The organism is Flavobacterium croceum DSM 17960, from assembly GCF_002917885.1.
Classification (GTDB): domain Bacteria; phylum Bacteroidota; class Bacteroidia; order Flavobacteriales; family Flavobacteriaceae; genus Flavobacterium; species Flavobacterium croceum.
In genome coordinates, this window is sequence record NZ_PQNY01000015.1 from 1 (window position 1) to 57,671 (window position 57,671).

51 protein-coding genes and 1 tRNA gene (1 of these 52 running past the window's edge) are annotated in these 57,671 nt (G+C 32.4%); 11 read left to right on the top strand and 41 right to left on the bottom strand.

The features are described from left to right. Positions 1-230 (bottom strand): type IX secretion system membrane protein PorP/SprF (locus tag Q361_RS10840; RefSeq protein ID WP_146047008.1); only part of this gene is annotated, 230 nt, incomplete at its 3' end. Between the two features lie 184 nt (positions 231-414). Here Q361_RS10840 and Q361_RS10845 point away from each other — a divergent pair. The 3 genes from Q361_RS10845 to Q361_RS10855 all read left to right on the top strand — a co-directional run bounded on the left by Q361_RS10845 (position 415) and on the right by Q361_RS10855 (position 1,960). Further along, the gene (locus Q361_RS10845) at positions 415-615 is read left to right on the top strand and encodes a dodecin family protein (RefSeq protein WP_103726757.1); all 201 of its coding nucleotides are present in this window, start codon (positions 415-417) and stop codon (positions 613-615) included. Positions 616-716: 101 nt separating this feature from the next. Beyond that, entirely contained in the window at positions 717-1,085 is a 369-nt protein-coding gene (locus Q361_RS10850) for a hypothetical protein (RefSeq protein WP_103726758.1), read from the top strand. Between the two features lie 38 nt (positions 1,086-1,123). Further along, on the top strand, positions 1,124-1,960 hold the full coding sequence (locus tag Q361_RS10855) for a mechanosensitive ion channel family protein (RefSeq protein ID WP_394335865.1): 837 nt from the start codon (positions 1,124-1,126) through the stop codon (positions 1,958-1,960). Between the two features lies 1 nt (position 1,961). Here the strand turns inward: Q361_RS10855 and tsaB are convergent, their stop codons facing one another. The 9 genes from tsaB to Q361_RS13850 form a co-directional block, all read right to left on the bottom strand. Continuing rightward, on the bottom strand, positions 1,962-2,630 hold the full coding sequence (tsaB, locus tag Q361_RS10860; RefSeq protein WP_103726760.1) for a tRNA (adenosine(37)-N6)-threonylcarbamoyltransferase complex dimerization subunit type 1 TsaB: 669 nt from the start codon (positions 2,628-2,630) through the stop codon (positions 1,962-1,964). Between the two features lie 3 nt (positions 2,631-2,633). Continuing rightward, the gene (locus tag Q361_RS10865; RefSeq protein ID WP_103726761.1) at positions 2,634-3,923 is read right to left on the bottom strand and encodes an efflux RND transporter periplasmic adaptor subunit; all 1,290 of its coding nucleotides are present in this window, start codon (positions 3,921-3,923) and stop codon (positions 2,634-2,636) included. Positions 3,924-3,929: 6 nt separating this feature from the next. After that, positions 3,930-5,285: a TolC family protein gene (locus tag Q361_RS10870; protein ID WP_103726762.1), complete on the bottom strand. Its 1,356-nt coding sequence runs from the start codon at positions 5,283-5,285 to the stop codon at positions 3,930-3,932. A 95-nt stretch (positions 5,286-5,380) separates the two neighbouring features. After that, positions 5,381-7,531 carry a peptidase domain-containing ABC transporter gene (locus Q361_RS10875; protein ID WP_103726763.1) on the bottom strand — a complete coding sequence of 717 codons (2,151 nt, stop codon included), beginning with the start codon at positions 7,529-7,531 and terminating at the stop codon, positions 5,381-5,383. After that, a complete protein-coding gene (locus tag Q361_RS10880) occupies positions 7,532-8,668 on the bottom strand; it encodes an HlyD family secretion protein (RefSeq protein ID WP_103726764.1) in 1,137 nt (378 codons plus the stop codon). It lies immediately after the preceding gene. A 174-nt stretch (positions 8,669-8,842) separates the two neighbouring features. Then, the gene (locus Q361_RS13735) at positions 8,843-8,986 is read right to left on the bottom strand and encodes a hypothetical protein (RefSeq protein ID WP_169929294.1); all 144 of its coding nucleotides are present in this window, start codon (positions 8,984-8,986) and stop codon (positions 8,843-8,845) included. A gap of 43 nt (positions 8,987-9,029) precedes the next feature. Then, the gene (locus Q361_RS13740; RefSeq protein ID WP_169929295.1) at positions 9,030-9,203 is read right to left on the bottom strand and encodes a hypothetical protein; all 174 of its coding nucleotides are present in this window, start codon (positions 9,201-9,203) and stop codon (positions 9,030-9,032) included. 786 nt (positions 9,204-9,989) lie between these two features. Further along, positions 9,990-10,175 (bottom strand): hypothetical protein, encoded by a 186-nt coding sequence (locus tag Q361_RS10890; RefSeq protein WP_103726766.1) that lies wholly within the window; start codon positions 10,173-10,175, stop codon positions 9,990-9,992. Between the two features lie 67 nt (positions 10,176-10,242). Then, positions 10,243-10,425 carry a hypothetical protein gene (locus Q361_RS13850; RefSeq protein WP_211290378.1) on the bottom strand — a complete coding sequence of 61 codons (183 nt, stop codon included), beginning with the start codon at positions 10,423-10,425 and terminating at the stop codon, positions 10,243-10,245. Positions 10,426-10,603: 178 nt separating this feature from the next. Between Q361_RS13850 and Q361_RS10900 the strand changes: the two genes are divergently transcribed. After that, entirely contained in the window at positions 10,604-10,990 is a 387-nt protein-coding gene (locus Q361_RS10900; protein ID WP_103726767.1) for a helix-turn-helix domain-containing protein, read from the top strand. Between the two features lie 465 nt (positions 10,991-11,455). Here the strand turns inward: Q361_RS10900 and Q361_RS10905 are convergent, their stop codons facing one another. Then, positions 11,456-11,959, bottom strand: coding sequence for a hypothetical protein (locus Q361_RS10905; RefSeq protein ID WP_103726808.1), 504 nt, complete (start codon positions 11,957-11,959; stop codon positions 11,456-11,458). Positions 11,960-12,125: 166 nt separating this feature from the next. Between Q361_RS10905 and Q361_RS10910 the strand changes: the two genes are divergently transcribed. Next, positions 12,126-13,517 carry a DUF4403 family protein gene (locus tag Q361_RS10910; protein ID WP_103726768.1) on the top strand — a complete coding sequence of 464 codons (1,392 nt, stop codon included), beginning with the start codon at positions 12,126-12,128 and terminating at the stop codon, positions 13,515-13,517. A 56-nt stretch (positions 13,518-13,573) separates the two neighbouring features. Further along, positions 13,574-14,617, top strand: a complete 1,044-nt coding sequence (locus Q361_RS10915; RefSeq protein ID WP_245874629.1) for a glycoside hydrolase family 53 protein — start codon at positions 13,574-13,576, stop codon at positions 14,615-14,617. On the opposite strand, the gene Q361_RS10920 is transcribed toward Q361_RS10915, so the two are convergent. The 26 genes from Q361_RS10920 to Q361_RS11045 all read right to left on the bottom strand — a co-directional run bounded on the left by Q361_RS10920 (position 14,612) and on the right by Q361_RS11045 (position 48,231). Next, positions 14,612-14,869: a hypothetical protein gene (locus tag Q361_RS10920; RefSeq protein WP_103726770.1), complete on the bottom strand. Its 258-nt coding sequence runs from the start codon at positions 14,867-14,869 to the stop codon at positions 14,612-14,614. The two genes, Q361_RS10915 and Q361_RS10920, sit on opposite strands and share 6 nt — an antisense overlap. Continuing rightward, entirely contained in the window at positions 14,862-15,434 is a 573-nt protein-coding gene (locus Q361_RS10925) for a DUF420 domain-containing protein (RefSeq protein ID WP_103726771.1), read from the bottom strand. Before Q361_RS10925 ends, Q361_RS10920 begins: the two co-directional genes overlap by 8 nt. Before the next feature lie 17 nt (positions 15,435-15,451). Continuing rightward, positions 15,452-16,078, bottom strand: coding sequence for an SCO family protein (locus tag Q361_RS10930; protein ID WP_103726772.1), 627 nt, complete (start codon positions 16,076-16,078; stop codon positions 15,452-15,454). 23 nt (positions 16,079-16,101) lie between these two features. Then, entirely contained in the window at positions 16,102-16,758 is a 657-nt protein-coding gene (locus Q361_RS10935) for a hypothetical protein (RefSeq protein WP_103726773.1), read from the bottom strand. An 81-nt stretch (positions 16,759-16,839) separates the two neighbouring features. Beyond that, positions 16,840-17,190 (bottom strand): cytochrome C oxidase subunit IV family protein, encoded by a 351-nt coding sequence (locus Q361_RS10940; protein ID WP_103726774.1) that lies wholly within the window; start codon positions 17,188-17,190, stop codon positions 16,840-16,842. 37 nt (positions 17,191-17,227) lie between these two features. Beyond that, positions 17,228-18,247, bottom strand: a complete 1,020-nt coding sequence (locus tag Q361_RS10945) for a cytochrome c oxidase subunit 3 (protein ID WP_103726775.1) — start codon at positions 18,245-18,247, stop codon at positions 17,228-17,230. A 43-nt stretch (positions 18,248-18,290) separates the two neighbouring features. Then, positions 18,291-18,869: a cytochrome c oxidase subunit 3 gene (locus tag Q361_RS10950; protein ID WP_103726776.1), complete on the bottom strand. Its 579-nt coding sequence runs from the start codon at positions 18,867-18,869 to the stop codon at positions 18,291-18,293. Positions 18,870-18,871: 2 nt separating this feature from the next. Next, positions 18,872-19,774 (bottom strand): heme o synthase, encoded by a 903-nt coding sequence (gene cyoE, locus Q361_RS10955; RefSeq protein ID WP_103726777.1) that lies wholly within the window; start codon positions 19,772-19,774, stop codon positions 18,872-18,874. A 102-nt stretch (positions 19,775-19,876) separates the two neighbouring features. Next, a complete protein-coding gene (locus Q361_RS10960) occupies positions 19,877-21,979 on the bottom strand; it encodes an energy transducer TonB (protein ID WP_103726778.1) in 2,103 nt (700 codons plus the stop codon). Between the two features lie 18 nt (positions 21,980-21,997). Beyond that, positions 21,998-22,741 carry a deoxyribose-phosphate aldolase gene (deoC, locus tag Q361_RS10965; protein WP_103726779.1) on the bottom strand — a complete coding sequence of 248 codons (744 nt, stop codon included), beginning with the start codon at positions 22,739-22,741 and terminating at the stop codon, positions 21,998-22,000. 269 nt (positions 22,742-23,010) lie between these two features. After that, positions 23,011-23,358: a VanZ family protein gene (locus Q361_RS10970; RefSeq protein ID WP_103726780.1), complete on the bottom strand. Its 348-nt coding sequence runs from the start codon at positions 23,356-23,358 to the stop codon at positions 23,011-23,013. Then, the gene (gcvH, locus tag Q361_RS10975; RefSeq protein WP_103726781.1) at positions 23,351-23,731 is read right to left on the bottom strand and encodes a glycine cleavage system protein GcvH; all 381 of its coding nucleotides are present in this window, start codon (positions 23,729-23,731) and stop codon (positions 23,351-23,353) included. The genes Q361_RS10970 and gcvH overlap by 8 nt, the downstream gene beginning before the upstream one ends. A 73-nt stretch (positions 23,732-23,804) precedes the next feature. Further along, the gene (gene sov / locus Q361_RS10980) at positions 23,805-31,022 is read right to left on the bottom strand and encodes a T9SS outer membrane translocon Sov/SprA (protein ID WP_169929296.1); all 7,218 of its coding nucleotides are present in this window, start codon (positions 31,020-31,022) and stop codon (positions 23,805-23,807) included. Between the two features lie 4 nt (positions 31,023-31,026). After that, positions 31,027-31,608 (bottom strand): Holliday junction branch migration protein RuvA, encoded by a 582-nt coding sequence (gene ruvA, locus Q361_RS10985; RefSeq protein ID WP_103726782.1) that lies wholly within the window; start codon positions 31,606-31,608, stop codon positions 31,027-31,029. 4 nt (positions 31,609-31,612) lie between these two features. Then, on the bottom strand, positions 31,613-33,892 hold the full coding sequence (locus tag Q361_RS10990) for an NADP-dependent malic enzyme (RefSeq protein WP_103726783.1): 2,280 nt from the start codon (positions 33,890-33,892) through the stop codon (positions 31,613-31,615). 169 nt (positions 33,893-34,061) lie between these two features. Then, positions 34,062-34,802: a PA14 domain-containing protein gene (locus tag Q361_RS10995; RefSeq protein ID WP_103726784.1), complete on the bottom strand. Its 741-nt coding sequence runs from the start codon at positions 34,800-34,802 to the stop codon at positions 34,062-34,064. 28 nt (positions 34,803-34,830) lie between these two features. Then, positions 34,831-35,763 (bottom strand): tRNA epoxyqueuosine(34) reductase QueG, encoded by a 933-nt coding sequence (gene queG / locus Q361_RS11000; protein ID WP_103726785.1) that lies wholly within the window; start codon positions 35,761-35,763, stop codon positions 34,831-34,833. After that, a complete protein-coding gene (gene ruvB, locus Q361_RS11005) occupies positions 35,756-36,784 on the bottom strand; it encodes a Holliday junction branch migration DNA helicase RuvB (RefSeq protein ID WP_103726786.1) in 1,029 nt (342 codons plus the stop codon). Before ruvB ends, queG begins: the two co-directional genes overlap by 8 nt. Before the next feature lie 82 nt (positions 36,785-36,866). Next, entirely contained in the window at positions 36,867-38,669 is a 1,803-nt protein-coding gene (locus Q361_RS11010) for a cytochrome c oxidase subunit I (RefSeq protein WP_103726787.1), read from the bottom strand. A gap of 25 nt (positions 38,670-38,694) precedes the next feature. Next, complete coding sequence (locus tag Q361_RS11015) at positions 38,695-39,879, bottom strand: cytochrome c oxidase subunit II (RefSeq protein ID WP_103726788.1); 1,185 nt, start codon at positions 39,877-39,879, stop codon at positions 38,695-38,697. 17 nt (positions 39,880-39,896) lie between these two features. Continuing rightward, the gene (locus tag Q361_RS11020) at positions 39,897-41,216 is read right to left on the bottom strand and encodes a quinol:cytochrome C oxidoreductase (protein ID WP_103726789.1); all 1,320 of its coding nucleotides are present in this window, start codon (positions 41,214-41,216) and stop codon (positions 39,897-39,899) included. Positions 41,217-41,246: 30 nt separating this feature from the next. Next, complete coding sequence (locus tag Q361_RS11025) at positions 41,247-41,816, bottom strand: c-type cytochrome (protein ID WP_103726790.1); 570 nt, start codon at positions 41,814-41,816, stop codon at positions 41,247-41,249. 8 nt (positions 41,817-41,824) lie between these two features. Continuing rightward, on the bottom strand, positions 41,825-42,358 hold the full coding sequence (locus Q361_RS11030) for a DUF3341 domain-containing protein (protein ID WP_103726791.1): 534 nt from the start codon (positions 42,356-42,358) through the stop codon (positions 41,825-41,827). Beyond that, positions 42,351-43,754, bottom strand: coding sequence for an NrfD/PsrC family molybdoenzyme membrane anchor subunit (nrfD, locus tag Q361_RS11035; protein WP_103726792.1), 1,404 nt, complete (start codon positions 43,752-43,754; stop codon positions 42,351-42,353). The genes Q361_RS11030 and nrfD overlap by 8 nt, the downstream gene beginning before the upstream one ends. A 30-nt stretch (positions 43,755-43,784) precedes the next feature. Continuing rightward, positions 43,785-46,871 carry a TAT-variant-translocated molybdopterin oxidoreductase gene (locus Q361_RS11040; protein WP_103726793.1) on the bottom strand — a complete coding sequence of 1,029 codons (3,087 nt, stop codon included), beginning with the start codon at positions 46,869-46,871 and terminating at the stop codon, positions 43,785-43,787. A 31-nt stretch (positions 46,872-46,902) separates the two neighbouring features. Next, positions 46,903-48,231, bottom strand: a complete 1,329-nt coding sequence (locus tag Q361_RS11045; protein WP_103726794.1) for a c-type cytochrome — start codon at positions 48,229-48,231, stop codon at positions 46,903-46,905. A gap of 213 nt (positions 48,232-48,444) precedes the next feature. On the opposite strand from Q361_RS11045, the gene Q361_RS11050 reads away from it, so the two are divergent. Further along, positions 48,445-48,837, top strand: coding sequence for an SPOR domain-containing protein (locus tag Q361_RS11050; protein ID WP_103726795.1), 393 nt, complete (start codon positions 48,445-48,447; stop codon positions 48,835-48,837). Between the two features lie 76 nt (positions 48,838-48,913). On the opposite strand, the gene Q361_RS11055 is transcribed toward Q361_RS11050, so the two are convergent. The 3 genes from Q361_RS11055 to Q361_RS11065 all read right to left on the bottom strand — a co-directional run bounded on the left by Q361_RS11055 (position 48,914) and on the right by Q361_RS11065 (position 54,254). After that, positions 48,914-52,150, bottom strand: coding sequence for a glycosyltransferase family 117 protein (locus tag Q361_RS11055; protein ID WP_103726796.1), 3,237 nt, complete (start codon positions 52,148-52,150; stop codon positions 48,914-48,916). A gap of 63 nt (positions 52,151-52,213) precedes the next feature. Continuing rightward, positions 52,214-52,915 carry a response regulator transcription factor gene (locus Q361_RS11060; protein ID WP_103726797.1) on the bottom strand — a complete coding sequence of 234 codons (702 nt, stop codon included), beginning with the start codon at positions 52,913-52,915 and terminating at the stop codon, positions 52,214-52,216. Next, positions 52,905-54,254, bottom strand: coding sequence for a sensor histidine kinase (locus Q361_RS11065; RefSeq protein ID WP_103726798.1), 1,350 nt, complete (start codon positions 54,252-54,254; stop codon positions 52,905-52,907). Before Q361_RS11065 ends, Q361_RS11060 begins: the two co-directional genes overlap by 11 nt. Positions 54,255-54,574: 320 nt before the next feature. Here Q361_RS11065 and Q361_RS11070 point away from each other — a divergent pair. Next, positions 54,575-54,645 (top strand) — tRNA-Gln (locus tag Q361_RS11070). Positions 54,646-54,768: 123 nt separating this feature from the next. Here the strand turns inward: Q361_RS11070 and Q361_RS11075 are convergent. Beyond that, positions 54,769-55,593: a universal stress protein gene (locus tag Q361_RS11075; RefSeq protein ID WP_103726799.1), complete on the bottom strand. Its 825-nt coding sequence runs from the start codon at positions 55,591-55,593 to the stop codon at positions 54,769-54,771. A 163-nt stretch (positions 55,594-55,756) separates the two neighbouring features. Here Q361_RS11075 and rimP point away from each other — a divergent pair, with 163 nt between their 5' ends. The 3 genes in view from rimP to infB are tightly spaced (at most 50 nt apart) and all read left to right on the top strand, a layout consistent with a single transcriptional unit that may run on beyond the window. Continuing rightward, a complete protein-coding gene (rimP, locus tag Q361_RS11080; RefSeq protein WP_103726810.1) occupies positions 55,757-56,224 on the top strand; it encodes a ribosome assembly cofactor RimP in 468 nt (155 codons plus the stop codon). Positions 56,225-56,236: 12 nt separating this feature from the next. Continuing rightward, positions 56,237-57,478: a transcription termination factor NusA gene (gene nusA, locus Q361_RS11085; protein ID WP_103726800.1), complete on the top strand. Its 1,242-nt coding sequence runs from the start codon at positions 56,237-56,239 to the stop codon at positions 57,476-57,478. 50 nt (positions 57,479-57,528) lie between these two features. Next, positions 57,529-57,671 carry the 5' end (the start) of a translation initiation factor IF-2 gene (gene infB, locus Q361_RS11090; RefSeq protein ID WP_103726801.1) on the top strand. Its footprint extends 2,695 nt past the window's final position, so 143 of the gene's 2,838 nt are visible here — the first part of the coding sequence; it begins with the start codon at positions 57,529-57,531; the stop codon falls past the right edge of the window.

Below are 57,671 nucleotides of genomic sequence, written 5' to 3' on the forward strand. Positions count from 1 at the left end.
CCAGCCATACCATTAATACTAAAAGTTTGCAAAGCAGGTGCTTTGTCTTGCCCAAACCATTGTTGGCGTGCTGTAAGTCGTATTTTTGTACAACTCGAAGCTCCTGCCATAGACGGATGCAACAAATAATAATTATCTGATAAATAATCTGAATATACCGGAAGTATCTCTTGTGAGTAAGACAATTTACTCATTAAAAAGAATACAAACAAAAACTTTGAAAATTTCATTACTAAGCAATAAGCATTATTAGGTTTGGTCAAATATATAAATTTATAATCATAAAATTAAAAAACAAGCAAAGATATTTACGAAAACACTCCATAAACCACCGTTTTAATAAAACTTATACTACACTCAACAAATGCAACTAATAATTTTGTACATTTAAAACTTAATTTAAAATCTCAAATTATGGCAGTATTAAAAGTAATCGAAGTACTATCTAGCTCAACTACAAGCTGGGAAGATGCAACAAAAAAAGCAGTAGAGCAAGCTGCAAAATCTTTAAAAAATATACGTTCTGTATATGTTCAAGAGCAAAGTGCAACTGTATTAGACGGAAATGTAAGTGAATATAGAGTGAATTTGAAGCTAACATTTGAGATAGAATAAAAACCTAAAACTCTCTTAGTATCAAAAAGATGTCTTTATAAAATATATTTTTATAAAAATAAATTTATTTTTGTACTCTAAACTAAAAAACAACTAGAATTATGGGAATTGGAAATTTTTTTAAAAACCTTTTTGGCTCAGCCAAAGAAAATGTAAGCGAATTTGCCGACAAAGCTGAAGATTTGGCAAGCAATGCTGTAGAAAGTGTAAAAGAAGCTGCTGCTCCACTTGTAGACAAAGTTGAAAACTTTGCCGATGATGCTAAAGAAAAAGTAAGCGAATTTATTCCTGCTGCTGGCGAAGCCATTGAAAACGCTGTTGAAACAGCTAAAGAAAAAGTAGGCGAATTTGCCGATAAAGCCGAGAATTTTGCTACAGATACTATTGAAACTGTAAAAGAAAAAGTAAACAGTTTAACTGACTCTGCTGAAGAAAAAGTTGAAAAAGCATCTGACGAAGTTGCTGACTAAAACATTGCTTTTTAAGTAAAAAAATCACACCTTTGCGTGTGATTTTTTATTTTATGGAAACTCCTTCTCAAGAAATTTCTACCGCAACTCAGTATCTTGAAAAAATTACAAGAGTTGTAATAGATTACTCCCCGAAACTTATTTCTGCTTTTTTACTACTATTTGTAGGCTTATATACCATTCGGTTTATAAACAGATTAGCCAAAAAAATAATGACTAAAAGAGAGCTAGACCCTACCCTATCTCAGTTTTTGGCCAATATTTTGCTTTGGGCGTTACGCATATTATTGTTTGTAACGTTTATTTCAAAATTAGGCATAGAAACTTCTTCTTTTGTAGCTATTTTGGGAGCAGCTGGTTTGGCTATAGGTATGTCGTTGCAAGGTTCTTTATCGAATTTTGCTGGAGGCATGCTAATTATTTTGTTCAAACCTTTTCGAGTAGGCGATACTATTGAAGCTCAAAACCAAATAGGAACCGTTGATGAAATTCAAATTTTTGTTACCAAATTAATTTCTGCCAATAATCAGGTTATTTTTATTCCAAACGGAATTTTATCAAATGGTACAATAATAAATTATACTTTAAACGGTAAAAGAAGAATTGATTTGGTTTTTTCTTTATCATACAACACAGATATTAAAAAAGCCAAAGAGATTATTACGAAAGTACTACAATCTAATGAAAAAGTTTTAAAAGATCCTATGCCTGTAGTTGCCGTAAAAGATTTAACAGATAGTGCCATTCATATTGCCATACGACCTTGGGCTACCAACGAAGATTTTCCGGGAGTTTCGTCTCAAATATTGGAAGATTGCAAAACTGCATTTGACCAAGAAGGCATTAGCATTCAACCTTTTATAAAAAATAATTAACTTATTTTGAACTTTTTAAGGCTATAAAGTCTTTTAAATAAAAAGGCTCGTAGTAAGCTACATCTTCCCATTGCTTATTTTCAAATTTTAAATAAGCCAAAGCTACCATATCTTTGGCAGAAGGATAAACAAATTGGTCTAGAAATACGAATTTTTCTTGTGTTAAAACAGCCTTTGCCTTCTCGTTTGAATCTCCTATACAATAGATTTTATCCTCAATGTTTTCAAAACTATTTTCTGAGAGTATTTCTGCTTGAGTTTCTCTTATTTTTGTTTTATTACTATCAAAAACAGCACTATATACTTCCATTCTTCGGGCATCTATCATAGGTATAATAAAACCACTCGAAATATTTTTGACTTGTTGTGCTAAAATTTCTAAAGTATCTACAGCTATAAGTGGTATATGTAAAGCATAGCACAATCCTTTGGCGGCAGAAACCCCTATGCGTAACCCTGTATAAGAACCCGGGCCAGAGCCAAAAGCAATAGCCGATAAATCGTTTGGGGTAATTTGAGCTTCTTGCAATGCCTCTTCTATAAAGACATGCAACATTTCGGCATGAGCATAACCTGCATCGGCAAATTCTTTACAACAAAGCACTTCGCTATATTTAGAAACAGCTACCGAGCAATTTTTGGTAGCTGTTTCAATATGTAGTATATACATTTCTTATTTTTTATCTGTTTTTTTGGAAGCAACATTCACTTTGTCACCAGAATTTAAATCTTTTGATACTGTAGTATAAGGCCCTACAATTACTTCTTCTCCTTTTTGAAGCCCAGAGACTATTTCGATATTGGTATCATCTTGAATTCCTGTTTTTACAATTTTGATTTTGGCTTTACTTCCATTTTTTACAAAAACACATTCAAATTTTTTATCTGATTTTGGTTTTTGTTTTTCGTCATCTTCTTTACCTAAATCTTTTTTGTTTACCGCCGAAGTATCTGCTTTCATCACTACTGCACTCAATGGTATACCGATAACTTTTTCTTTTCGGGTGGTTATAATATCTACTGTAGCCGTCATACCGGGTCTAAATGGTGAATACGATGCTGGTTTGCCTTGTAGCAAATCTTGATAAGATTCTTTAAGTATACGAACTTTTACTTTAAAATTGGTTACTTGGTCGGCAGTTGTAGTTGCACTTGCCGAATTGGAGATACTGGTAACAATGCCTTTAAATTCTTTTTTCAAATAAGCATCGACCTGAATTTTTGCAGTATCGCCAATAGTTACTTTTACAATATCATTTTCATTCACATCTACCTCTACCTCCATATTATTTAAATTGGCAACTCTTAAAATTTCTGTACCTGCCATTTGTTGAGTTCCTAATATTTTTTCTCCCAATTCTACATTTAATACAGAAATAGTACCATCGGCAGGAGCATAAATTAAGGTTCTACCCAAATTATCTTTGGCTTCTTTTACAGATGCTGATGCGCTCTTAACATTAAAATACGCCGATTCTCTGCTGGCTTTTGCTGCTTCAAAGGTAGCTGTAGCTTTATCCCAATCTGATTTTGAAATAATTCCTTTTTCAAAAAGGGTTTTACTGCGTTGGTAATTTGATTGAGCTTCTTTAAAACTTGCTTCTGCCTGACTTAAACTTGCTTTTGTTCCCGAATAATTAGACACTGAACGTTCTACCCCAGAAGAGTATAAATCGGGGTTTATTTTTGCAAGCAATTGTCCTTTTTTTACTATTTGCCCTTCTTTTACAGGAAGTTCTATAATTTCTCCCGAAACTTGCGAAGATACTTTTACTTCTATTTCGGGTTGTATTTTACCTGTTGCCGAAACGGTTTCTACAATTGTTATTTCGTTTGCTTTGGCAGTTTCTACTTCTATACCTTCTTCTTTATCACCAAAAACTCCCATTTTGGACAAGGCCAATAGTAGTATAATACTCGAAACAATTACTGCAATTATTATGTATGTTTTCTTTTTTGACATGGTATTTTAATTAATGGTTAAGGGTAATCCGTAATAAAATTCTACAATTTTTACTTTAAAAATATAATCGTATTTAGCATTTAAAAAATTAGATTGTGCATTTACAAAAAGGGTTTGAGCTTGGCTATAATCAAAACTATTCATCATACCTACTGCGAATTTTTCTTTCGCATAATTAAAGGCTTCTTTTCTGGCATCGAGCGATGCTTGTGTTGCCAAATAATTATTGTATGCTCCTTTGGCATTACTTACTGCGGTATATACATTTTTTTCTAACTCTTGCTGAGCCAAAGTTAAATTGTTTTGCGAACGTTTGGCTGCTATTTTTGCTCTATCTACTGCATATTTTGACGCAAAACCATTAAATATAGGAATATTAAGTTGCACTCCAAAATTATGCCCTTTGTATTGGCTAAGTTGATCAAAAAATGGCAGTGGCCCTGCTACTACTGGCATACCGTTTTCTATTACTATTCTATCAGAATAAGTAGCTCTAGCGCTAAAACTGTAAAACCCTGTAAGGCTCGGTTGCAAAGCTCCTTGAGCAATTTTAATGTCTTTTTGAGCTATATCTACATTGGCTTGAGCAATTTTAAGTTCTACTCGCTGTTGTTTTGCTTTATCAATAATTGTTTCGGGGGCTTCTTGCATCACGCTATAATTTTGAACGGCATAGTCGGCTTCGGCAATATCAAAATTTTTATAATCGTCCAATTGCAATAATTGAGCTAAGGCTATTTTTGATAAAAACAAGGTGTTTTCGGCATTTACAATTTTTTGTTTATCGTTGGCTACTGTAGCTTTGGCATCGAGCAAATCTCCTTTGGGTAGAGAACCTGCTTTTACGGTTTCGTCTATCTTGGTATATTGTTTTTCATCGTTTGCCAACTGTTCTTTTTGTACTTTTAAGTTCTCTTTATTATACAATATTTGTAAATAAGCATTGGCAATATTCAAAGCAATATCATCTTTCATTTTTGCAAGTTGTAATTGCGATAGTGTTTGTGTAAGTCTCGCTCTAGACAATCTATTTTGATTTTGCAAACCACTATAAATAGGCACATTGGCATTAATGCCGGCAGAAGTAAACTGCGTTGTTTGGTTTTCGAGCAAACCCGTAGTAATATTCTGATTTAAACCAATATTCCACGAATGAGATGCCGAAGCGTTTACATTGGGCATAAAATCTCCTATCGCTGCTTTATAGTTTATATCGGCCGTTTGCGAGTCTAGAGCCGATTGTTGTATTGAAATATTGTTTTTAACAGCATGCTCTATACAATCTTTAAGTGTCCATTTTTTTTCTTGACCAAAAACAGAAACGATAAAAAATAAATAAATAATTAAACTCTTTTTATACATAATGATTTTATAAATTAAAAACATACAGTTTTAAGAAATAATCCTTAAAATGTATGTTTTATTTGTAGTTAATATTGCTAAAATGTTACAATAAGTTATTGTAAATTTTGTTTACTCCATAATTCAAAATATTTTCTTTTATTTGCTAACAATTCTATATGATTACCTTTTTCTACAACCGTTCCGTTTTCCATAACTAAAATAGTATCTGCATTTGCTATAGTGCTTAATCTATGTGCTATAACAATAACTGTTTTTCCTTGCAACTTGAATTTATCAATAACATCTTTTACTATCTTTTCTGAATTTGTATCTAAAGCTGAAGTAGCTTCGTCCATCAAAAGTATTTCAGGTTCTTTATATAGTGCTCTTGCAATTGCAATTCTTTGTTTTTGTCCACCTGATAGCATTGCTCCATTTTCTCCAATTTGTGTTTCAAATCCATTAGGAAGTTTTTCTACAAACTCGGTTATACCCAATTCTTTAGATAATTCTAATATTCGTTGCATATTTGGAAACAGTTCACCTAATGCAATATTTTCTATAATATTGCCTGAAAATAAATTTAATTGTTGAGGTATAACTCCAACATTCTTTCTCAAACTTTGATAATGTATATATTTCAAATCATAATCGCCAATATAAATTTTCCCTTCTTTTATTGGATACAAATTTTGAAGCAATGAAATCAATGTTGTTTTTCCACTTCCACTTTCTCCTACAATTGCAGTAGTCTGATTCTTTTTAAAAACAGCATTAAAACTCTTGAAAACCTCAATTCTTGAGCCATAACGAAAACAAACATTTTCAAATTTTACATCTCCAACATTATCTTTTTTTAATTCAATTTTGTTTTCTGTCTCTTCCCTTTCTAAATCCATTATTTCAAATAGTCTATCGGCCGCAATCAAAGCGTTTTGTATTGTTTTATTCATTCCAATTAATGATGCGACTGGTGAAGTAAAATAACCTATCAAAGCATAAAAAGAAAATAATTCACCTGGGGTAATTTCACCTTCAATGACATATCCCGAACCAATCCAAAGTAAAACTATAGTAAAAATAGAAGCTAAAAATTGTGTTGATGTATTGGCAAATATTCCGTTTAAACCTGATTTATATATGGTAAATAGCAATTTTACAAATTTATTTTCTGTTCTAATATTAGAAAATTCTTCTATTCCAAATTCTTTTACTGTTCTAATATGTGAAACACTCTCAACTAATTGTGTTTGTAAATCGGCTGCATTCTCCATTATTTCTCTTTCAACTTTTTTATTAAATCGATTTAAAAGAAAATAAATTATTACATAAAATGGAATTATTAATAATATAACCAATGCTAATTTCCAATAGTAAGTAAACATTAAAGCAAATGAAAAAATAACGACAAATATATTTACAATCATTTCTATAGCTACTTCGTTGATAAATGAACGTATTTTAACCGCGTCGTTTATTCTTGAAGTAATTTCACCTATTTGCATTGTGTCAAAAAAACGTTGAGGCAAATGCAACAAATGTTTGTAATAACCCAAAATAAGTTTTGCATCGATTAATTGCCCCGTTTTAATTACAAAAACACTTTTTTTAGAGCCTATAAATGCTTGAAGTAAAATTACTCCCACCATAGAAATGCTAAAAAGATTAAGCAACTTTTTGTTTCCTTCAACTAATACATAATCGGTAATTTTTTGAACATAGATTGACATTGCCAATCCCAAAACTGTAAATAGAATTGCTCCAACCAAAGCTTGTATTAAAATTGTTTTGTGTGGTTGTACTAATTGCCAAAATCTTTTTAATGGAGAAACTTTATCATTATACGTTTTAAAATCATCACTTTTAGCAAAAAGAATAAGAACACCCGTCCATACTTTTTGAAATTCTTCGTAAGAATAAGTTTCCATTTTACCAACACCTGGATCCATTACTGTAATTTTATTTTTAGTAACGGAATAAACCACAACATAATGGTGCAATTGTTCTTTCACAATAATATGTGCAATTGCAGGTAATGGAATTTTATCTAGCGCATCAATCCCTCCTTTTACACCTTTGGCTGTAAAACCCATTTTTTCGGCAGCTTCTATAACACCTAAAACATTAGTGCCTCTTTTATCAGTATTGGCATATTGTCGAATTCTAGCTATTGGAAGATTAACCTTGTAATAATTCCCGATACTAGCCAAACAAGCGGCTCCACAATCTTTAATATCGTGTTGCTTTATTTTAATTGATGCCATTTATTTTGTTATTTGTTTTGGGTTTAACCAATCATCAACTTTATCAAACAACAAATCAAATAAACTTCTACGTGTTATTATATATCTTGTAGTCAAAGTCATTCCTTTAGAAACTTGGGTTTTATAACCCGATTTTAATTGCAACACTTTTGATTTTAAATTACATCTAACCTTAAAAAAAACGTGTTTATCCTGTATAGTAATATTTTTGTCAATATCAATTACTTTACCCTCAAGCAAACCCCATTGATTGTAATTGAAAGCATCTATTTGAAACTTTACGTTTTGGTTTTTCTTTATTAATCCAATATCATTAGGAGATACTGTGCTTTCAACTATTAAATTGTCTTCTGGAGAAATTGTAGCAATAGGTTGTGAAGCATTGATAAAAGAACCTATTTGCAAACCATTGAAACTCTCAATAGTTCCAGTAACTGGTGCTAAGATGAAATAGTTTTTTTCTTCTGCTTTCATTTTAGCAACGTTTCCGTTTAAATTCTTTATTCGTTCTTCTAAATCTCGCTTTTGGGTTTCCCAAGTAGCTTTTTGTTGATTAACAAAACTTTGCAATGCTTGGTTGGCAAAACGCAATTCAAAAACATATTTTTCAAATTCCATTTTGGCAATTACTCCTTTGTTAAAAAGTGTTTTGTTTCGGTTATAGTTAATTTGGGTTTGAGCCACTTTGCTTTGTAGTTCTGTTTTCTTGGCTTGAAATTTATAAAAATCTTCTCTAGCCGTAGAAGTTTTAAGTGAGCTTGTTGCTCCTTTAAGAATGTTATTAATATCTAACAACAATTTTGAAACGGTGTTAGATAATGTGTCTTGGGTTTGTTTCTCGGTTTCTAAACTTTCTTTGGCTATTTTTATAAGTGTATCGCCCTTGTTTATTTGTGCATTATTTTTAAGCTTTATCCAAGTGATTTTACCACTAACAATACTTGCTAATGGTACATTGTCAGTCTTACTACGAATAATACCTCGGCTTTGGCTACTGATATCTATTTTGATAATGGGTAACAAAACCAAAAATGTGATTAATGCCAAAACCACCACCAAATAAATAGAAATAGTCTTGGTTTTGTTTTTAGCAATAAGGTTTTCGAGAGTGTTTATGGGGTCTGAACTGAAGTTCATAAATTATAATTATTGTCTTTATTTATTGCTAAAAACAGTTTAGAATGTAATTAAACTGAAAAATTTATTTACAAAATATAGCAATACCACTATTGCAATGACAATTAATGCTCCTTTTAATGCAGCTTGTTCGGCTTTTGGACTATTTTGATTCATAAGTTTATTATAAATTAATTATTTCTTAGCCTCATTATATCCGTCAATAAAGCCTCGTTTCATGTCTTTTATAACATCATTCCAACCAAAAAATGTTTCAATTATAAATAAACTTAGAACTCCTAAAAAGAAAAATTTAATGTCTCGTTTTGTAATTTTCATAGCTTTTTGTATAAAATTAAAATTGTATTTCTAAAATTTAAATTTATTTATCGATATCATCATTATTTGGACTACCAATTGCATAATAAATAATATATAACCACCCACAAAAACCATGAAATATAGCCCAAAATATAGACTTGTTTAGTGACCATGAAATGGTTATTGCTAATATTGTTCCAAATATTACAACTGTTTTTACTACATCAATATTCATAATAGTTTAGAATTTAAATATATTAATACTGCAGGTAAATTCATACAAGCATGCATTGAGATACCCCAAAAAAAACCTAATCTAACTCTAGCATATCCAAAAAACATTCCCATTGCCAATTGTGGTAAAACTAAAATTGGCAATAGCCAAAAATAACTTTTTGGGAGAACATCAGTAAAGTTGTTAAAGTGTAGCATAGAAAAAGTTAAGCAACTAAAGTAAAATATAAAACCATAATATTTTAATCCAAGGTAAGTAATTAATCTTTGCTTGATTATAAAAGTTAAGGAAATGCATAACAAAATTATAGTTAAATATAATAGTAAATTGATGTTAAATTTTAAGTTTATAAATTTTAAAAACAGAATAATCAAAAAAAGTAAAGACACCTGAATATTTGCTTTCTTAAGATTTAAAAACAACCTACTAATTATTTCCTCTATAAACGGGCCTATAAATAATATGTATGATACATTCTCTAATACCGAATATTTATTCCATTTTAATTTTTGCTTAACATTTATAATATAAGATAATTTTGAGTCAATTAAAAACAATATAACTTTGCTCAATATAGCCATAAGATAAACACTAACAAACATTAAAAACAAAAGATTTAACATTGTCTTTATCTTCAATCTTATTGAGTTATGTTGCAACTCAATCAATTTAGGCTTCTTCAAGAAGTTTATAAAATCAAGAAATATAATATCTAAATCCATTAATTAAAAAAAGAAACTTCATTAAAGCTAAAAACTTTAATGAAGCTTCAAATATCTAATAGAATTAACCAAATATCCAATCTCCAACGGTAGAAACCATTGTACCAACATCTTTAATTGTCTGACCTATAGCATGACCAATATGCCAACCTACCGAATACCCTGCCTGAACATCACTATTATTTGAAACATGAGGAGCTGTGGAACCTCCATTAATTTCTAAAATTTCATTATAACTAAGATTTTTCATTTTTACTTTATATTTTTAATTATGTTTTTGATTTTTGTAATACGCTTGAATAGCTTTCTTTTTAGAACTATTTCATTCCAGCTCTAATTCCATCCCCTATTCCAGCAAGTGCACCAGCAATCTGTAAACAAGAACTACAAAAACCATCCTTAACCCCAAGAAAAAAGGAATATCCTGGATAATCACCTCCATCAATATTTGAAACCTCTTGAGCATTAAGCTCTACTAAATTTAAATTTTCTAAATTCATAATGTAAAGTTTTGTGCCTGCCTCTCGACAAGCAAGTTAATAAAAAAATTTTGATTGTAACAAAGTTGTTTTCTCGAGAACTTTTTTGTTATGGTAAAATTGTTATATTTTCTTAGGTAAAACAATAACTTTTATAGAATATTTATTACTTTTGCGCTATAAATTATAATTTTTGGTTATGGAAAACATAATAGAAAAAATCAAAGATATTAGAAAAAGTAAAGGCTACTCTCATGAATATATGGCTCACAAACTAGAAATGAGCCAACCTGCATATTCTAAAATAGAAAAAAACGAAACTGTTTTGTCTGTAGATAGATTATTTAAAATAGCCGAAATATTAGAAACGTCTGTTATAGACATATTAGATATAAACCCCAATACTATTTATAATCAAACTAACAATGATAACGCTACTTTTATTGGTCATCAACAAGTAGAACACTTATATCAAGACAATAAGGAAAAATCAGAAAAGATAGAGCAACTCTACCTATCTCGCTTAAAAGACAAAGACGCTATGATTGAGCAGTTACAAAAATTGTTGGAAAAATATTTAAAATAATTTAAAACCCTATTTTAATAGACTCGACACTACTAAAAACTGGTTGTATAGCGTATTAAAACCATCTTTGAATCTATTATTTTATGTTACGAACGTATTAAAAGTAAGTTACTACCTATTTAATAGATTAGTTAACGTATTAAAAGTACTTTATAACTTATTTTAATTGGTTTAACAATGTATTAAAAGTATATTTTAACGTATAATAATACATTTAGAACTAAACCACTATGGACTAGAAGTCCATAGGTTTGGTTGGCAGACTAAAAGGCTGAAAAGCAAAAAACTGCCACTGATTAAAATGATTTCCGCTGATTAAATCCTTTAAATCATCTTAATCAGTGGCAAAACTTTTTAGAAGCTAAAGCGAGATGCACTCAAAGTGCATAGTTTTAAACTATATTTGAGACCAATAAAAAAAGCCAAAAGGGAAACCTCTTGGCTTTAATACTGCAATTTTTAATGTTATTCCGCTACAGGAGTATCGGTAGAGGTAGTTTTATTGGAACTTCCCGAAGGTCTTCCTGCAAAAAATTGTCCTATTTCACTAACTTTGGTTTGATAGCCTATTGCATTGGTAGAGGCTTTGTACTTTGCATAATCATAATCGGTTAAAGATGCTTGGTAATTATCCCAATCGTGTAAAATTTTTGCATTGGTTAATCCATCAATTATACTTTGCAACCGTTGAATTGTAGTTTGTAAATAGGAGCGAGAATCATGGTCGTTCATAAATTCTACCCAATCTACATCGGGACTGCTAAGGTTTGGCTGGCTGTCTCTAAAATCTTTTACCTTATTGATAATTAATTTATTTTGCTCGTTTACACTTCCGTATTGCTTGCGCTCATCGGCTGTTAAATTAGCAAGTTTTGGAATCAATTCAGTTTCTAAAGAGGCTAGAGCTGTGTTTACTGCATTTTTTTCTTCTGAAGAAAAATGTCTGTTTTCAAAATTTGTAAATGGCATACTATAAAAATTTAAAGTTAAACGTGTATAAAATGTGTATAATGCAAGCATCAAAAACTAAACCAAAAAACAATACAAAACAAAATATTTTTTTTTACATTCACACTCTAATTTTTATTTTAAAATGAGCATAACAACATCATCATATTTGAATTTGCATATCCAAATGAAATTTTTGCTGCAATGTGCTGCAAGTATATTGGCTATCTTGACATTTTTTGGCTGTTCTACAACGAGCAAAATAGCAACTCTTAAGCCCGAACCTTCCAACACCAACGATGTAGTTTACAAAAACACGACTTCTTTTGTAAATATGCCTATGAATATTTCTTTAAAAGAAATTGAAAACCAACTCAATAAATCGTTGGTAGATGTGGTTTATGACGATAATAATTTGGAAGATGATAAAACCGAAATGAAAATATGGAAAACAGCACCTATTAAATTATTGGAGAAAAACGGGAAAATACAATCGGTACTTCCGTTAAAAATTTGGGCAAAAATTAAGTACGGAACAGACTTTATGGGGCTTAATGACACGCGTGAAATTAACTTAAACGGAACCATTACCTTACTTAGCAGTGTAAAACTTTCCAATTGGAAACTCAATACCGTTTCTAGTATAGAAGATTTTGAATGGAGTGAAAGTCCGAGCATAGTAGTAGCAGGAAAAAATGTTCCTATTACCTATATTATAAACCCTACGCTTTCTATTTTTAAATCGAAAATTGCAAAAAAAATTGATGACGCTATAGAGAAATCGTGCGACTTTAAGCCTTATGTGCTTGATGTACTCGATAAACTAAGCACCCCTTTTGAAACTAGCCCAACCTACGAAACATGGTTTAAACTTATGCCAAATGAAGTGTATGTAACCGATGCTTTGTTGAGCAAAAACACTATTTCTATGAATTTAGGATTAAAATGTGGTATGCAAACTATGGTAGGCAATCAACCTAAAAAAACCTTCGATAAAAACGATATTAGTTTTAAAACTGTAAGCAAAATGCCCGATAAAACTACCGCTTCTATTGCTGCTGTTTCTTCTTATGAAAGTGCAAGCCGAATTATTACTAAAAATTTTCAGGGAAAAGAATTTGCTTCGGGCAAAAGAAAAATTACTGTACAAAAAGTAGATTTATGGGGTAAAGATGGCAAAATAATTATTGCTCTAGATATGGTAGGGAGTATTAACGGTTCTATATACCTAAGTGGAGTACCTAGTTACAACTCGATTACAAAAGAAATTTATTTTGAAAACATGGATTATGTTTTAGACACCAAAGGTGTACTTACTCGAACTGCAAATTGGTTACTACAAGGTATTATTTTAAAAAAGATACAAGAAAATTGCAGGTATTCTATAAAAGAAAATTTAGAAGAAGGTAAAAAAAGTTTAGCGCCTTATCTTAGTAATTATTCGCCCATGAAAGGTGTTTTTGTAAACGGAATATTAAACGATTTAGACTTTGAAAAAATAGAAATTACCAATCAAGCTATCATTGCATTTATTACTGCCAATGGCACTATGAATGTTACTATAGATGGTATGGATTAAATTGTACATGAAAAACACAACAAAAAACATAACCAACATTTTAAAATAAATTTACTGTGAAGAGAATAGTTTTTTTTCTTTATTATTGCTTGCTTTATTTAGCAATGCTCTCGTGTAGTAAAACCAATGATATATCTACAACAAGTACAGCTCCTATTACATCTTTTGCTAAAGGAGCCGATGTGAGTTGGTTGCCACAAATGGAAGCCAGTAATTATGTTTTTAAAGATTTGAATAATACTACCACCGACTGTTTGCTTTTATTAAAAAATAGAGGTATTAATACTATTCGTTTAAGAGTGTGGGTTAATCCTTCAAACGACGCTATAAATGGGCATTGTAGCAAAGAAGAAACTGTAGCTATGGCGGTTCGTGCCAAAAATATGGGTATGCGTATTATGATTGATTTTCATTACAGCGATTCGTGGGCAGACCCTAGCAAACAAAACAAACCTATGGCATGGTCAAATCATTCGTTTATACAACTCAAAGAAGATGTTTATAATCATACTTTTGAAGTACTTACCTTACTAAAAAACGCAGGAATTACTCCAGAATGGGTACAAATAGGAAATGAAATTACAAGTGGTATGCTTTGGCCTGAAGGAAAATACAACAACTTTAGCCAACTTACACAATTGGTAAACCAAGGGTATTATGCCACAAAAGCAAGTAATTCGTCTATAAAAGTAATTGTGCACCTAGATGAAGGCAACAATAATTCTAAATTTAGATGGTTTTTTGATTTAGCAACCGTTTATCAAATGCAATACGATGTTATAGGGTTTTCTTACTATCCATATTGGTTGGGAACAGATTATACAGCATCTATTTCATCTCTAGAAAATAATTTGAATGATATGGTAACTCGTTACAACAAAGAAGTAATGATTGTAGAAATAGGAGGCGATTACACTCTTGTTCAAAACACAAAAGATATGCTTCAAAAAACCATTAACATTGTAAAAAACATTCCTAACAATAAAGGACTTGGGGTAATTTATTGGGAGCCTCAAGCAGAAAAATCATGGAGTAACTATCAACTAAATTGTTGGCTTTCTAGTGGGAAACCTTCTCCTGCACTAGATGCCTTTTTATAAGTTACTATTTTTCTTTTTAACAAACATTTTATAAACCACATACCCAACTACTGCCACCAAAACATAGGGAATAACCATTAAATAAACAATGCCATCATTTAGGGCTTCGGCTTGGCTATGATCTCCGCTACTTTCCAATGAAGCCCTACACATAGCACATTGCGCTTGAGAGAGATTGGAAACAAACAAACTGCAAACTACCAAAATATAATTTGCAATTTTAGTATACTGCTTTGTATGTCTATTAAGCATAATAGGGCGCAATCATAATGTATACTAAAACACCTGTTATGGCAACATAAAGCCATATTGGAAACGCAATTTTTGCAATCTTTCTATGTTGATCAAAACGTTGCGATAATGCTCTAACATAAGTAATAAGCACCAAAGGAATAACGATTATAGATAGAGCAATATGAGACATTAGAATAAAGAAATAAAGCATACGAATACCTCCTACTGCACTTTTTTCGGTTTCTTCCAAAATTCCGTTATGATTAGCATCTCCAAAATAAGTGTTTACAGACGTCATATGGTATGCAACATACATTACCAAAAACAATAAAGAACATAATATAGCAACCTTCATTAAAGCTTCGTGCAAATTGGGCTTTTTGTTTTTAATAGCCCATAGAGCAGCTATAAGTAATAATGCAGTGATAGCATTTATAGTGGCATATATAGGCGGTAAAAAAGATAGTGGTTCTACATTAAAACCTAAATCTTTTAATTTTACAGTAAACAATATGGCTACTACTACAGGTATAAGTATAGAAACCAAAATTATGGGTAATTTGTAGTTTTTTTCTGTTGTCATTACTAGTATTTAAAAATTTATTCTTTTAATAAAATGTCTATATCTTCTATTATTGCCTTTACGCCTTCATCTTTAAGACCATCATAATACATAATAGGGTTTCCGTACTCATCTTTTCTACAACGAATATTTCCTTCTTTGTCTATTAAAGCGAATAATCCAGAATGCTCAAAACCACCTGCAGCCTTATTGTTTTGTCCTGCGTAGAGATTAAAACCTTTGTTTGCAATGCTGTATATATAGGCTTTGTCACCCGTAAGAAAATGCCAATTCTTTGAAGTTATACCCAAACTTTTTGCGTGATCTAGTAAAACTTGTGGAGTGTCATTTTCGGGGTTAATAGTAATAGAAGCTATACCAAATTGTGGATTTCCAAAGTATTTTTCTTCTATTTTTTTCATGTTTTTATTCATAATTGGACAAATAGAAGGGCAGGTAGAAAAAAAGAATTCAAGCACGTATACTTTTCCTTTATAATCTTCATTTGTTATTTTTTTTTCATTTTGATCGGTAAGTTCAAAGGCTGGGGCTTTTCCCATTTTTTCTAAATTTCCTCCAGAAAGTTTATCTATTATTTTGGGAACAGCCCATATACCAAATAATAAAATAATAAATGATAATCCTATGTATGATTTATTTTTCATTGCTATATTTTATTCGTTTTGTATTACAATCCATGTTTGCGTCTATCGGCATTATTTTTTTTCAAAGCGAGCCTATATTCTGCCAAAATAATTTTTACATCATCTGTCATTTCATTGTGTAACTCTGATGCTAATGTTGTATTATATCCTTCTTTGTATTCTTCTTTCCCTTTTTCGCTTTTACCTTTTCTACCTCTTAAATTACGATTTTTATCAACAATAAAAACAAAATTACTTCCGGCTGTTTGGTTAAGATTTCCTAGTAATTTCAATCGAGAATAATACTCTTTAATTGAGTTTTTTGGTGCAAACACAAAGTTCCAACCCGAAGGATTTCCTAGTTTGTGCAAATCTGATTTAACCTTTTCTACATCAGACTCTTTTCCTGTAGGAACAACCATAACTATTTGAAAGTCTTTAAATTCTCTATTTTTTTTATAAATTTCTTCAAATAAGTTAAAAAAACGTCCTTTCTTTTCTAATACCTCGTCTCCTGTAAAACCTAAAATTGTAATTTTATTTTGTAACGTTACATTTGTTTTAGAATCTAAATTTTTTAAATCTGGTATATTTTGAGTAATTGTAGGCAACTTAGCAAAACTGTTTATTCCAGAAGCAAAAAATAGATAGGCTACTATAGGAAGAATGAATAATGTAAATAATACTAGATTTTTTTTCATGATTATGATGCCTATTGTTTTGGCATACAAAAATAAAAAAAGGTATGCAATTGCATACCTTTTTTCTGAATTAATATAGTACTAAAAATTCCATTTAATGGTAGAATTTTTAAACACCCCAAAAACATAGTGTCCTTCTACAAGAAGTATAAATGCTAAATATAAAATCAAGAACACAGCTGTCCAAACAACAGATCTACGCAATGATTTTGTTTCGCCTTCCATGTGCATAAATGCCCATACAATATAATATGCTTTAAACAAGGTTAAGATGATGAATATCCAATTAAGTATATTCATGCCAAATAAATTAGTGTGGTGCAATGCAGCTGGCTTTGCCATACCCAAAGCTACCTCTACGATAGTTACTAATGAAAGTATTCCAAATACTAACCATATTCTTTTTGTGTTTGACTCGTGTGCGTGTGCCATAATATTTTTACTTACTAAAAGTTACTAAATTTAAAGATTATACTAGGTAGAAGAATGTAAATACAAACACCCATACAAGGTCTACAAAGTGCCAATACAAACCTACTTTTTCAACCATTTCATAGCTTCCTCTTTTTTGGTAAGTACCCAAAAGAACATTAAGTAATATAATAAGGTTTATCATTACCCCAGAAAAAACGTGAAATCCGTGAAACCCTGTAATAAAGAAGAAAAAGTCTGCAAACAATTTACTTCCGTACTCATTTTTTTGAAGATTTGCACCTTCTACAACATCTTTTGCGGTAGCCAAACGAGCTTCAGACTCGGCACGATTAAGTACAATTTTGTGTTTTTCTTTATTTAAAGTAGGATGTATCCCTTTTATCTCTTTAGTATCTTCAGAATAAATAGTTTCTATTCTTATCAATACATCTTTGTTTGCTTTAAAACCAGCTAAAACTTCGTTTACAGAGTATGAAGGTAAAGTTGCCTCGTCTGAAAACCAAATACCATTACTTTTTTTGTGTTGAACACGCTCTTCTGGCAATGTTACTGCTACTTCAGAAAGTTTTAATCTTTCTCCTTTTGAATTTACAAATTGTAATATACTACCACCTTTGCTTTCTACAGCCCCATATTCACCTTGAATAAAGTTTTTCCACTCCCAAGCTTGAGAGCCAACGAAAATTAAACCTCCAACAACGGTAAGGAACATATAAAATGCTACTTTGGCTTTATCCATTTTATGACCAGCATCTACGGCTAAAACCATCGTTACAGATGAAAAAATTAATATAAATGTCATTAATGCCACATAGTACAATGGCAAGTTTTGACCGTGCATAAATGGAAAGTGTGTAAACACTTCATCGGCAATTGGCCATGTTTCTATAAATTTAAATCTAGAAAATCCGTAAGCTACAATAAACCCAGAAAAGGTTAAAGCATCTGAAAGGATGAAAAACCACATCATAAGTTTGCCATAACTTGCTCCTAGGGGTTCATTTGCTCCACCCCAAACTTTTCCTACAGTATTAGCAGTAACTGTTGCTCCCATATATAATTATTAGTTAAAAAGTTGTCAAATTTACATTTTTTTCTCATTTAAAGAAATATAAAAACAAAAATAAATACACCCATAGTAAATCTAAGAAGTGCCAATACATAGCGCCCAGCTCTATTCCTAAATAATTTTGCGCATTGTATTTGCCTTTAAGTTGCTTATAGAGAATAATTAACAGTGCTATTAAACCCCCACTTAGGTGTGCCAAGTGCGCTAAAACCAGTATGTATAAAAATGATATAGTTACCGAACCGCTATTGCCTGTAGGGTACAAATGATTTTGAAATAACGATTCAAAACCCGAAAATTGAAACACTACAAAAACAATACTTGCTACTAATGTAAGTACTAAAAATAGTGTAGTTCGTGATTTGTTGTCATTTTTTATAGCATTCTTTGCAAGAATAAAAAACACACTACATAAAATTATGGCGGCAGTACTATAAAAAAAGGCCGATGGCAATTCAAAATCTTTTAACCAATCACGTCTAGATTTTGAAACCACGTAAGCACTGGTAAGACCAGCAAACATCATTACCATGCTAATCATGGCAAAGATTAAAATTAGTTTTTTTGAACGAGCCTCTCTCGACTTATGTTCTTCTAGAGTCATCATAATTATCGTAGAAATTTATCTATTATATATATTATTTGCAACAAAGTAATGTATGAAACACTCACAAGCATTAAGGTTCTAGCCGCTTTTGCTGTGCGCTGTTTGTACAGTTTTACGGCGTACAACAGCATCCATAAACCTAAAATCAACACCAATACACCTGCGTAAATGCTTATGTATAATTGCCCCGTTCTTCCTAAAACAGGCAATAATGAAGCAATTATAAGCCAAATTGTGTACAATATTATTTGTTTGGCTGTAGCGGCATCTCTTTTTCCTGTAGGAAGCATAAAAAACCCAGCTTTTTCATAATCTTCATATAAAAACCAGCCTATTGCCCAAAAGTGAGGGAATTGCCAAAAAAACTGTATTAAAAACAAAGTTCCTGCCTCTATACCAAACTGATTTGTAGCAGCCACCCAGCCCAACATAAAAGGAATAGCGCCTGGAAAAGCACCAACAAATACAGAAAGTGGTGTACTTGTTTTTAATGGTGTGTATAAACTTGTGTAAAGAAATATAGATATAGCCCCAAAAAGAGCTGTTTTTGGATTTATAAAATAAAGTATAAGTAAACCTATTACAGTAAGTAAACTCGCTATAAGTAAAGCTACATTTGGTTTCATTCTACCAGATGCTACCGGACGATTTTTGGTTCTATCCATTAATGCATCTAAATCTTTTTCTATAACTTGATTAAATGCGTTGGAAGCACCAACCATGCAATAACCTCCAATGGCAAGCATAAAAAGAGTTTTCCAACTAAAAGCAAAAAACTCATCTACCCCAAGTAAATAACCCGCCAAAGAAGAAAATACAACACTTACTGCCAAGCCTGCTTTGGTTATTTGTTTAAAGTCATGATAGGTTTTTACCACCGAAAAAGAAGTTGGGTTTGATTCCAAAATATATTATTAAATATAAAAGTGGTGCAAAAGTAACTTATACGAAAGGATTTGACAAAAAACAAAGCATAAATTTATTTTATTTACACTCTTGAATCTATATTAATAATCAAAATACCAATTAAAAATATCACAACGCACTCCAAAACTAAACCATAGTGTATTTTGTTTCTTTACCAAATCGGTATCTTGAGTTGGGGTAAATTTTCGATACAACAAATTAGCAAAGAGCTTCATATTGGTTTGAGGGTTTATAAGGTATCCTGCTTGCAAGTTACCCATCATAATCGTTGTTTTGTTTCCTTGACCTATTTTTACATTGCTATCAAAAGGACGGTTTTCATCATAATCTCTATAGATATTACCGCCGTAATTGTATGTGTCTAAAGCTGTATCAAAATCAAGCCCACGTAAGCCATAAGTAAACTGTGCCTGTGCAAAATAGCGTTGGTATTGGTAACGAGCAATAGCTAAAAGTTCTTTGCTGTTTCCTCCCCAAGGGTGAGCCAAACTTTGATTATTATGTCCGTAATTGGTAAGCACATCGCTATGAGCATATACATAAGGTCGAATATGATTGTATTCTAATTGCAGAAATAAATCTTTTACACGAAAAGCATTATAATATTTAGCTCCTATTTGATAGGCAAATTTGTTCTTCCAGCTATTGTTTACATTTTTCACTTCGTTTAACGAAAACTCATCAAGTAAGAACTGTCCATACAGATTAATACTATTATTCCATTTGTATTTTGCAGTTAATCCTAATAAAGCATTTCCACTTCTAGAAGAAGACGAAAACTCTACAGCTCTGTAAAAAATGATTGGGTTTACAAAACTCATATCAAAACCTCTATTGTTTTGGTTCGTCCAAACTACCGATTCAAAAAGTCCTAAATTAAATTTATTAGTAACATTCCAGCTTAAATAATGGCTCGCAACATATTTTGTAGCATAGGTTCGGTCTACAGTAACAGACTCTCGAACATCTTTTAACCAAGTATATAAATTGGTGTATTTTATTTTCCAAAATTTGGTATTGATTTTAAAATAAGGATACATGCTTGTTCCATCGCCCAATAATAACGAACGATATCCGTCGCCTATAAAATTTCTTCCATAACCCAATTGTAAATCAAAATTCTTACTTGGTGCAAAGGTAATATTGGCTTCGGCCGAAGGAAAATCGTAAGCATTGCTTTTAAAATCTTTGGCAATACCTATACCCGGAATAATGGCTGGGTTTCCTCCTCCTGGTTTTAAAGAATTTGATAAATCGTTGTAATAATCGGCAAAACGCCCTTGACTTTCATATATTGTTGTTGCAAAATTCAGTTTACTGCCTACACCGCCTCTTATTTGCAACCCTCTCGTATTTATATACGTGTAATCAAAATTGCTATTGGTATTTTTTCCTAATTGAATATCAAAAATTGGGTTAAGTGTAAACCAATAATCTTTGCCTTGCAAAGCTACCATGTTTTCGTTCCAAAGTTTTCTACCCCACCACGAAGACTTATTTTTATAGAGCTTTGTAGCTTGATTTTCCAAGTTGTAATAATTACTTACTTCTGCATAGGTAAAAGGCTTAGATGCTGTATGGGTATTAAGCCCCATTTGGTTTAATGAAGGCTCAAATTGCGCATAATAACTATGTGAAAACGGAATAGATAAATTGCTTTTGTATTGAGGGTTCGTAAACGTTGTATTTTCTATACGATCTAATTCTGAAGCAATTTTTTGATTGTTACTTTGAAATTTGTTTGCATTGTATTGTTCTTCTGTAGCGCTATTTTCTAAAGCATTTGGCGCTTGTAAAGGAATTTTTACAGCAAGAGTATATTTCGAATAAATAGGATTTCCATTGTAGGTAGCAGGTGTAACGGTTGGCAGTTTTAAAAAAACTTTTTTTGCTTCTTCTGCCAATTCTGGTTTATCGGTATCTATATAAAGTGTTTTAAAAGCTCCTTTGGTATCTACTTCAAAAAGTACTAATACAGTACCTTTGTAAGTTGAAGAAATCGTATTAGGCACATTGAAATTATGGTACACAAAATCTTGCAATTGTGCATAAAAACATTTTTCTATTTCCGATTGAGAAGCAACTTGACAATTTGGAAATAGCGGAGGCTGCTCGTTTGATTTTTGAGAATACCCAAAAAATGAAACATAAAAAACCAATAAAATACAAATGTGTTTTCTCATTAATGCCTTGGTAATGAATTAATATCCTCCTTGTGCTTGTTCTCCGTATGCAATTGCTTTTGCCGATGAAGTTCCTATTCTTTTTACGCCTAGTTTTATCATTTCTACAGCTTCTTCATAAGTACGAACACCTCCTGCTGCTTTTACAGGAAGAGGATTGCTGTTTTCCAACATTAGTTTTATAGTAGCAACCGTAGCACCGTTGGGCAAATTATTTTCTGTTTTATAAAATCCTGTAGACGATTTTACAAATACATACTGATATTGTTCTTCTTTAAAGTTGCTTATCACTACATTTTTTATCAATGCCGAAATCTGAATAATTTGGGCATCTGTTAAAGCAGCTACTTCTATAATCCATTTTACTATTTTATGATGTTCTAACCCAAGTTTGGTCGCTTCCAAAATTTCGGTTTTTACCAAATTGGTATCACCATTTATAAATGCTTTGTAGTTGCACACAAAATCCAAATCGTCTGCTCCGTCTAAAATAGCTTGTTTTGCTTCGGCAAGTTTTTCTTGCAAAGAGTTTGTACCTTCATGAAAAGAAATTACAGTACCTATAGTTACTTTTGAATTGGCTTCTATTATCATTTTCTTTGCCATAGACACCATATCTGGTCGAATCATTATTAGTTTAAAATTCTCGTCTATCGCTTCTTGAATACAATTTTTAACAATTTGTGTATTTTCCTCTACAGATAAATTGGCTTGCTCGGGAGTTTTCAAATACGTTGAATCTAAATATTGCTTGATATTCATATTTTTAAAATTTATTTTTTGCAGTACTTTATGTAATACTTGCGTGTTTTATTTTGTTTACTATTGCTTTTAATCATTAATACTTGCTTGCTCAAACCTGTTGCTATTAATGGTTTGTTGATTGTAATCAGTAATAACTTTAACTTACCCAACCCAATTATCTTAGCATATACTAGCAAAATCTAAAGGCTATAGCTCAAGTATGTGTCGCTCAATATTATTTTTGTCAAAAGTACTGACTTCTTGACTATTTTACATAAAAAAACCATTCAAATGAATGGTTTTTGTGTTATTTTACAAAAGATGGTTGCTGTAATGGCACCAAGAGCGTTGGCTACTATATCTACTGCGTCTGGAGTTCGGCTTGGTGTAAACTGTTGTAAAAACTCCATGCCTATTCCAAATAGTACAGCTACAAGCATAATTTTGAACTTGGCTGTACGAATAGCTTTACTCCAAAGAATAACAAAAACAAAATAAAATATAAAATGAACTATTTTATCTTTGTTTGGTATAGCAACTTCGCTACCTATAGAACCAATAGAAATAAGACTCAAAAACAGTACTACGGCAGTCCATAGTAATGCCAACCCAAAATAGAACTTGTTTTTAAGCACCTATTAATTCTGCATAAGCTGTACTAGAAAGCAAGTCTTCTAGTTGAGAAGCATCGGCAATTGCTATTTTAACCATCCATCCTTTTCCATAAGGATCTGAGTTTACAAAATCTGGGTTTGTGTCTAGCTCGTCATTAAACTCTACTATTTCTCCTGTTACAGGCAAAAATAAATCTGATACTGTTTTTACTGCTTCTACAGTTCCAAACACTTCGTCTTTTTCGATATTTTGCCCTACTGTGTCAATATCAACATACACAATATCTCCCAATTCTTTTTGGGCAAAATCTGTAATACCAACTGTTGCTGTATCGCCTTCTACTAGAATCCATTCGTGGTCTTTTGTGTATTTTAAATTTTCAGGTAAATTCATAATTAGTTTGTTTGTGTGTTACTATTTTTTATCAAATGTATGATTTCTTCTTTTATTTTAAAAATGATTTTTATTAGTTTCCAAAACTATATCTCAAAGTAAATCCAGAACGAATATTTGTCATTGGGAATGAAGTAGATATAACTGCTTTTGAAAACGAATGGTCGTAGTAGAATAATACTGCTAGATTTTTACTCAAATCATATTTAGCACTAAGTTTTGCTGACCACAAATTTTGACCACCGCCTAGCTGGTTATTCTCGTAATCTAGATACCTAACAATGGTTTTGTTGTTTCTATATGAAAACTCGACTTTCAAATCAATATCGCTTTTTATAATTCCTGTAGGGCTATCGGCCAACTTGGTTGAGAAAATAACGTCTTTAAATCGGTAACCGAATTTAGCAATGTATTCAATTCCTTTCACCTCTGTTAATAAATTATTATCGAAACTTAACGATAAAGCTCGGTCTTTTCTAAGTTCGGCTGCCATGTTAAAAGAGTTTTTGGCTTCAAAATCTATTCGAGCAAGCGGACTAAATTGTTCCATTAAATTTACGTTTCCAACCAATATTGGCGCTCTAAAATTGCTTGACGGATCAAGATCATTTGGATTTAAAAAATATTCTAAATTTGATCGGAACGAATTTACTGTGTATGTTGATTTGTAACTATGAGAGATTGAAAAGCGTTTAAAATTTTCTTTGAAGAACGATAAACGCATCAAACCTGTATACTTAATATTCCAATTTGGAAGTGGGAAATCTCGAAACAACCCTAAGCCTATTTTTTGAGCTCCATCGCCTGCATGCATTGTAGTAAAGCCTGTATATGCCGAAACAAACGCTGGCAACAATACTCTTTGACTATTTTTTCCAAAACCTACAGGATATCCTTCTGCATCTCTAGTAAAATTGGTAGAACCATAATAATCTTCGGCCATACGGTTGGCTATAATCATTCTGTTTCCTCTAAACTCATTGAAAGCTGAAGATCCAAACTCATCACTATGTTTAAAAGAAGATTTTAACAATATTGTAGATATTGAAAAACTTCCTGTACTATAGGGCGAACGAGAATTGTAAGTTCCATCTGGAGAAACATCATACTGTTCTGAGAAATTTTCGGTATAGTTTCGCAAACCTGTAAGCTCGATTTTAAATTCAGGAATTAAGTCTACCGAAGCCGCATAATCGAGCGTTTTGGTTGTTACTTGAGTAAAGTTTTGGTTAAATTCTGGATACATAGTAAGCCAACCTCTGCGAGCTGCTTCGTATCGTACTTCATCTTGTAAACCAAAATTGAAGCCCAACGTTGGTTTTGAAGTACCAAAGAAACCTACTGTAGGCAAATATCCTGGTAGTGCAGTTCCTTTATTTTCAGAATAATTAATTTTAATATCTTTAATACTCGTAGCAAGTTGTTTTAAAAAGTCTACCACGCCATTGCTATCTTGTTGCGCAACGGGTTTTGCTGTTATTTTTTCGCCAGGTTTTGGCGCAGCAACGGGTTTTGGTGCTGTGTTTTTATTTTTTGTTAATCCTAAATATTTGTAAAACGAATCCATATTGAACTGAGTGTTCAATTTATGCGCTCCAGAATTTTGAATGGTGTTTCCTAAATCGTAAGTTCCTGTTTCAGTTTCTATAGAAGCTAAAGCAAATGATGCTCGCTGCCAACTATAATTTCCTGTATAATTGTAGGTTGATTTTACAAAACTCAAAAACGGAATTTTATTTAAAGGCAAATCGTAATTTACGGTTATTTGTTGCGAATGTTGCTTTGGTATACCAATATTCCAATAATCTGTAAAAAGTGTATTGGTGTTATCTGGGTTTCCATTTTCGTCTAGATAATTTCTAACAATGTTATTTGAACTAGCATTAAAATTAACTTTTAAAGCTTTTGTAAGATTATAATTAAATCCGTATTGGTAATTGAACAAATAATTGCGTTGGTAAAGAGATTCCAATCCGATACCTTCTACATCTACCAAACGGTATTGTTGTTTGTTAAATTGTCTGGTAATGTTTGAACTAAATGATATGCTCGATGGTAAATAATTGAGATTAAAATCGCTTAGCAATTTCCAATAACTACTTTTTTTGAACGTTTTATTATTTTTAAAAGGTTCTAATGGTTTTGATTGAAAAGAATAACTATAATCTGCAGCTGTAGTAACTTTTTGATCTACATAGTTTTCAAGTTCATAGTTATGACGCTCTGTTTGATTGTAAGAATACGAAAGCGTAATGTTTTCTGGATCGTAAAAATGAGATTTTTGCTTTTCGCCACGCTCTTTTCTAACCCCTATAAAATTAACACTTCTACGTTTGGTATAATCCATCGCTCTGTTTCTAATATTGCGGCGTTCGGCATCACTTGTAGCAATATCCATGGCTTGTGTGAGTTCGATATCTTGACTATACGGATCGTATTTTGGTGTAATAAATTCTTCGCCAATTCCATAATTAAAAGGAAGTGTAACACCCCATTTTTTTGGGAGTAATTTTCCTAAACTTAAATTGGTAACAATATTGTATTGTTTAATATCGTCTCTACTTCTTTCGTTTGATTTTTCTTCAAGACCTCCAAAACCTATTGTACTCATTTTACCCATAGCAGACATGGTAGCAAAGTCGGCTACATTAGCATCCATACTTGCTACAGCTGCCACACCTCCTTTATTATCCATTTCGGCTATGCGCAATTCATTAAACCAAACTTCTCCTTGTAGGTTTCGCGGTGTCATTCCTGCTTCATTGGTTTTGTTTTTTACACCAACCATCAAGGTTCTTACCAAACCAAAATTTGGATTTCCGCGTATACCCAATCGTAATCGTTCATCACCATCACCACCTTCTACACTAGTGTCTAAATCTGGATAATAAATTTGTCCTGGTGGTATAACATGATTTGCTGAACGTATTTTTAATTGGGTTAATAACGAAAGTGCTAAATCTATTCTATTGGCTTCGGGCCAAATAATTTCGGGGTTAGTTGCTCCCGATTGTGTTTTCTTTAAAGGAACTTCTATTTGGTAGAAATTATCCGTAAAATCGTTACCAAAACGAATAAAACCAACCAATTCATCATCATTAAAACTATAGTCATTAAGCGGCATAGATTCTGCGTGCAAAAACATTTTTAATCGTTTGTATTGACGCATATCTACACTTACATTTTTAAATACGGCACGAGAATCTCCAGGTTCAAGACCGTTATTTCCTGTTCCTCTAACTCTCATACCCAATGATTGCTCATTTTGCTTGATAAGTGTATTGTTGTTGTATAGTTGCTCACGCTCTACTCCTGGTGGAGCTACGTATGGTATAGGCACTCTATTTCCGTTTTCTTGCACGTTTAGTGTAAATACATCTACTTCTGTATTGTCATCACTTACATTGATGTCTGTTGGGTCTAAAGTATTTGTATATCTTCTCCAATCTCCTCGTACTAAATCTAAAGAACCAAAACGCAACGTTATTGGATTATTAAAATTCGTTAAAAACATACGCATAAAACGTATAGATCTAAAATCGGTTATTCCGCCTATTGTATTTTCGGGTTGCGAAATAGGTATTTTATATTGTATCCATCTAGCCTTAGTAGTTGCATTGTTTGGCAATGTAATCGTAGCGGGTCTTATATCTGTAACGTATTTATCGCCTATTTGAATATTAGGTTTAATCTCAATGCTGTATTCGTAATAAGCATTGATAGTATTCATAGTATTGTCTCTATTAATATCTTCTACATCGGGTAATGTAGTAGAGCCTCTATTGGTATCGGTAACCTGTATAGGAGAGTTACCTTCTTGGTTATTGTAGTTTTTATATCTGTCAAATATATTACCTTCTGCATTCAAATAATATTTGTAATTATCTGCTGCGGGGTCTGGAAAAGAAGCAAATTGAGGAAATTTAGTTGCTTCTTCGGCATCATTCAATCCGTTTAACCCTAAATCTTGAGATGCTCTATTGTTTTCATCATTATCAAAAGCATAAATTAACGATTGAGAAGCTGGTGAATTACCCCAAATACTTTGCGCAGCAAGTACTTGACCATTTCCTATACCATTCTCATAGAATTTTTTACCGTCTTTTAATATATCCTCAGAAATTTCACCTAAATTAAAAAACACCCTACCTGTAGTATTAGGGTAGTTGTTTACAGTTCCATCGGAACCTTCATAAAATGGGTCAAGCATCCAAAATTGCAAATACTCCACATTACTTTGTTCAAAGTTAGTCGAAGTTAAATTACGCATAATGCCTCCAAAATTGTCTGTAGGGTTTGGCAATGAATTTGTTGCTAAAAAATCGGGATTAACATTGTATGGTCCTCTTTCTGTAGGAAAATATGATAAATCTAGAGTATTTACTACTTGCGATTGCCCTTGTGCTACATCCGTTACAGGATATAGTTCAGTCATCATAATTCTACGTGTGCTATTGAAAGATAAGTCATCAACATCAACCCCTGCAGGTCTTTGTGTGTAAAATATAGGATCGATAGAATACCATGCTAATTTTGCCCGTTTAAACCCATAATCTAAGGCGCTGCTTAATCCATTAAAATTTGGATAATCTAGCGTATTACCCACAGTAGCTTTAACAGGGACAGAAGATAGTGTCCATGCTTGTGGTGTTTTTAAGTCTATAGTAGATTGAGAGCCTTCAAAATCGTCGATATACACAGTAGCTACTCCATCAAAATTACTAGCTCTTGGAGCACCTGGTTTTAACATGGCTACTTCGCCTCTAAATGAAACATTGGAAGGCACATCGGTATCTACATTGGGCAACATATTTGCCAAACGTGTTAAAAATGGTACTTCTTTTGAAATATTTGTGTTAAGTCCAAATATAGTATTGTTTACAGACTCTTGCCCGTAATCTGATTTTTGAGTAAATGGTCGTTCGCTAAGTTTTAATAAAGTAGCGCCTACCATAATTTTATCAGAAAATTTATGCTCTACATTTAACCCATAAAATCTTCGGGTTTGTTGCCCAAAAATAGAGTTGTTTTCCAAAGAAACCTGAATAGGTGTATTGGACGCTTGTAAAGATGGATCGAGTATTTGCACTCTACCAGCCTGATAATTTACAGTATAATCTACGCCTTCTACAAGCATTCTTCCTCCTGCACTTACACGCACAGAGCCTCTTGGTACATTAATAGCTCCCAACGGTATACCATCGCCACTAGAAGATTTGTATTTTCCTTTTAATTGAAACTTGTTTTTTTCACTTTCTTGTAATGCTGCTGCTTGTGTAGATGTATATAAGGTTCTAAAAACGTATTTTTTTTGATTTTCATTAAAATCTGCACTATTTGTAGGGTCTCCGTAGTAATTATCTGTATTCGAATTACTTAATTTTTCAAACAAATGTCTACCAAAAGGTTCTACAGTAGTAAATAATATTCTTCCGTTTTGTTGGTCTATAGTAAGACCAGGTATAAAATCGAAAAATCCGTCGCCTCCATTTTGAGGGTCATTATTATAATTAAGTCTATCTACATTAAAAACTCTTAACAGAGGAGTTTCTTTTACATCATCTGGCAATGGTGTAGTACCCGCTTGAGTTATATAGTTTAAAGGAGAAGGATCTGTATACATAATGTTAAACTTGAAACCTTCTTTATCTAATTGATAAGCACCTTGAAGCTGATAAACGTTCTTCATCATCAAATTCCAAATAGGTTTTTGAACATTGGTAAGACTGCTTTTCAACATTTTTAAAACCAAAGATTGTGTAGAAGGTATTCCTGCTGCATCTACTGTAGTGGCTTCAACACCATCGTTACCAAATTCTCCTACTTGATACACTTGATCACCTATAGTATATTGATAGGCTACTGCAAGCACTTCATCGTTTGCCAATCGTTGCTGTAATGAAATATAACCCAATTGTGGATGAAAAGTAAATTCGTTGGGTAATAATTTTCGGGCGTTTTCAAGTTTGGCATAATCGGTTCCTTCATCTACAGTTACAGCATTATTAAAGCCCGAATCGGTTGTAGCTATTTCTCTAATACCTGGATTTAACAATCCGCCTGTTTGACCAATAAGTGCAGGGTCGTATGCATTGTTACTATTGTCTGAAGGAGAATCGGTTGGGTTTAAAAAGAATGTTCCTAAAGGAGATAAATTGGCTACTACTCTATTATCTGCCATAAGGGAATTGGTGTAATAATCTGTCAAACGAGCCTCTCCCAAATCTTGAAGAGCCACAATGTTTCGCATATTATTATTGGTAGTAGTAATACGATTTTGCTTATTGGTTACCCAAACTTCTATGCGAGTTATTTGAACTCTACTGTCTATAAAAGGATAGTTTTTTAGGGCTTTATCGTATTGATTTCTAAAATATTGAGAAAGAAAAAAGTGTCTGTCTGCATCGTAATCTTGAGCAAAGATACTAAAGTCTTGTATTGTACCGCCTCCTTGAGATGTTATGGTTTTGGTTTGCGATTTTTGTTCAGAAAAAACACCTGTAATTGTTGTTTTTCCAAATTGTGCTTGTGCTTTTACTCCAAATAAACTTTGTGCTCCTTTTATCAAGGTACTGTTTATAGGCATACTTACATTTCCTACTTCGATTTTTTTGATAATATCGTCTTCTGTAGGCGTGTATTCTAGTTTTATTAAATTTTGAAAATTAAAGGTCGATTGTGTATCGTAGTTAGCATTTACATTAAGTCTAGTTCCAACTTTACCTGTAAGTCCCATACTAATACGTTGGTTAAAATCGAAAGTAGTAGTAGAACGATTTCGGGGTGAAAAAGATGGATTATCTTGTTTTGTATGGCGTATACCAAAATCTACTTCTACCGAACCTGTAGGCTTTACATCTATAGTATTGCTTCCAAAAATAGTTTCAAATAATCCCGAACGCACATAATATCTAGGCAAAAGATTTTTCTTAGCTTCTTCTGAACCTTCTTTTTTACCATCCATAGCATCTAATTTGTCTTTAAAATACTTATGCATGGATTCTCTTCTTACCAATCTTTCATACTCTTTTGGTGTAAGAATAAGTGGATAATTGATATTAAGACCATCGAATGTTTTTTGCAAAATATAGCGATCAGAAACAGGATCGTAAGTATAAGCTTCTTCTATACTCTTCGGGTTTTTAATTTCTATTTTTCCGGTATTATATCCTTTTACGCTATCATTTTCTTTTTCTACTTGTGCCGAAACACTAAAAGTAGATATTAGAAAAAACCAAAAAATAGCTTTTCCAATACTGATATTAGGTACTAAATTGTATATTTTTTTCAACAAATTATAGATTTTTTAATGCCTGTTTAATTATATTCTCCAAAGTAATATCGGGGTTTGCCGCAATTACTTTATCTACTATTTTTTCAGAAGATTTACGCACAAAACCCAACACCTCCAAAGCAGATAACGCTTCTTCTCGCAAAGTATTGTGTTGTGTTGCAGAAACTTCGTCTATATCGTAAATTTTTAACACTTTGTCTTTCAAGTCCAAGATGGCTCTTTGTGCGGTTTTTGCACCGATACCTTTTATAGATTGGATTGAAGCTACATTACCACTCGCTAATGATTGTATAATTTGTTTTGGTTCTAAAGAAGACAGCATAGTACGCGCAATACCAGCACCTATACCCGAAACAGAAATAAGCATTTTAAAAATTTCTCTTTCAGATTTTTCCATAAAACCATACAAAATATGTGCATCTTCTTTTACAATAAGATGTGTATACAATTTTACAAAGTCAGATTGGGGCAATAATGTAAATGTATGGAGTGATATATGAATATGATAGCCCACACCATTGCAATCTATTACAACTTCTGTAGGTGTTTTTTCTACTAGTTTACCTTGTATGTGCGCTATCATATTTTTATTTTATTTTTTTACTTTTTTCTTGGGCATCAACTACAGCTACAGCAGCCATATTTACCATTTCTTCTACACTAGCACCAAGTTGAAATATATGTACGGGTTTATCCATTCCCATAACTATTGGCCCAATAGAATCTACCTTGTACAATTCTTTTAATAATTTGTAGGTAATATTTGCCGATTCTAAATTTGGAAAAATAAGCGTATTTACTTTTTTGCCTGCCAATTTAGAGAATGGGAATTTCTTTTGCAACATTTCTGGATTAAGTGCAAAATCTGTCTGTATCTCACCATCTACTACGAGCTCTGGGTGGTTTTTGTGTAAATAAGCAACCGCTTCTCTTACTTTTGAAGCACTTTCGTAACTCGATGAACCAAAGTTTGAAAAAGAAATCATGGCAATAACAGGCTCAATACCAAACATTTTGACTGTTTTGCTCGTCATCAATGCAATTTTTGCCAAATCATCGGCAGAAGGGTTTGGATTTATAGCTGTATCAGATAAAAACATTGGTCCTCTATTGGTCATCATCATGTTTACAGATGCGATAAGCGAGATACCTGGTGCTTTACCTATGAGTTGCATTAATGGTCTTACTACAGATGGATAGCTTCTTGAGTAACCCGAAACCATAGCATCGGCCTCTCCGTGATTTACCATCATGGCGGCAAAATAATTTCTTTCTCTCATCCATTTTTGGGCATCAAGCAATGAAATTCCTCTGCGTTGTCTTTCTTTCCAATAAATTTCAGCGTACATGTTTCTGCGCTCGTCTTCTTCTGTATCTTTTGGATCAATTATTTCTACATCTGCATCAAAACCTATTTCTGATTTAAGCTCTATTATTTCTTCTTTTTTACCTAATAAAACTGGAAAACCTATACCTTCTTCATAGACTATTTGTGCTGCTTTTAAAACATCTAATTGATCGGCTTCTGCAAACACAATTTTTTTAGGGTTCGTTTTGGCTCTATTGGTTAATAATCGAACCATTTTATTATCAGAACCCATTCTTTCTAAGAGCTCATCTTCATATTTTTGCCAATCTGAAATAGGCTGTTGTGCCACTCCCGATTCCATTGCGGCTTTGGCTACTGCAGGCGGAATTTTGGCTATCAATCGAGGATCAAAAGGTTTCGGTATAATGTACTCTCTACCAAAAACAAGTTTTGTTTCTCCATAGGCAATATTTACTTGTTCTGGAACACTTTCTTTTGCTAATTGTGCCAAGGCAACTACGGCTGCCTTTTTCATTTCTTCATTAATTTTTGTAGCTCTTACATCGAGTGCTCCTCTAAAAATATAAGGAAATCCAAGAACATTATTTACTTGATTAGGATGGTCTGAACGACCAGTAGCCATAATGATATCTTTGCGGGTATCAATAGCTAAATTGTAATTTATTTCTGGATTTGGATTTGCCATTGCAAATACTATTGGATTTTCTGCCATATCCAAAAGCATTTCTGGAGAAACAATATCGCCAGTAGATAGTCCTACAAAAACATCAACACCTTTCATGGCTTCATGCAAAGAAGAATATGGAATATCGGTAGCATATTTACGCTGATTTTCGGAAATTTTTGGATCCGATTTTTGCAACGCTCCTTTACTGTTAAACATTACAATATTTTCTTCTTTCACTCCAAAAGCAACGTATAAATTGGCACACGCAATAGCTGCCGAACCTGCTCCAGAAATAACCATTTTTACTTGACTCATTTCTTTGCCCGCAAGTTCTACTGCATTTATTAGTGCGGCCGCAGATATAATGGCTGTTCCATGTTGATCATCGTGCATTACAGGAATGTTAAGCTCTTCTACCAACCTTCTTTCTATTTCAAAAGACTCAGGTGCTTTAATGTCTTCTAAATTAATTCCTCCAAAAGTAGGAGCAATATTTTTAACCGTTTCTATAAATGCATCGACATCTTTGGTATCTACTTCAATATCAAACACATCAATATCTGCAAAAATTTTAAAAAGCAATCCTTTTCCTTCCATTACAGGTTTTGATGCCTCTGGACCAATATCACCAAGACCTAAAACTGCTGTACCGTTTGATATTACTGCAACCAAATTTCCTTTGGCTGTATACTTATAAACATTGTCTACATCTTTTGCTATTTCTAAACAAGGCTCTGCAACACCTGGAGAATAGGCTAAAGATAAATCTCTTTGGGTAGCATATTTTTTAGTAGGAACTACTTTAATTTTTCCTGGTGTAGGCTTGGCATGATATAATAGAGCTTCTCTGCGCTTGTTATCTTTATGCATATATTTTGAAAATTTGTTATTCTATACAAAGTTATAAGTATGAACTGAATATGGAAACTATTTTAAAGAAAATATAAAAACTGAAAATATTTCGATTATAATTTTAAAGAATTATCCTAAAAACAAATTAAAAATTGCTTTTAGGATAAGTAATAATTTTTAAAAATAATTAATACGAAATAAAAAAATCTGAAGCATTAATTACGCCTGTATGACCATTTGCATTGGTAAGCCATCTAAATTCCATTTGGTCTGTACCTGTGTTTTCATAATACCAAAATTCAAACTTATGGTATCCTTTTGCTAGTTTTACAGTAACTCCATCAAAAACTGTCGCTCCTTGGTCTATCCATCTATTTAAAATCAATACATCATCTACATATACACGAGCTCCATCGTCTGTATAAGATTGCAATTTAAAATCTCCCGTTGTAGACACATAATAATAGCCTGTAAGCTTTACAGTAAAATTATCTCCAGTTACTAAGGCATTTTGTGTGCTGTCATTTAACAAAGATGTACACAAACCAGATGCAGTTAAATTTGACAAATCAGGTTTGTTATTTCCTGGCGAAACTCCTGTTCCTGAAAAAACAAAATATTGCAAACCTGTAGTAGGTGCACTGTTCATCAATTTTATCCATTTATTGGTTTCCCAATAATAATAACCACTATCAATACCATTTGTTCCGTTATGATATACTAAAGTATTGTTTTTTAAAGCGCCTCCTTGAGGATTAACAACTGGAGATGCAACGTTTAATGATGTTAAAGCAACTGTAGGAGCAACAATTCCTGAAGTACTTGAGTTTACATCCAAAATACCATTGGGCGTCGTTGTTTCTATACCAACTTGAGCAAAAGACATACTCAAATAGAATAGAAAAATTAAGATAAAAAAATTTTTCATAGGCTTTTTTGTTTTAAATTTTGCAAAGTTAAAATTTATCCTTTAAAAATTTTACATTTCGCACAAAACCTTGAAATTTAGTTCTTTTCACTGCCGAATTTTTAAACACTTCATTAAAAGTTTCTTGTGTAATCTCTTCCCAATCTTTTTTTGTAAAATGAAGCAAATTTTCGTGTGGCAAAAATTTTTCTTCTTGGTGAGGTTTTGAAAATTTATTCCAAGGGCAGACATCTTGACATATATCGCAACCAAAAATCCAATCTTGAAATCTTACCTGCATATCTTCGGGTAAATTGTTTTTAAGTTCAATGGTATAGTATGAAATACATTGACTGCCATTAACCACATAAGGCGAAACTATGGCCTCTGTAGGACAAGCATCTATACAAGCCGTACAGCTACCACAATGATTTGTGGTAGGATTATCGTATTCTAATTTTAAATCGACTATAAGTTCGGCAATAAAATAAAAAGAACCCGTCTTTCTAGTAATTAAATTGCTGTTTTTCCCTACCCAGCCCAAACCACTTTTTGCAGCCCAAGCTTTGTCTAACACAGGTGCAGAATCTACAAATGCTCTTCCATGTACTTCTCCTATTTGTTCTTGAATGTAAGCTAACAAACTCTTTAACTTATCTTTTAGCACAAAATGATAATCTTCGCCGTAAGCATATTTCGATATTTTATAACTGCTATCTCTTTGTTTGTTTTCTGGATAATAATTTAATAAGAGAGAAATAACACTTTGGGCACCATCTACCAAAAGTTTAGGATTTAGGCGTTTATCAAAATGATTTTCCATGTAAGCCATTTCCCCATGATAATTTTGGTTAAGCCAATGCTCAAGTCTTGGGGCTTCTTCTTCTAAAAATTCTGCTTTAGAAATTCCGCAAGCTAAAAATCCGAGGCGTTTTGCTTCGGATTTAATAAGACGAGTATGTTTTTCGGCAAGGTTATACATCGAACAAACCTCCTTGTAAATTACGATTTATTTTACCTAAATGTTTGTATGCTTTTTCTGTAACCTCTCGACCTCTAGGGGTTCTTACTATAAATCCTTCTTGAATTAAAAAAGGTTCATAGACTTCTTCTATGGTTTCTCCACTTTCTGAAACTGCGGTAGCTAAAGTAGAAAGACCAACAGGACCTCCTTTAAACTTATCAATTATCGTTTCCAATATTTTATTATCCATTTCATCAAGACCATGCGCATCTACATGTAAGGCTTTTAATGAAAACTTTGCAATTTCTATGTCAATTTTACCATTGCCTTTTATTTGAGCAAAATCTCGTACACGACGCAATAGAGCATTGGCAATACGTGGAGTTCCTCTACTTCGTCCTGCAATTTCTATGGCAGCTTCCATAGTAATAGGCATTTTTAATATAGATGCACTTCGCTGAACAATTGTTGTTAATAATTCTGTATTGTAATACTGCAATCTACTCTGAATACCAAAACGAGCACGCATGGGTGCAGTAAGTAATCCAGAACGTGTAGTAGCCCCAACTAATGTAAAAGGATTTAAATTTATTTGTACAGAACGTGCATTGGGTCCAGATTCTATCATTATATCTATTTTAAAATCTTCCATTGCAGAATATAAATATTCTTCTACTACTGGACTTAAACGATGTATTTCGTCTATAAATAAAACATCGCGCTCTTCGAGATTTGTAAGCAATCCTGCCAAATCCCCAGGTTTATCCAATACAGGACCAGAGGTAATTTTAATTCCTACACCTAGTTCGTTTGCCAAAATATTTGCAAGCGTGGTTTTTCCTAGACCCGGAGGGCCATGAAACAATGTGTGATCCAATGCCTCATTACGCAAATTGGCAGCCTTTACAAATATTTGAAGGTTTTCCAAAACTTGTTCTTGACCTGTAAAATCACTAAATTCTAATGGTCTGAGTTTTTTTTCAAAATCAAACTCTTCTGATGTAAAATTAGTTCCTGTTGCGTCTAAATTATCATTCATAAATACAAAGATAAGCAACTACAATTAAAAATGCCTTTCTAAAATTAGAAAGGCATTTTTAATTTATAAAGATAATTAAGTATTAATGATGTAAAACCTCTTCTCCAGGTAACATTGGTACATTTTGAGGAACAAAGTCTTCTTCATGACCTGGTTTACTGTAATCATAAGGCCATCTATGAACTTCTGGTAATTCACCTGGCCAGTTACCATGAATATGTTCTACTGGAGCTGTCCACTCCAAAGTATTAGATCTCCATGGATTTTGAGGGGCTTTTTTACCAAAGAACATACTATGGAAGAAATTCCATAAAAACACCAATTGAAAAGCGCCACCGATTAAAGCAAATAAAGTTACTACAACATTAATATTTGCTAAATCATCAAACAATGGGAAATTTGTATTTGTATAATATCTTCTTGGTAAACCAGCCATACCTAAAAAGTGCATTGGGAAAAACACCCCATAAGCACAGATTGCAGTTACCCAAAAATGTATATATCCTAAATTTTTATTTAACATTCTTCCAAACATTCTTGGATACCAATGATAAATACCAGCAAACATACCATAAAGTGCAGAAATACCCATAACTAAGTGGAAGTGAGCTACCACAAAATAAGTATCGTGTACATTTATATCTAAAGTACTATCTCCAAGAATAATACCTGTTAAACCACCTGTAATGAAAGTAGAAACTAATCCTATTGAGAACAACATACCTGGATTCATTTGCAAATTACCTTTCCATAATGTAGTAATGTAATTAAAAGCTTTAACCGCAGATGGTATAGCAATTAATAACGTTGTAAAGGTAAATACCGATCCTAAAAACGGATTCATACCCGACACGAACATATGGTGTCCCCAAACAATGGTAGATAAAAATGCAATAGCTAATATAGACATAATCATTGCTCTATAACCAAAAATAGGTTTACGAGAATTTGTAGCTATAACTTCTGAAGTGATACCTAAAGCAGGTAGCAATACAATATAAACTTCTGGGTGCCCTAAGAACCAAAATAAATGTTCAAATAATACTGGTGAACCGCCTTGATAATTTAACACTTCTCCAGCCAAATAAATATCTGACAAGAAGAAAGAAGTACCAAAGCTTCTATCCATAATTAATAAAAGAGCAGCAGACAATAATACAGGGAATGAAATAACACCAATTACAGCAGTGATAAAAAATGCCCATACAGTAAGAGGCAATCTTGTCATGCTCATTCCTTTTGTTCTAAGGTTTAATACGGTAACGATATAGTTTAACGACCCCATTAATGAAGATGCTATAAATATAGCCATAGATACTAACCATAATGTCATACCTAATCCAGAACCAGAAATAGCTTGAGGCAATGCACTAAGTGGTGGATATATAGTCCAACCAGCTGATGCAGGTCCAGATTCTACAAATAAAGAGATAACCATGATTACACTTGACAAAAAGAATAACCAGTAAGAAATCATATTCATAAAGCCCGATGCCATATCTCTTGCACCAATTTGTAAAGGAATTAATAAATTGCTAAAAGTACCACTCAAACCTGCAGTAAGTACAAAGAACACCATTATAGTACCGTGTATGGTTACTAAGGCAAGATAGGTTTCATTAGTCATAACCCCATCAGGAGCATGTTTTTCGCCAAGGAAAAAACTAAAGATTTTAAATGACTCTTCTGGCCATGCAAGTTGCATTCTGAAAAGCAAAGACATACCAACACCAATAAGTCCCATAACAATACCTGTGATAAGATATTGTTTGGCAATCATTTTATGATCTATACTAAAGATATACTTTGTAATAAAAGTATCTTTATGATGATGTTCATGGTGGTCGTGAGAATGGTTATCGTGTTCGTGACTCATTGCTGACATATATTATATTGAGATATTAGTTTTATTATTTTACTGCTGGAGTTTCTGCTACAACGGTTGAATCAACTTTTGAAGCCGAAGAATCTTTTACAGAAGTAGATTTTTCTTCAGATGAAGCTGCTTTTTCTTTTGCGTCATTTTTAACAGCAACAGCAACAGTGGCTGAAGATTTTTCTGCTAACCATTTGTTGAAATCCTCTTTAGAATCTACAACTATTTTCATTTGCATATTGTAGTGAGATGCACCACAAATTTTATTGCACAATAGTAAATAATCAAACGTATAAGAATCTAAAGCAGGTTTCCCTTCTTTTGCTAAAAGAGCGCTTTTTGCTTCACGAATTTTATTAATATTGTCTACTTTCTTTTTAATTGCTTCATCATTACGCATATCTGCCGTAGTAACAGTAGGAATAAATGAAAATTGAGTAACCATACCTGGAACACAATTCATTTGTGCTCTAAAATGAGGCATAAATGCAGAGTGAAGAACATCTTGAGAACGTATTTTAAATATAACTCTTCTGTCTTTTGGCAAATGCAATTCACTTACCACAAAATCATCTTGAGCATTTGGATCTGAAAGATCTACACCTACAGAATTTGGCCCTTCAATAAAACGAACATTGGCTTTTCCTAATACGTTGTCTTTTCCAGAATAACGAGCTTCCCATGAAAATTGCTTAGCATATAGCTCAATTACAATAGGATCATCTTTCTTTTCATCAAAAAACATAATATCACTCCAATTGTACAACCCGTAAAAAATTAATACTGCTAAAACGATAGCTGGAATTGAACTCCAAATAAGTTCTAATTTATTATTATCTGCAAAATAAACAGCTTTTTGACCTTGTTTTCCTGTATATTTAAAAGCAAAATAATGCAATAAGGCTTGTGTAATTATTTGAACGGTAAAGATTAATACCATTGAAATAGTCATCAAATTATCGTATTCTGGACCATGCAAAGAAGCTGGTTTGCCAAGAACAACAGGACCCCATTTTATCATACTAAAAAGCATGAACACATAAATGAATCCTAAAAATGCAAACATCAGATAACCATTTACTTTATTATCATTATCTGTCGCAATTTGCAAATTGTCTTCGGGTTTAACTCCTATTTGAGTTAAGTCAAATATTTTTACCAATTGCCAAATTGCAACTGAAATTAATACTAAAACAATAAGTACTAAAAATCCCGTCATTTTTTATTCTTTAAATATTAATAATGAAAATGTTTGCTTTCTTCCATAAATGGATTTCTTTTTGGTGTAAGAGGCACTTTTGATAAAGTACTAAATACTACAAAAATAAATAATCCTAAGAAAAATAATACTGAACTTATTTCTGAAACTCCAATACTAGCTTGAGTACCTACCGTTGATGGCATTATCATTACATAAAAATCTACATAATGTCCTACTAAAATTACAATACCTGCGGTAACTACTATTGGAGCGATACGTTTGAAATCTGTATTGATTAAAGTTAAGAATGGAAAAACAAAATTAAGAAATACCATACCAAAGAAAGGCAAATTAAATTGTTCGATTCTTGTTTTGAAGTAGGTTACCTCTTCTGGTATATTTGAATACCATATCAACATAAATTGAGAAAACCAAAGGTAAGTCCAAAATACACTAATACCAAACATAAATTTAGACAAATCGTGAATATGACTTGAATTTACATTCTCTAAATATCCTTTGGATTTTAAATACAATGTAACCATTGAAATAGTAGTAATACCACTTACAAAGAAACTGGCAAACACATACCAACCAAACAAAGTACTAAACCAATGTGGATCAACAGAAAGTATCCAGTCCCAAGACATGATAGACTCAGAAACTATAAATAAAACTAAAAATAGAGCCGATAGTTTGAAATTCTTTTTATAAAAAGTATTATCGTTAGATTCATCTTGAGCAAGACAATTTTTTCTAGACAATATTCTATAAGTATTCCATATTACTAAGAATACAATTGCTCTAATAATCCAAAATGGAAAATTTAAATAACCCGATTTACCTTGTATTAATTCGTCGTGAGCTACAACTTCTTTATCCATCCAAATAAACAAATGGTTAAAGTGAAAGCCAGACAAAAGTAATAATACAAAGAATATAATTGAACCTGGCAATAAATAAGAAGAAACCCCCTGCATCACTCTAAATAATACTGGAGACCAACCTGCTTGTGCGACTTGTTGAATAGCATAAAAAACCAAAGCTCCTAATGAAACTAGCATAAAAAATATACAAGCAACATACAAAGCTGCCCATGGTTTATTTTGCAATTGATGAAATACATGCTCTGTATGTTCTTTATGTTCGGCTTCAGCATGAGCCTCTTTCTTTTCTGTATGATGCGCTGTTGCCTCAGTGTGAGTAGAACCATGATGAGATTCCTCTGCTTTAAGCATTGTTTCTACATCTTGAATATTTTTAGGAGCACTAAAAAAACCATATCCAATACCTAATACACCAATAATCATTAGTACAAAAGATAGGGTTTTTAATTTACTTGAAAATGTGTACATATCTATAAGATTCTGTTTGTTCTACTTTATTTATTTTGATAAATCGCCTTTAAGTTTCATAACATAAGCGGCAACTTTCCATCTTTCCTCTTGGGATAATTGATTAGCATGAGAACCCATAGCATTCAATCCGTAAGTGATTACATGAAATACACTTCCTTCATTTATTTGACGTTCTGCATAATTAGGTACTCCTAAAAACTTTTCTTGTTTTACCAATTTCCCTTTACCATCTCCAGCTGTACCATGGCAAATAGCACAATATATATTAAATAACTCTTCTCCTTTTTTCATGTCTACTTGTGTAGAATCTAATGGAGATTTTAAGTTTGCAGCTTTAACTGTAGCCAATGCTTCTGGAGTGTTAGGATATTCATAAGGCATAAAACCTCTTTTAATAGCTCCTTTTGGTGGTAATTGACCTTCTTTACCATATAATCCATAAGATGCTTTGAATGCTCCAGACTCTGAATAAGTCTCATAAGCTACAGATTCGTACATATTAGGAAAATATTGATAATTTGGTTTTTGATTATCTTTACATGAAATAACAGATAATGCAAAAGCAAATATTACGGATAACTTTATTGTATTTTTCATAATAGTTATTAATGCTTTTCTACAACTTTTACTTCAACAGCACCTGTGTTTTGTAAAAAAGAAGTGAGTTCTTCAACATTATTTTTTACAGCTACTTCCATAAGGAAATGGTCGTCTGTAGTTCTTACATCTGGGTTTTCAGCTTTTTTGAATGGCCATAATTTACTTCTCATATAAAAAGTAATCACCATTAAATGCGCTGCATGAAATACTGTCATTTCAAACATAACAGGTACAAAAGCAGGCATGTTTTGCAAATAGCTAAAACTTGGTTTACCTCCAATATCTTGAGGCCATCCTCCACTTGGATTTATCATAATATTCCACATAAGCCATGTGGCAAAACCTAAACCATAAGCACCATAAATGAAAGCACAAATTGCTAAACGAGTTGGTGCCAATCCCATAGCCTTGTCTAAACCATGCACAGGAAATGGTGTAAAAACTTCTTCAATATGATGATGTGCTGCACGTGTTTTTTTAACGGCATCCATCAATATGTCATCATCATTATATAAGGCATGAACTACTGTACTACTCATGATGCGAATGTTTATTTTCTTCTCTTAATTTTTTATAATTTTCACCTGAAGATTTCAATATTGTTTTAACCTCTGCTTGTGCTATTACTGGGAATGAACGAGCATAAAGTAAGAATAAAACAAAGAAGAAACCAATTGTACCTACATAAATTCCTATATCTACAAAAGTAGGAGAGAATTTTGTCCAAGAAGACGGAAGGTAATCTCTATGTAATGAAGTAACAATGATTACGAAACGCTCAAACCACATACCTATATTTACAACTATAGATATAATGAATGAAAACATAATGCTTGTTCTTAATTTTTTTGACCACATAAATTGCGGAGAGAAAACATTACAAGACATCATCATCCAATAAGCCCAAGCATAAGGTCCTGTTGCTCTATTTAAAAATGCATATTGTTCATATTCTACTCCCGAGTACCAAGCAATAAATAACTCTGTAATATATGCAACACCTACAATAGAACCTGTAATCATAATAATGATATTCATTAGTTCAATATGTTGCAAAGTAATATAAGCTTCAAGATTGGATACCTTTCTCATAATTATAAGTAAGGTGTTTACCATAGCAAAACCAGAAAAAACAGCACCCGCAACGAAATAAGGAGGGAAAATTGTTGTATGCCAACCTGGAATTACAGACGTAGCAAAGTCAAACGATACAATAGTGTGTACAGAAAGTACAAGTGGTGTTGCTAAACCTGCTAAAACTAAAGATACTTCTTCAAAACGCTGCCAATCTTTAGCTCTACCGCTCCATCCAAAACTTAATATTGAATATACTTGTTTTGTAAATGGGGTTACAGCTCTATCGCGAAGCATAGCAAAATCTGGAAGTAAACCTGTCCACCAAAACACTAATGAAACAGATAAATAAGTAGAGATTGCAAATACGTCCCATAATAATGGAGAGTTAAAGTTCACCCACAAAGAACCAAATTGATTTGGAATAGGCACAACCCAATAAGCCAACCAAGGACGACCCATGTGAATAATTGGAAACAAACCTGCCTGAACTACTGAAAAGATTGTCATCGCTTCTGCAGAACGGTTGATTGCCATTCTCCATTTTTGACGGAATAAAAGCAATACAGCAGAAATAAGTGTACCTGCGTGTCCAATACCTACCCACCAAACGAAATTGGTAATATCCCAGGCCCAACCTACAGTTTTATTTAAACCCCAAGTTCCTATACCTGTTGAAATAGTATATATAATACAGCCTAATCCCCAAAGGAACGCTGCTAACGCAATTGAAAATACAGTCCACCATTGTTTATTTGCTCTTCCTTCTACAGGAGCAGCAACATCAACTGTTATATCGTGATAACTTTTATCACCAATAACTAAAGGTTTTCTAATGGGTGCTTCGTAATGAGACGACATAATCCTTTATATTGTTACTTAAATTTATACTTATGAATTTCTAACTTTTACTTGATAAACCACATTTGGTTTTGTTCCAACATGTTCCAACAAATGGTAAGCTCTTTTATCGGCAACAACTTTTGTTATTTGAGAGTCTTTATTATTTACATCTCCAAATACCATAGCTCCTGTAGAACAAGCACTAGAACAAGCTGTTTGGAATTCGTCGGCATTTACCGGTCTTCCTTCTCTTTTTGCTTTTAATATAGTAGCTTGAGTCATTTGAATACACATAGAACATTTTTCCATAACCCCACGAGAACGAACGTTTACATCTGGATTGATAACCATTCTTCCTAAATCATCATTCATGTGGAAATCAAACTCGTCATTATTATTATATAAGAACCAATTAAAACGACGAACTTTGTACGGACAGTTGTTAGCACAGTAACGTGTACCTACACAACGGTTATATGCCATGTGATTTTGTCCTTGACGACCGTGTGATGTAGCAGCCACAGGACATACTGTTTCACAAGGAGCATGGTTACAATGCTGACACATTACAGGTTGGAAAGATACTTGAGGATTGTCGGCTGGATGCTCTAGTTGTCTAAATCCACCTAATGAGCCTTTAGTGTCTTCATTTCCAGCTAAAAACCCTGTTAAATCCAATCCGTCAAAATTTTCTTTTTTCTCAACATCGGCTGCAAAAGTATCTTCTGATGAATAATATCTGTCTATACGCAACCAGTGCATATCTCTACTTCTACGAACTTCTGTTTTACCTACAACAGGTACATTATTTTCTGCATGACAAGCTATAACACAAGCTCCACAACCTGTACACGCATTCAAATCTATAGATAAATTAAAATGATGACCCGTTGTTCTGTCAAAAGACTCCCACAAATCTACGGTAGTAGCTTCAACTTCTTTATGATCTAAAGAAACCATAGGTTGTGGATTCCACTCTTTTGCATCTTTTTTATTATAATCGGCAAGTGTAGTTTCTTTTAAAATATCACCTCTACCCATTAATGTTTTTTGTGATTGAACACAAGCAAACTCATGTTTACCCGATGCTTTTTCTATAGTTGCATCTTGTAGGCTAGAAGCATTAAAATAAACACTATAAGCATTAACACCTACTTGCATTTCTTCTTTCATGGAAGCCTTACGACCATATCCTAAAGCCAATCCTAAAGTACCTTTGGCTTGACCTGGTTGTACAATTACTGGAACATTTTCAAGTTTTACACCATTAACAGAAATGTTTACATAACTACCGTCTAGTCCGCCATTGTCTGCAATAGTGTTTTCTAGTTTCAGTTTTTCAGCATCTGCTTTTGAAACTGTAACATAGTTATCCCAAGAAACTCTTGTAATTGGATCTGGAAACTCTTGCAACCAAGGATTGTTTGCTTGTTGCCCATCTCCCATTCCTGTTTTTGTATACAACAACAATTCAAAGTTTTTAGCATTTGCACTTTGTGCTAATTGTGTAGCTGCACCGCTATAATCTGCTGTACCACTAGCCAAAACTGAATCACTTGTAACTACAAGACCATCGTGAACCGCTTTATTCCAAGAAGTACCGTTTAAATATGATGACGCATTCGCTTTTATATAATCATAATAAGTTAATGGACTTCCATTCCAAACCAATAAACAATCTTGAAATTGTTTTGTATTAAATAAAGGACGAATAGTAGGTTGAGCTATCGAATAAGTTCCTTTTGTAAGCACATAATCATTCCAAGACTCTAAATAATGAGGAGTTGCTGCTGCTATAGTAACTTTTTCAGCGGTTTCATCAAATTTTTGAGTAAAAGCTACTGAGGTTGTTACTTTAGACAAACCTGTCTCGAATGCTTTTGCATTTGATAAGGTATAAAGAGGATTTACACCACTCATAATAAGTGTATGAACATTTCCTGCATTCATATCTTTAACCAATTCTGCCACTTTAGCATCAGAACCTTTACGAGTATAACGTACACCAGCAGCCATAAAAGCTTCGCTAGTTAATACTTGATTGATAGCAAAAACTAATAATTGTGCATTTTTATCTTGAATACCGCAAACCAAAAGACCTTTGTTTTTAGAATCTTTTAATTGATTGGCCGCTTTTACAACTTCGGCTTCATTATCAATTTTACCAGTTGGTATAGAAGAATTGGTAATGATGTTGAATATTTTAACCAAAGCTTGTTTTTGAGCATACACACTAATTGGCACACGCTTATCTGCCGCTGCTCCAGTGAGTGTCATATTTGACTCAAATTGAATATGCTTAGACATTTGTCCTGTTTGTGGAATTCTACCTTTTGCATAACTAGAATTGTACCCACCACCTTGCCAATCTCCTAAGAAATCAGCTCCTACAGAAACAATAGTACCTGCTTTTGAAAAATCGTAATCCAATAATGCTCTTTCTCCATATACAGATTCGAACGCATCTAAAGCTGCAGATTCTGAAACGGAATCATATACCACATGTTTTGCTGTAGGATTTTTAGCTACAAACTCTGCGATAAGTTTTTCTGTAGATGGACTAGCTAATGTATTGGTTAAAACTACAACTTGTTTGCCTTTAGCTTTTGCATCTGCTAAAGATTGTTGTATTTTTTGATTTACATCATTCCATTGAGCGCTTTCATTACCAATTTTTGGAAATTTCAAACGCATATTATCATACAAAGAAAGAACCGAAGCAATTACTCTAGCATTAGCAGAAAATTTAGCTCCTTCTAAAGTATTATTTTCAATTCTTATAGGACGACCTTCTCTTGTTCTAACTAGAATATTAGCAAAATCAAATCCGTCAAACATTGTTGTAGCATAATAATCGGCTACACCAGGTATAACTTGTTCTGGCTGCACAACATAAGGAATTGATTTATGCACCGGACCTTCACATGCTGCTAAAGTAGCCGCTGCAGTTGTAAATCCTACATATTTCAAGAAATCACGACGAGTGGTTGATGAAGAAGATAATGTATCTTTATCGCCAAGAAATTCATCTGTAGGAATTTCTTCAACGAATTCATTATTTCTAAGCGCCTCAACAATAGAGTTATTTTCGTTTAACTCTTCAACACTTTTCCAGTATTTTTTGTTTGATGACATTGTATATATTTATTAGCTTCTTAAACAATTATTAATAGTGACATTTTCCACACTCTAAACCTCCCATTTGAGCAGCAGTCAATTTATCTACACCATACTTTTTAGAAAGTTCTTTATGAATTTTTTCATAATAACCATTTCCTTCTACCTTAACATTTGTTTCACGGTGACAATTTACACACCAACCCATTGTTAAAGGAGCAAATTGTTTCATAACTTCATAAGTTTGAACCGGTCCATGACATTTTTGACATTCAACTCCAGCAACCGTTACGTGTTGTGAGTGATTGAAGTAGGCAAAATCTGGAAGATTATGAATTCTTACCCATTTTACTGGTTGTGTTTTACCTGTATATTTTTGTAAGGTTCTATCCCATCCAACAGCATCATATAACTTTTGGATTTCTCCATCGTAGAATGCTTTTGAATGTTCTGGAGTAGCTGTTGTATCTGCAACCTCTGCAATGTTTTTATGACAATTCATACAAACATTCAACGACGGTATACCGGCATTTTTACTAACACGAGCCGCAGAGTGACAATATTTACAATCTATACCATTGCTACCTGCGTGAATTCTGTGAGAATAATGTATTGGCTGAACAGGCTCATAATCTTGATCTACACCTATTTGCATTAAATAACCATACACAAAATATGCACTGATTAACATCAACATTATTACAGAAACCAATACCAAAAATTGATTTTTTACAAAGGCTTGGCAAACTGATTGAATTGATCTATCGGTAGCAGTTAGCTCTAAACCTTTTGAAAGAGCAATTCTTGACAACATATTGTAAACTAAATACAACATGGTTATAAGAACTCCCATTACCAAAACCAACACACCAAGTATCACATCATTGGAAACTCCTTCTGACTTTTCAGCACCAGCACCAGCAACTGCACCAGCAGGAGCAACTTCAGCTTTTGGAGCAGGCTCTGAGGTATAAGCCAAAATGTTATCTATATCTGCTGTAGTAAGCTGAGGAAAAGCAGTCATCACAACTTTATTATTTTCTTCAAAAACTTTTACAGCTTTAGCATCACCAGATTTAATAAGCGCAGAACTGTTATTTACCCATTTGTAAATCCAAGCTTTATCGTATTTTTCTGCAACACCTCTAAGAGCAGGCCCTGTCATCTTTTTATCAAGATTATGACAAGCTGCACAATTTGCATTAAACAATTCTTTCCCTTTAGCTGCATCTCCACCTCCTGTTGCAGCAGGCATTGCCGCCGCATCTTTTGGAGCAGCTGCATCTTGAGCAAACACAGGCAAAGAGAAAACTAGCAAAAACGCTAAGCTTAAGAGATAAATTCTAGAAATTGAACTATGGTTTCCCACTTTTTTCATATTATAAAATGATTATCGACAATTGTGGTATGATTTTTACTGTAGTATTTGAAAATTGTTTACACTTTTTACAAAAACTTGACAAAAATACAACTTATGTACTATTATCAAAACCTTAAAAGTATCATAAAGTATAATTTATAACCATTCTAAATTATTGATGTTTATAATTGTATTTATTAATGTTTACATTTGCATATAAATCAAACTATTATGAATTTTTTAACAATTTCTACTACAGCAAAAAAATATATATTATTTGGGTTTGTTTTGTGTTTCGGGCAGAATTTTAGTCAAAATGTGACCCTAAAACAAGATCCAAAAATTGAGAATTTACTTACTGAAAAAAGAAAACTCAATGCAGTCATGGCAAACACTACACGGTATAAAATTCAGATTTTTATTGGTAATAGTGAAGAGTCTAAAAAAACACTCATTGCTTTTAAAAAAGAAAACCGTTTAACAGAAGCTACACTCATTTTTTCAACACCCAACTACAAAGTTCTAGTCGGCAATTACAAAACGAGAATTGAAGCTGAGCGTAACTTGACTATTTTAAGAAAAAAATTTCCAAAAGCTTTACTTGTAAAACCAAATATGAACTAGAAATTTTGATAGATAATAAAACAAAAAAGTGAAGATAAATCTTCACTTTTTTGTTTTAAGCATTTTAATATAATTATTACTCCATATCTCTACCAAATCGGGCAAAACGTTTGTTGTAATTGTTAAACTCAGCCTTATTTTTAGTATAAAAATCGGTATCGTTATTTTTTTTCATAATTTCAAGTAGTCCTCTATATCGCTCTATAGCTGTCATTATTTCGGTAGCCAAATAATATTGGTTGGCCGGAGTAAGTGTAGCAAAATAGGTAAGTTGCTGTTTGTATTTTACTGCTAATTTTGAGAGTAATTCTCGTGCTTTTTGAGTTTCTCCAACTTCATAATATCCATTTGCAAATGGGTCTACAGCACTATAATATCCATAATAATCTAAAGGCAATTTATTTAAAGCTAGCTCAATTATTTTTTTGGCTTTGTCTACCTTACCTTCTTTGATTAATTGATCCATCAATCGAGAAAGATTATTTCTTGTAGATATGCTGTTTTTTCTAGTTTCTGGATCATGGTAAATTTTGGTGCTTTCGCCATTACCCCAATCCCAACCTATTCGGTTGTTATCTTCGCTGTACTTTTGAGTTACGATAGAATTATACATTTTATCAGAATCTATTTGCCCTAAATCGTATGGTGCATTTTCTTCGTCTACAGGAGTTTTTACAGGTACTAACTTGTAAACCATACCGTCTAACTGCAAGAAATCTTTCATCCATAAATAGTCATCGTCTCCAAAACTTCCTCCTGTAAAACATACTGGGCGCTTCCAATTATTATTGGCAATTATATCCAACATAATTAAACGATTTTTATATATAGCTCCTCCTTTTATATCAATATCGATATATGGAACAATAGAATCGTTGTATTTAGGATTTACTACTTTGTGTTTTAAAACTGTATTTTTATCAACGCTAAGTCGCACTTTATTGGTTGGTAAAAAGTGTAGTTTACGACCACTTGGCATGGTAATTTGAGTAATTGTATCGTCGGATTTTGCAAAAGACAAAAAGTCTTTGATATTCCATCTATTTTCTGTTTTTTTATCAAAAACAATTCCTTCTCGTTTATCTCCTACAATTTTATCATGAGTGAAAGAAATAGGCAATCCTTCAGATTTATATGTTTTCATTTTCATTTGGTCTATATACCAATCGGTCATTAGTAAACTGGTATTTACTATTTTCACGTCGGTACGGTAACCCTCAATTTCTTGTACATACCACAATGGAAATGTGTCATTATCTCCTATTGTAAACAAAATTGCATTGGGCTCACAAGAGTCTAAATATTGTTTTGCCATTGCTGTTGCTGTATATTTTCCTGCACGATTATGATCGTCCCAATTTTGATAAGCCATAAGCATTGGAGATGCTATAAGTGACAATACAATAGTAAGAGGCAAAGCAGTCTTTTCTGCGAGTTTTTCTTTGATCATTTCATAGAGTGCATACACCCCAAAACCAACCCACATAGCAAACACATAAAATGACCCTACTAAAGCATAATCACGTTCTCTTGGTTCAAATGGACGTTCGTTTAGATAAATTTTCAAAGCTAAACCTGTAAATAAAAACAGTGTAAGTAGCACATAAAAACTTTTCAAATTGCGTTGTGCATGATACAACAAACCTATTAAGCCAAGGAAAAGTGGTAAAAAATAATAAAAATTTCTTCCTTTATTACGCAATACATCGTCTGGCAAATTACTTTGCGGACCAACATGTAGTTCATCAATTGGTTTAATACCGCTCATCCAATTGCCATCTAAATCATCATATTTTCCTTGAACATCATTTTGTCTTCCAACAAAATTCCACAACAAATAACGGCCATACATATACCCAAATTGGTATTCGAATAAAAACTTCATATTATCTACAAATGATGGTTTTTGTATATCCAAATAATCACCGTAGTACTTCAAAAAAGAAACATATTGATCTACATCTATTTGTTTTTTTGCATAAGCTTCTCTAAACTTAGCAACCTCATCTACCAATTCTTTTTCTTCTAGATATTCATCTTTTATTTTAAAATCTGGAACTTTGGTAAAATGGATATAATTAGCAATATGCTCTTCACTCCACATTCTAGGTAAAAAGGCTTTGTGCGCTTCATCTGTATTTTGTTCTGAACCTATATAATCGTTTACAATAACATATTTTTTTGTTTTGTAATCTCTTTCATAATTGGGTTTTCCATCGGTGTACGGCAATTCTGGATCTAAACCTGCAAATGCACCTGTATACTGAGGCCCGTAAAACAAAGGATTTACTCCATATTGTTCTCTATTGTAATATGCTAATACCTCTGCAGCGTCTGAAGGTTTGTTTTCATTTATTGGAGTATTAGCATTGGCTCTCACTGGAAGCATTAGCCATGTAGAAAATCCTAAAAGTAAAAATAAAATACTTAACAACATAGTATTGTAAAATGGGTGTTGCTTCTTTTTGGTATATAAAAGCCCGAAATAAAACACCACAACAATAAGCAATAAGCCAAAAATAGAACCCGAATTGAAAGGTAAACCCAAATTGTTTACCATAAATATTTCGGTTTTTCCAAAAAATGCTAATGTATAAGGCAGTAACAATTTAAAAATGAATAATAATATTGCAACGATAATCACATTGGCTATTATAAAACTAGTTACTGTAACTTTTTTATAATTTTTAAAATAATATAAAAATCCAATAGATGGTATAGTAAGTAAAGACATAAAGTGTACTCCAAATGACAAACCTGTTACTAAACTTATTAATAACAACCATTTATTGCCTTTTGGTGTATGCATGTCTTCTTCCCATCGAAGTCCAAGCCACAACATAAGCGCAATAAACAACATCGCCATAGCATAAACTTCGGCCTCTGTAGCATTAAACCAAAAACTATCTGTAAACGTGAATGTTAATGCTCCTACAAAAGAACTTCCTAAAATAGCGATAAGATTGTTTTTACTTAATTCTGAATAATGGGCCACTACTTTTTTAAGTATCATGGTTGAAGACCAAAACATAAATAATATGGTAAATGCACTCGAAACTACCGAGGTCATATTTACCATAAAAGCAATGTGTTGTTTACTTATAGCAAACATGGCAAAAAATGCGCCTATCATTTGAAACAACGGAGCTCCTGGCGGATGCCCTACTTCTAGTTTTGCCGAAGTAGCAATATACTCGCCACAATCCCAAAAACTCATGGTTGGTTCTACGGTAAGTGTATACGTGATAAGGGCTATTGCAAAAACTGCCCATCCTAATAGATTATTCCACTTTTTAAAATTAAAATTTGTCATATTTGTGTAAAAATTTACTTGTGCAAAGAAACTATTTTTTATTGAAAGGTTTGTAATAAATTACTACTCTTTTTCGTGTACTTCTTTTAGTTCCAAACCTATATTGCGTATCGATTCGAGTTTAATTTTTGGGTCTGAAGCAAAGTATTTTCTAATTTTACTTAAATACACATCCATACTTCTACCCGAAAAGAAATCGTTGCTTTTCCAAATAGCAATGAGTATATCTTGCCTTTTTACCAATTGATTTTTATTGGCAATTAAATATGCCAATAAAAAATTTTCTTTCTCTGTGAGTTGGTATTTATAACTGTTGTTATAAAGAATACTTCGTTTAGCATCAAAACAAAAAGAACCTATTTGTATTTGTTTGTGGGTTGAAAAATCTAATTTTTCTTTTCTTTTTAAAATGTTTTTTATACGCAATAACAGTTCATTTGTATCAAATGGTTTTACTATATAATCGTCGGCACCGAGCTGTAATCCTTTTATTTTATCAGCTGGAAGTTGTTTGGCTGATAAAAAAACAAAATACATTTCTGGGTGTTTTTCTATGATTTTTTCTGCTAATGTAAAACCATCCATTACAGGCATCATAACATCTGAAATACACAAATCAAAAGAATCATTTTGAAACAAAACCAAAGCATCTGCACCATTTGTAGCCCATGTAACTTCAAAACCATTAGACTCTAAAAAACGTTTTAAAATTGAAGCAAAATCCAAATCGTCTTCAACCAAAATAATTTTATACTTAGTAAACATAAGGCATAGAGATAGTAAAAGAAGCGCCTTTACCTTGTTCGCTTTTTAGATTGATGATTCCTTTGTGTGCTTTTATTATTTGATTTACATAATACAAGCCAAGTCCAAGCCCTTTATTGTTGTGTATATTACCTTCGTTAATGCGGTAAAATTTTTTAAACAATAAAGACTGCTTCTTTTTATCTATCCCTATACCGTTGTCTGTAATAATAAGTTGTGCAAAATTATCTACGCTTTTCGTTTCAATTACTATTTTGGTGCTCCCGTATTTAACTGCGTTTTGCAAAACATTTGTTATGGCTGTAGTAAGATGAAAAGCATCACCATATAATGTAGCTGTTGTATTGTACTGTTCATAAAAATCAATAGTTGGGTATGCTGTTTTAAAATCGGAAATTATTGATTGAACAAAAGAGCTAATCTCTATAGATTGATTTTGCAAATGTTTCCATTTTTGTTCTACAGAACACTCCAACACTTGATTTATCAATTTTATTAATCGATTATTTTGCCTTTCTATAGTCGAAATAGTTTGTCGCATACTATCATCTTGATTATAACTCATATTTTGCGCCAGTATTTTGGTTGATACACCAATGGTCGTAAGCGGTGTTTGAAACTCGTGGGTAATATTGTTTATAAAATCGGTAGTTACTTCGTTGATGTTTTTTTGTACGATGAGAGCTCTAAGTGCCAAGTAGAATAAAAACATAAGTACTAGCATACTAATTACTGATAAAGCAAGTATCCCACTCATACGTTGCCATACAATACTTTTATAATTAACTACCGATATATATAAGGTATCTTCTGTAATAAGTTGTGTATGTTTGTCTAGTGCAAAATTGTTAGTATAATTTCTAAGCACAAATGCATCTTCTAACGTTTTTAAATTCCCTGCAAATAAGTTTCTAATATTCGGCTTTTCGGCATATATAGTATCTGCCTTTGTTTTATTGTACACAACAAACTTGTTCAATACTAGTCCAAAATTTATTTCGTAATCCGAGAAATGCTTAGCAAACTCTGTTTTTAGTTTTTGGCTTATTGTATCTCGCAAATTATTTTTTAACATCGAATTTTTTATTACAAATCGAGTTTCTTTATTTTCAATATAATTTTCTGCCAATGTTTGATAAAGACTGTTTTTACTAAATGTAATTGCAGTATCTAAACTTGTGTAATGGTTGGTATTGTTGTAAAAATAATTTTTAATTTCATTTTTAAATTCTGATACTTTATGCTCATACGTAGTTTGTACCAAATAATATTGAATAGTACAGAGCAGCACAAAAATTAAACACGAAAATGCAACGAGAATTTTTATTTTTCTATTCATCTTAACCTTATATTATGGTAAATAGTTATACTATGCTTTTTGTAGAAACTGTTTACTATTTAAAGTAAACTCTGCTTCTAGGTTCATTTGCTTTTCAAAAGTAGAAATAAAATGAGTTCACCCATTAATTTTAAGTGGCTTTAACCTACGATTAACTTTCAAGATGATATAAAGATTATTTTTTTGTAAAACTTATACCCTCAAGCAAACACTTAACATTTAGCAACTTATAATTACGTTATATTTTGATTTTAAAAAAAGTTTAAAAAATATTTGCAACATATATTTTTTGTACTAAATTTGCACTCGCAATAAGCAATTGGTCTATGGTGTAATGGTAACACTACGGTTTTTGGTGCCGTCTTTCTAGGTTCGAGTCCTAGTAGACCAACAAAAAAGCTCAACTTTCGTTGAGCTTTTTTTTGTATCTTTAATTTAATCTCTTTGATTTTTAAATAAATAAAAAACGAGCCATTAATACAATAGCTCGCTTATTTAGTAATGTATATATCTGTTATATTTTGAATGTAACAACAGGCTTGGTAGAGTGGTTCACCAAATCTTCACTAATACTTCCGTTAAAGAAATGTGCCAATCCTTTACGTCCGTGTGTACTCATACCAATTAAATCGGCATCTATACTATTGGCGAAATTTAAAATTCCTTTTTCTACATTAGAATCATTGTAAATATGAGTTTCGTAATTAGAAATATCAAATTTTTTCACAAACTCATTCATCGCATCATTGGCTGCAGAAGTAGTAATAAAATTATTAGGCGTATTGATGGTTACCAAATGCATCTTTGCGTTGAACTTTTTGGCAAAATCGACTGCTTTTTGAAAAGGGTTTGTAATTTCTTTAGCAAAATCTGAAGCAAAAACAAAATCGTTTACCTCAAAATTCTCTTGCTCTTTCTTGATAATAAGAACAGGCACATCTGAATTTCTAACCACTTTTTCTGCATTAGAACCTATAAACATTTCTTTGTATCCACTTGCGCCATGCGAACCCATAACAATTAGATCTACTTCATTTTTTTTGCTCAGCTTTAAAATACCATCAAAAGCCATTTCAAACTGAATTACTTCTGAAATGTTTAAGCCTTCCAAATAATCTTCTTCCATTAAATCTTCCAATCTACGCATGGCGGCATTTTTGAAAAACATGATTTCAGGAATATCTTTTCCAGTAGTTAAAGCGTCACTGGCTTGATGCGGCAACTCCAACATGTGTAATAAAATTATTTCGCTATCATTTTTTCTAGCTATTTGTGCAGCAACTTTCAATGCATATTCAGCGTTTTTTGAAAAGTCGGTAGGAATAAGAATTTTTTTCATAAGAAATTTGAATGTAAAATATAGTTTTTTTGACAGGATAAAGTTACAAAAAAATATCGTAATACAATGATTTTTATATTTTAAAATAATTTTCTATATTTGCAACGTTGTTTATTTAGATGAAGTAATGAGGCACGCACAGCGTGCCTCTTTTTATAAAAAAATGAGTTTTAAAGAAAAAGTACAGGCGCTATTAGAGCAAGGTTTACAAGAAAAACCTTCTGTTTTTTTAATCGATTTAAAAATAGCCGAAGGTAATAAAATTACTGTGGTTCTCGATGGTGATACTGGAGTAACACTTCAAGATTGTATTGACATAAGTAGGGCTGTAGAACATAATTTAGACCGCGAAGAAGAAGATTTCTCTATAGAAGTGGCTTCTGCTGGAGTTTCTACTCCATTAAAAATGAATAGACAATACAAAAAAAACATTGGCAGAATATTAAAAGTAACCACCACCGATGGAGAAATTATCGAAGCCTATTTAACCCATGCAACCGATGATTTGATAACACTATCTTGGTCTGCTAGAGAACCTAAAAAAATAGGAAAAGGAAAAGAAACCGTAAAAAAAACGCTAGAACTGCCTTACAATAAAATAAAAGAAGCAGTTGTAATAATAAAATTTTAATAACGAATTGTAATGGAAAATATTGCATTAATTGAGTCATTTTCAGAATTTAAAGACGATAAACTTATTGATAGAGTTACCCTTATGGCAATACTCGAAGATGTATTTAGAAATGCTTTGAAAAAGAAATATGGTTCTGATGACAATTTTGATATTATCATAAATCCTGACAAGGGAGATATGGAAATTTGGAGAAACCGTGTTGTGGTTGCAGATGATGAAGTTGAAGATGAGAATCAAGAAATTGCCTTGTCTGAAGCTCGAAAAATAGAGCCCGATTTTGAAGTTGGCGAAGACGTTTCGGAAGAAGTAAAACTTATAGACTTAGGCAGAAGATCTATATTGGCTTTAAGACAAAACTTAATTTCAAAAATTCACGAACACGACAACACCAACTTATACAAACAATTTAAAGATTTAGTTGGCGAAATTTATTCGGCAGAAGTACATCATGTAAGACCAAAAGTTGTAATTTTGGTAGATGATGAAGGAAATGAAATTGTTCTTCCAAAAGAAAAACAAATCCCTTCTGATTTTTTTAGAAAAGGAGACAATGTAAAAGGAATTATAGAACATGTTGAATTAAAAGGTAATAAGCCTCAAATAGTAATGTCTAGAACTTCAGAAAAGTTTTTAGAAAAACTATTTGAACAAGAAATCCCAGAGGTGTTTGATGGACTTATCACTATTAAAAAAGTAGTTCGTATACCAGGAGAAAAAGCAAAAGTTGCTGTAGATTCTTACGATGATAGAATTGATCCTGTTGGAGCTTGTGTAGGTATGAAAGGTTCTCGTATACATGGTATTGTACGTGAATTACAAAACGAAAATATAGACGTAATAAACTACACAAACAACCCGCAGTTATTGATTACAAGAGCTTTAAGCCCTGCAAAAGTGTCTTCTGTAAAAATAGATGAGGATAAAAAAACAGCAGAAGTTTATTTGAAATTGGAAGAAGTTTCTAAAGCAATAGGTAGAGGCGGACAAAACATAAAATTAGCAGGTTTTCTTACAGGCTATGACCTAGATGTAATACGAGAAGGAGCTACCGCAGAAGAAGATGATGTAGAATTGACAGAGTTTTCAGATGAAATTGATGGATGGGTAATCGATGAATTTGCAAAAATAGGTTTAGATACAGCACGTAGCGTACTAAAACACTCTGTAGAAGACTTAGTAAGAAGAACAGATTTAGAAGAAGAAACCGTAAGAGAGGTTGTCAAAATATTAAAAGAAGAATTTGAAGACTAATTTTATTCCAATAAAAAAGTCTTTACCAAAAAAATAACAAACAATTTTATATGTCAGAAGGAAATATAAGGATAAGTAAAGTTTTACGAGAATTAAACATTTCTTTAGAAAGAGCTGTAGATTATCTAAAAGATAAGGGAATTGCAATTGTAGCAAATCCAAATACAAAAATTTCTGATGATGTTTATGGTAT

What these genes read in the sequence shown, in the direction of transcription:
- Q361_RS10950 (WP_103726776.1), bottom strand. Translation starts at nt 18,869, where the DNA reads ATGATGACTCTAGAAGAACATAAGTCGAGAGAGGCTCGTTCAAAAAAA.
- Q361_RS10880 (WP_103726764.1), bottom strand. Translation starts at nt 8,668, where the DNA reads ATGAACTTCAGTTCAGACCCCATAAACACTCTCGAAAACCTTATTGCT.
- Q361_RS11025 (WP_103726790.1), bottom strand. Translation starts at nt 41,816, where the DNA reads ATGAAAAATACAATAAAGTTATCCGTAATATTTGCTTTTGCATTATCT.
- Q361_RS10935 (WP_103726773.1), bottom strand. Translation starts at nt 16,758, where the DNA reads ATGAAAAAAAATCTAGTATTATTTACATTATTCATTCTTCCTATAGTA.
- Q361_RS11065 (WP_103726798.1), bottom strand. Translation starts at nt 54,254, where the DNA reads ATGAATAGAAAAATAAAAATTCTCGTTGCATTTTCGTGTTTAATTTTT.
- Q361_RS11050 (WP_103726795.1), top strand. Translation starts at nt 48,445, where the DNA reads ATGAATTTTTTAACAATTTCTACTACAGCAAAAAAATATATATTATTT.
- Q361_RS10945 (WP_103726775.1), bottom strand. Translation starts at nt 18,247, where the DNA reads ATGGGAGCAACAGTTACTGCTAATACTGTAGGAAAAGTTTGGGGTGGA.
- deoC (WP_103726779.1), bottom strand. Translation starts at nt 22,741, where the DNA reads ATGAATATCAAGCAATATTTAGATTCAACGTATTTGAAAACTCCCGAG.
- Q361_RS11040 (WP_103726793.1), bottom strand. Translation starts at nt 46,871, where the DNA reads ATGTCATCAAACAAAAAATACTGGAAAAGTGTTGAAGAGTTAAACGAA.
- Q361_RS10845 (WP_103726757.1), top strand. Translation starts at nt 415, where the DNA reads ATGGCAGTATTAAAAGTAATCGAAGTACTATCTAGCTCAACTACAAGC.
- rimP (WP_103726810.1), top strand. Translation starts at nt 55,757, where the DNA reads ATGAGTTTTAAAGAAAAAGTACAGGCGCTATTAGAGCAAGGTTTACAA.
- nrfD (WP_103726792.1), bottom strand. Translation starts at nt 43,754, where the DNA reads ATGTCGTCTCATTACGAAGCACCCATTAGAAAACCTTTAGTTATTGGT.
- gcvH (WP_103726781.1), bottom strand. Translation starts at nt 23,731, where the DNA reads ATGAATTTACCTGAAAATTTAAAATACACAAAAGACCACGAATGGATT.
- Q361_RS10900 (WP_103726767.1), top strand. Translation starts at nt 10,604, where the DNA reads ATGGAAAACATAATAGAAAAAATCAAAGATATTAGAAAAAGTAAAGGC.
- Q361_RS13850 (WP_211290378.1), bottom strand. Translation starts at nt 10,425, where the DNA reads ATGAATTTAGAAAATTTAAATTTAGTAGAGCTTAATGCTCAAGAGGTT.
- Q361_RS13735 (WP_169929294.1), bottom strand. Translation starts at nt 8,986, where the DNA reads ATGAAAATTACAAAACGAGACATTAAATTTTTCTTTTTAGGAGTTCTA.
- Q361_RS10890 (WP_103726766.1), bottom strand. Translation starts at nt 10,175, where the DNA reads ATGAAAAATCTTAGTTATAATGAAATTTTAGAAATTAATGGAGGTTCC.
- nusA (WP_103726800.1), top strand. Translation starts at nt 56,237, where the DNA reads ATGGAAAATATTGCATTAATTGAGTCATTTTCAGAATTTAAAGACGAT.
- Q361_RS10850 (WP_103726758.1), top strand. Translation starts at nt 717, where the DNA reads ATGGGAATTGGAAATTTTTTTAAAAACCTTTTTGGCTCAGCCAAAGAA.
- Q361_RS10875 (WP_103726763.1), bottom strand. Translation starts at nt 7,531, where the DNA reads ATGGCATCAATTAAAATAAAGCAACACGATATTAAAGATTGTGGAGCC.
- Q361_RS13740 (WP_169929295.1), bottom strand. Translation starts at nt 9,203, where the DNA reads ATGAATATTGATGTAGTAAAAACAGTTGTAATATTTGGAACAATATTA.
- Q361_RS10925 (WP_103726771.1), bottom strand. Translation starts at nt 15,434, where the DNA reads ATGACAACAGAAAAAAACTACAAATTACCCATAATTTTGGTTTCTATA.
- Q361_RS10905 (WP_103726808.1), bottom strand. Translation starts at nt 11,959, where the DNA reads ATGCCATTTACAAATTTTGAAAACAGACATTTTTCTTCAGAAGAAAAA.
- Q361_RS10990 (WP_103726783.1), bottom strand. Translation starts at nt 33,892, where the DNA reads ATGCATAAAGATAACAAGCGCAGAGAAGCTCTATTATATCATGCCAAG.
- queG (WP_103726785.1), bottom strand. Translation starts at nt 35,763, where the DNA reads ATGTATAACCTTGCCGAAAAACATACTCGTCTTATTAAATCCGAAGCA.
- Q361_RS11010 (WP_103726787.1), bottom strand. Translation starts at nt 38,669, where the DNA reads ATGTCAGCAATGAGTCACGAACACGATAACCATTCTCACGACCACCAT.
- tsaB (WP_103726760.1), bottom strand. Translation starts at nt 2,630, where the DNA reads ATGTATATACTACATATTGAAACAGCTACCAAAAATTGCTCGGTAGCT.
- Q361_RS11075 (WP_103726799.1), bottom strand. Translation starts at nt 55,593, where the DNA reads ATGAAAAAAATTCTTATTCCTACCGACTTTTCAAAAAACGCTGAATAT.
- Q361_RS10920 (WP_103726770.1), bottom strand. Translation starts at nt 14,869, where the DNA reads ATGCTTAATAGACATACAAAGCAGTATACTAAAATTGCAAATTATATT.
- Q361_RS10960 (WP_103726778.1), bottom strand. Translation starts at nt 21,979, where the DNA reads ATGAGAAAACACATTTGTATTTTATTGGTTTTTTATGTTTCATTTTTT.
- Q361_RS10940 (WP_103726774.1), bottom strand. Translation starts at nt 17,190, where the DNA reads ATGGCACACGCACACGAGTCAAACACAAAAAGAATATGGTTAGTATTT.
- Q361_RS10910 (WP_103726768.1), top strand. Translation starts at nt 12,126, where the DNA reads ATGAAATTTTTGCTGCAATGTGCTGCAAGTATATTGGCTATCTTGACA.
- Q361_RS11045 (WP_103726794.1), bottom strand. Translation starts at nt 48,231, where the DNA reads ATGAAAAAAGTGGGAAACCATAGTTCAATTTCTAGAATTTATCTCTTA.
- Q361_RS11055 (WP_103726796.1), bottom strand. Translation starts at nt 52,150, where the DNA reads ATGACAAATTTTAATTTTAAAAAGTGGAATAATCTATTAGGATGGGCA.
- Q361_RS10995 (WP_103726784.1), bottom strand. Translation starts at nt 34,802, where the DNA reads ATGAAAAATTTTTTTATCTTAATTTTTCTATTCTATTTGAGTATGTCT.
- ruvA (WP_103726782.1), bottom strand. Translation starts at nt 31,608, where the DNA reads ATGATAGCGCACATACAAGGTAAACTAGTAGAAAAAACACCTACAGAA.
- Q361_RS10930 (WP_103726772.1), bottom strand. Translation starts at nt 16,078, where the DNA reads ATGAAAAATAAATCATACATAGGATTATCATTTATTATTTTATTATTT.
- Q361_RS10870 (WP_103726762.1), bottom strand. Translation starts at nt 5,285, where the DNA reads ATGTATAAAAAGAGTTTAATTATTTATTTATTTTTTATCGTTTCTGTT.
- Q361_RS10865 (WP_103726761.1), bottom strand. Translation starts at nt 3,923, where the DNA reads ATGTCAAAAAAGAAAACATACATAATAATTGCAGTAATTGTTTCGAGT.
- ruvB (WP_103726786.1), bottom strand. Translation starts at nt 36,784, where the DNA reads ATGAATGATAATTTAGACGCAACAGGAACTAATTTTACATCAGAAGAG.
- Q361_RS11015 (WP_103726788.1), bottom strand. Translation starts at nt 39,879, where the DNA reads ATGACGGGATTTTTAGTACTTATTGTTTTAGTATTAATTTCAGTTGCA.
- Q361_RS11060 (WP_103726797.1), bottom strand. Translation starts at nt 52,915, where the DNA reads ATGTTTACTAAGTATAAAATTATTTTGGTTGAAGACGATTTGGATTTT.
- Q361_RS11030 (WP_103726791.1), bottom strand. Translation starts at nt 42,358, where the DNA reads ATGAGTAGTACAGTAGTTCATGCCTTATATAATGATGATGACATATTG.
- Q361_RS11020 (WP_103726789.1), bottom strand. Translation starts at nt 41,216, where the DNA reads ATGTACACATTTTCAAGTAAATTAAAAACCCTATCTTTTGTACTAATG.